Origin of the sequence: Pseudaminobacter soli (ex Li et al. 2025) (assembly GCF_029892515.1) — a bacterium.
Classification (GTDB): Bacteria; Pseudomonadota; Alphaproteobacteria; order Rhizobiales; family Rhizobiaceae; genus Pseudaminobacter; species Pseudaminobacter soli_A.
In genome coordinates this window covers 55,584-110,296 of sequence record NZ_JARXVF010000008.1, presented here as the reverse complement: position 1 = coordinate 110,296, position 54,713 = coordinate 55,584, and the positions used below count along the sequence as shown (strand labels likewise).

Annotated in this window: 59 protein-coding genes; 18 read left to right on the top strand and 41 right to left on the bottom strand. The window is 63.1% G+C overall.

Annotation, left to right across the window (positions count from 1 at the left end; genetic code table 11):
* Window positions 1-86 precede the first annotated feature (86 nt).
* Window positions 87-1,982: a methanol/ethanol family PQQ-dependent dehydrogenase gene (locus M2281_RS24985; protein WP_280823913.1), complete on the bottom strand. Its 1,896-nt coding sequence runs from the start codon at window positions 1,980-1,982 to the stop codon at window positions 87-89.
* 725 nt (window positions 1,983-2,707) lie between these two features.
* Between M2281_RS24985 and M2281_RS24980 the strand changes: the two genes are divergently transcribed.
* Complete coding sequence (locus M2281_RS24980) at window positions 2,708-3,052, top strand: hypothetical protein (protein WP_280823912.1); 345 nt, start codon at window positions 2,708-2,710, stop codon at window positions 3,050-3,052.
* Between the two features lie 19 nt (window positions 3,053-3,071).
* Here M2281_RS24980 and M2281_RS24975 read toward each other — a convergent pair whose 3' ends face one another.
* The 6 genes from M2281_RS24975 to M2281_RS24950 all read right to left on the bottom strand — a co-directional run bounded on the left by M2281_RS24975 (window position 3,072) and on the right by M2281_RS24950 (window position 7,795).
* Complete coding sequence (locus M2281_RS24975; protein WP_280823911.1) at window positions 3,072-3,932, bottom strand: quinoprotein dehydrogenase-associated SoxYZ-like carrier; 861 nt, start codon at window positions 3,930-3,932, stop codon at window positions 3,072-3,074.
* A 98-nt stretch (window positions 3,933-4,030) separates the two neighbouring features.
* A complete protein-coding gene (locus M2281_RS24970; RefSeq protein WP_280823910.1) occupies window positions 4,031-5,002 on the bottom strand; it encodes a quinoprotein relay system zinc metallohydrolase 2 in 972 nt (323 codons plus the stop codon).
* Window positions 4,999-5,760 (bottom strand): ABC transporter ATP-binding protein, encoded by a 762-nt coding sequence (locus tag M2281_RS24965; protein WP_425537802.1) that lies wholly within the window; start codon window positions 5,758-5,760, stop codon window positions 4,999-5,001. The genes M2281_RS24970 and M2281_RS24965 overlap by 4 nt, the downstream gene beginning before the upstream one ends.
* On the bottom strand, window positions 5,729-6,478 hold the full coding sequence (locus M2281_RS24960) for an ABC transporter permease (protein ID WP_280823976.1): 750 nt from the start codon (window positions 6,476-6,478) through the stop codon (window positions 5,729-5,731). The genes M2281_RS24965 and M2281_RS24960 overlap by 32 nt, the downstream gene beginning before the upstream one ends.
* 77 nt (window positions 6,479-6,555) lie before the next feature.
* Complete coding sequence (locus tag M2281_RS24955) at window positions 6,556-7,545, bottom strand: ABC transporter substrate-binding protein (RefSeq protein ID WP_280823908.1); 990 nt, start codon at window positions 7,543-7,545, stop codon at window positions 6,556-6,558.
* Window positions 7,546-7,585: 40 nt separating this feature from the next.
* Entirely contained in the window at window positions 7,586-7,795 is a 210-nt protein-coding gene (locus tag M2281_RS24950) for a hypothetical protein (RefSeq protein ID WP_280823907.1), read from the bottom strand.
* 356 nt (window positions 7,796-8,151) lie between these two features.
* On the opposite strand from M2281_RS24950, the gene M2281_RS24945 reads away from it, so the two are divergent.
* The gene (locus tag M2281_RS24945; protein ID WP_280823906.1) at window positions 8,152-8,535 is read left to right on the top strand and encodes a c-type cytochrome; all 384 of its coding nucleotides are present in this window, start codon (window positions 8,152-8,154) and stop codon (window positions 8,533-8,535) included.
* A 61-nt stretch (window positions 8,536-8,596) separates the two neighbouring features.
* Here M2281_RS24945 and gph read toward each other — a convergent pair whose 3' ends face one another.
* The 10 genes from gph to M2281_RS24895 form a co-directional block, all read right to left on the bottom strand.
* A complete protein-coding gene (gene gph / locus M2281_RS24940) occupies window positions 8,597-9,301 on the bottom strand; it encodes a phosphoglycolate phosphatase (RefSeq protein WP_280823905.1) in 705 nt (234 codons plus the stop codon).
* Window positions 9,298-9,855 carry a thioredoxin family protein gene (locus M2281_RS24935; protein WP_280823904.1) on the bottom strand — a complete coding sequence of 186 codons (558 nt, stop codon included), beginning with the start codon at window positions 9,853-9,855 and terminating at the stop codon, window positions 9,298-9,300. The genes gph and M2281_RS24935 overlap by 4 nt, the downstream gene beginning before the upstream one ends.
* Window positions 9,856-9,878: 23 nt before the next feature.
* Window positions 9,879-10,565, bottom strand: coding sequence for a ribulose-phosphate 3-epimerase (gene rpe, locus M2281_RS24930; protein WP_280823903.1), 687 nt, complete (start codon window positions 10,563-10,565; stop codon window positions 9,879-9,881).
* Complete coding sequence (cbbX, locus tag M2281_RS24925) at window positions 10,562-11,497, bottom strand: CbbX protein (RefSeq protein WP_280823902.1); 936 nt, start codon at window positions 11,495-11,497, stop codon at window positions 10,562-10,564. The genes rpe and cbbX overlap by 4 nt, the downstream gene beginning before the upstream one ends.
* A 105-nt stretch (window positions 11,498-11,602) precedes the next feature.
* Window positions 11,603-12,022, bottom strand: coding sequence for a ribulose bisphosphate carboxylase small subunit (locus M2281_RS24920; RefSeq protein WP_280823901.1), 420 nt, complete (start codon window positions 12,020-12,022; stop codon window positions 11,603-11,605).
* A 12-nt stretch (window positions 12,023-12,034) separates the two neighbouring features.
* Window positions 12,035-13,495, bottom strand: a complete 1,461-nt coding sequence (locus M2281_RS24915; RefSeq protein WP_280823900.1) for a form I ribulose bisphosphate carboxylase large subunit — start codon at window positions 13,493-13,495, stop codon at window positions 12,035-12,037.
* A gap of 39 nt (window positions 13,496-13,534) precedes the next feature.
* A complete protein-coding gene (gene fba, locus M2281_RS24910) occupies window positions 13,535-14,614 on the bottom strand; it encodes a class II fructose-bisphosphate aldolase (RefSeq protein ID WP_280823899.1) in 1,080 nt (359 codons plus the stop codon).
* An 11-nt stretch (window positions 14,615-14,625) separates the two neighbouring features.
* Window positions 14,626-16,638: a transketolase gene (gene tkt, locus M2281_RS24905; RefSeq protein WP_280823898.1), complete on the bottom strand. Its 2,013-nt coding sequence runs from the start codon at window positions 16,636-16,638 to the stop codon at window positions 14,626-14,628.
* Between the two features lie 10 nt (window positions 16,639-16,648).
* Window positions 16,649-17,521, bottom strand: coding sequence for a phosphoribulokinase (locus M2281_RS24900; RefSeq protein ID WP_280823897.1), 873 nt, complete (start codon window positions 17,519-17,521; stop codon window positions 16,649-16,651).
* A 17-nt stretch (window positions 17,522-17,538) separates the two neighbouring features.
* Window positions 17,539-18,585, bottom strand: a complete 1,047-nt coding sequence (locus M2281_RS24895; protein ID WP_280823896.1) for a class 1 fructose-bisphosphatase — start codon at window positions 18,583-18,585, stop codon at window positions 17,539-17,541.
* Between the two features lie 119 nt (window positions 18,586-18,704).
* Between M2281_RS24895 and M2281_RS24890 the strand changes: the two genes are divergently transcribed.
* Window positions 18,705-19,655 (top strand): LysR family transcriptional regulator, encoded by a 951-nt coding sequence (locus M2281_RS24890; RefSeq protein ID WP_280823895.1) that lies wholly within the window; start codon window positions 18,705-18,707, stop codon window positions 19,653-19,655.
* A 3-nt stretch (window positions 19,656-19,658) separates the two neighbouring features.
* Here M2281_RS24890 and M2281_RS24885 read toward each other — a convergent pair whose 3' ends face one another.
* From M2281_RS24885 to M2281_RS24860, 6 genes are read right to left on the bottom strand one after another with little or no spacing between them, the layout of a single operon-like run.
* Window positions 19,659-20,294 carry a hypothetical protein gene (locus M2281_RS24885; protein ID WP_280823894.1) on the bottom strand — a complete coding sequence of 212 codons (636 nt, stop codon included), beginning with the start codon at window positions 20,292-20,294 and terminating at the stop codon, window positions 19,659-19,661.
* Entirely contained in the window at window positions 20,294-21,124 is an 831-nt protein-coding gene (locus M2281_RS24880; RefSeq protein WP_280823975.1) for an ABC transporter permease, read from the bottom strand. The genes M2281_RS24885 and M2281_RS24880 overlap by 1 nt, the downstream gene beginning before the upstream one ends.
* A 41-nt stretch (window positions 21,125-21,165) precedes the next feature.
* On the bottom strand, window positions 21,166-21,951 hold the full coding sequence (locus M2281_RS24875; RefSeq protein WP_280823893.1) for an ABC transporter ATP-binding protein: 786 nt from the start codon (window positions 21,949-21,951) through the stop codon (window positions 21,166-21,168).
* Window positions 21,952-22,008: 57 nt separating this feature from the next.
* Complete coding sequence (locus M2281_RS24870; RefSeq protein WP_280823892.1) at window positions 22,009-22,467, bottom strand: hypothetical protein; 459 nt, start codon at window positions 22,465-22,467, stop codon at window positions 22,009-22,011.
* A gap of 27 nt (window positions 22,468-22,494) precedes the next feature.
* Window positions 22,495-23,469 (bottom strand): YVTN family beta-propeller repeat protein, encoded by a 975-nt coding sequence (locus tag M2281_RS24865; protein WP_280823891.1) that lies wholly within the window; start codon window positions 23,467-23,469, stop codon window positions 22,495-22,497.
* 34 nt (window positions 23,470-23,503) lie between these two features.
* On the bottom strand, window positions 23,504-24,751 hold the full coding sequence (locus M2281_RS24860; protein ID WP_425537801.1) for an ABC transporter substrate-binding protein: 1,248 nt from the start codon (window positions 24,749-24,751) through the stop codon (window positions 23,504-23,506).
* 399 nt (window positions 24,752-25,150) lie between these two features.
* On the opposite strand from M2281_RS24860, the gene M2281_RS24855 reads away from it, so the two are divergent.
* The 5 genes from M2281_RS24855 to M2281_RS24835 are packed head-to-tail and all read left to right on the top strand — an operon-like array spanning window position 25,151 to window position 29,544.
* A complete protein-coding gene (locus M2281_RS24855; RefSeq protein ID WP_280823889.1) occupies window positions 25,151-26,344 on the top strand; it encodes a (5-formylfuran-3-yl)methyl phosphate synthase in 1,194 nt (397 codons plus the stop codon).
* Window positions 26,341-26,976, top strand: a complete 636-nt coding sequence (locus M2281_RS24850; RefSeq protein ID WP_280823888.1) for a dihydroneopterin aldolase — start codon at window positions 26,341-26,343, stop codon at window positions 26,974-26,976. Before M2281_RS24855 ends, M2281_RS24850 begins: the two co-directional genes overlap by 4 nt.
* A complete protein-coding gene (locus M2281_RS24845; RefSeq protein WP_280823887.1) occupies window positions 26,977-27,528 on the top strand; it encodes a flavoprotein in 552 nt (183 codons plus the stop codon).
* The gene (locus M2281_RS24840) at window positions 27,521-28,924 is read left to right on the top strand and encodes a DUF6513 domain-containing protein (RefSeq protein ID WP_280823886.1); all 1,404 of its coding nucleotides are present in this window, start codon (window positions 27,521-27,523) and stop codon (window positions 28,922-28,924) included. The genes M2281_RS24845 and M2281_RS24840 overlap by 8 nt, the downstream gene beginning before the upstream one ends.
* Window positions 28,924-29,544 (top strand): DUF447 domain-containing protein, encoded by a 621-nt coding sequence (locus tag M2281_RS24835; protein ID WP_280823885.1) that lies wholly within the window; start codon window positions 28,924-28,926, stop codon window positions 29,542-29,544. The genes M2281_RS24840 and M2281_RS24835 overlap by 1 nt, the downstream gene beginning before the upstream one ends.
* 73 nt (window positions 29,545-29,617) lie before the next feature.
* Here the strand turns inward: M2281_RS24835 and M2281_RS24830 are convergent, their stop codons facing one another.
* The gene (locus tag M2281_RS24830; RefSeq protein WP_280823884.1) at window positions 29,618-30,658 is read right to left on the bottom strand and encodes a hydantoinase/oxoprolinase family protein; all 1,041 of its coding nucleotides are present in this window, start codon (window positions 30,656-30,658) and stop codon (window positions 29,618-29,620) included.
* Window positions 30,659-30,697: 39 nt separating this feature from the next.
* On the opposite strand from M2281_RS24830, the gene M2281_RS24825 reads away from it, so the two are divergent.
* The gene (locus tag M2281_RS24825) at window positions 30,698-31,402 is read left to right on the top strand and encodes a HisA/HisF-related TIM barrel protein (protein WP_280823883.1); all 705 of its coding nucleotides are present in this window, start codon (window positions 30,698-30,700) and stop codon (window positions 31,400-31,402) included.
* Window positions 31,403-31,622: 220 nt separating this feature from the next.
* Here M2281_RS24825 and fae read toward each other — a convergent pair whose 3' ends face one another.
* The 7 genes from fae to M2281_RS24790 all read right to left on the bottom strand — a co-directional run bounded on the left by fae (window position 31,623) and on the right by M2281_RS24790 (window position 38,042).
* Window positions 31,623-32,132, bottom strand: coding sequence for a formaldehyde-activating enzyme (gene fae / locus M2281_RS24820; protein WP_280823882.1), 510 nt, complete (start codon window positions 32,130-32,132; stop codon window positions 31,623-31,625).
* Between the two features lie 168 nt (window positions 32,133-32,300).
* A complete protein-coding gene (locus M2281_RS24815; RefSeq protein WP_280823881.1) occupies window positions 32,301-33,140 on the bottom strand; it encodes a triphosphoribosyl-dephospho-CoA synthase in 840 nt (279 codons plus the stop codon).
* A gap of 2 nt (window positions 33,141-33,142) precedes the next feature.
* Window positions 33,143-34,060, bottom strand: a complete 918-nt coding sequence (locus tag M2281_RS24810; RefSeq protein WP_280823880.1) for an ATP-grasp domain-containing protein — start codon at window positions 34,058-34,060, stop codon at window positions 33,143-33,145.
* Window positions 34,061-34,072: 12 nt separating this feature from the next.
* On the bottom strand, window positions 34,073-35,029 hold the full coding sequence (gene mch, locus M2281_RS24805) for a methenyltetrahydromethanopterin cyclohydrolase (RefSeq protein WP_280823879.1): 957 nt from the start codon (window positions 35,027-35,029) through the stop codon (window positions 34,073-34,075).
* The gene (locus M2281_RS24800; RefSeq protein ID WP_280823878.1) at window positions 35,026-36,159 is read right to left on the bottom strand and encodes an ATP-grasp domain-containing protein; all 1,134 of its coding nucleotides are present in this window, start codon (window positions 36,157-36,159) and stop codon (window positions 35,026-35,028) included. The genes mch and M2281_RS24800 overlap by 4 nt, the downstream gene beginning before the upstream one ends.
* The gene (locus tag M2281_RS24795) at window positions 36,137-37,033 is read right to left on the bottom strand and encodes an NAD(P)-dependent methylenetetrahydromethanopterin dehydrogenase (protein ID WP_280823877.1); all 897 of its coding nucleotides are present in this window, start codon (window positions 37,031-37,033) and stop codon (window positions 36,137-36,139) included. Before M2281_RS24795 ends, M2281_RS24800 begins: the two co-directional genes overlap by 23 nt.
* 46 nt (window positions 37,034-37,079) lie before the next feature.
* Complete coding sequence (locus tag M2281_RS24790; protein ID WP_280823876.1) at window positions 37,080-38,042, bottom strand: beta-ribofuranosylaminobenzene 5'-phosphate synthase family protein; 963 nt, start codon at window positions 38,040-38,042, stop codon at window positions 37,080-37,082.
* 157 nt (window positions 38,043-38,199) lie between these two features.
* Between M2281_RS24790 and M2281_RS24785 the strand changes: the two genes are divergently transcribed.
* The 5 genes from M2281_RS24785 (at window position 38,200) to M2281_RS24765 (ending at window position 43,100) form a co-directional block, all read left to right on the top strand.
* Entirely contained in the window at window positions 38,200-38,592 is a 393-nt protein-coding gene (locus M2281_RS24785; RefSeq protein ID WP_280823875.1) for a 4a-hydroxytetrahydrobiopterin dehydratase, read from the top strand.
* Between the two features lie 101 nt (window positions 38,593-38,693).
* Window positions 38,694-39,773, top strand: coding sequence for a tungsten formylmethanofuran dehydrogenase (locus M2281_RS24780; protein WP_280823874.1), 1,080 nt, complete (start codon window positions 38,694-38,696; stop codon window positions 39,771-39,773).
* Complete coding sequence (locus M2281_RS24775) at window positions 39,767-41,398, top strand: formylmethanofuran dehydrogenase subunit A (protein WP_280823873.1); 1,632 nt, start codon at window positions 39,767-39,769, stop codon at window positions 41,396-41,398. Before M2281_RS24780 ends, M2281_RS24775 begins: the two co-directional genes overlap by 7 nt.
* Window positions 41,386-42,294 (top strand): formylmethanofuran--tetrahydromethanopterin N-formyltransferase, encoded by a 909-nt coding sequence (gene fhcD, locus M2281_RS24770; RefSeq protein ID WP_280823872.1) that lies wholly within the window; start codon window positions 41,386-41,388, stop codon window positions 42,292-42,294. Before M2281_RS24775 ends, fhcD begins: the two co-directional genes overlap by 13 nt.
* Window positions 42,291-43,100, top strand: a complete 810-nt coding sequence (locus M2281_RS24765; protein WP_280823871.1) for a formylmethanofuran dehydrogenase subunit C — start codon at window positions 42,291-42,293, stop codon at window positions 43,098-43,100. The genes fhcD and M2281_RS24765 overlap by 4 nt, the downstream gene beginning before the upstream one ends.
* Window positions 43,101-43,115: 15 nt before the next feature.
* Here the strand turns inward: M2281_RS24765 and M2281_RS24760 are convergent, their stop codons facing one another.
* Window positions 43,116-43,529, bottom strand: a complete 414-nt coding sequence (locus tag M2281_RS24760; protein ID WP_280823870.1) for a MerR family transcriptional regulator — start codon at window positions 43,527-43,529, stop codon at window positions 43,116-43,118.
* A gap of 130 nt (window positions 43,530-43,659) precedes the next feature.
* On the bottom strand, window positions 43,660-44,004 hold the full coding sequence (locus M2281_RS24755; protein ID WP_280823869.1) for a hypothetical protein: 345 nt from the start codon (window positions 44,002-44,004) through the stop codon (window positions 43,660-43,662).
* A 96-nt stretch (window positions 44,005-44,100) separates the two neighbouring features.
* On the opposite strand from M2281_RS24755, the gene M2281_RS24750 reads away from it, so the two are divergent.
* From M2281_RS24750 to M2281_RS24740, 3 genes are all read left to right on the top strand, one after another.
* Window positions 44,101-46,218 carry a heavy metal translocating P-type ATPase gene (locus M2281_RS24750; RefSeq protein ID WP_280823868.1) on the top strand — a complete coding sequence of 706 codons (2,118 nt, stop codon included), beginning with the start codon at window positions 44,101-44,103 and terminating at the stop codon, window positions 46,216-46,218.
* A 124-nt stretch (window positions 46,219-46,342) separates the two neighbouring features.
* Window positions 46,343-47,359, top strand: a complete 1,017-nt coding sequence (locus M2281_RS24745) for a L,D-transpeptidase family protein (protein WP_425537800.1) — start codon at window positions 46,343-46,345, stop codon at window positions 47,357-47,359.
* A 146-nt stretch (window positions 47,360-47,505) separates the two neighbouring features.
* Window positions 47,506-48,075: a L,D-transpeptidase gene (locus M2281_RS24740; RefSeq protein WP_280823867.1), complete on the top strand. Its 570-nt coding sequence runs from the start codon at window positions 47,506-47,508 to the stop codon at window positions 48,073-48,075.
* A gap of 145 nt (window positions 48,076-48,220) precedes the next feature.
* Here M2281_RS24740 and M2281_RS24735 read toward each other — a convergent pair whose 3' ends face one another.
* The 7 genes from M2281_RS24735 to M2281_RS24705 all read right to left on the bottom strand — a co-directional run bounded on the left by M2281_RS24735 (window position 48,221) and on the right by M2281_RS24705 (window position 52,202).
* Entirely contained in the window at window positions 48,221-48,559 is a 339-nt protein-coding gene (locus tag M2281_RS24735) for a BA14K family protein (protein WP_280823866.1), read from the bottom strand.
* 194 nt (window positions 48,560-48,753) lie between these two features.
* Window positions 48,754-49,140, bottom strand: coding sequence for a BA14K family protein (locus M2281_RS24730; protein ID WP_280823865.1), 387 nt, complete (start codon window positions 49,138-49,140; stop codon window positions 48,754-48,756).
* 182 nt (window positions 49,141-49,322) lie between these two features.
* Complete coding sequence (locus M2281_RS24725) at window positions 49,323-49,742, bottom strand: BA14K family protein (protein WP_280823864.1); 420 nt, start codon at window positions 49,740-49,742, stop codon at window positions 49,323-49,325.
* Between the two features lie 199 nt (window positions 49,743-49,941).
* Window positions 49,942-50,379, bottom strand: coding sequence for a BA14K family protein (locus tag M2281_RS24720; protein WP_280823863.1), 438 nt, complete (start codon window positions 50,377-50,379; stop codon window positions 49,942-49,944).
* Between the two features lie 202 nt (window positions 50,380-50,581).
* Window positions 50,582-51,013, bottom strand: coding sequence for a BA14K family protein (locus M2281_RS24715; protein ID WP_280823862.1), 432 nt, complete (start codon window positions 51,011-51,013; stop codon window positions 50,582-50,584).
* A 310-nt stretch (window positions 51,014-51,323) separates the two neighbouring features.
* Window positions 51,324-51,536 (bottom strand): cold-shock protein, encoded by a 213-nt coding sequence (locus tag M2281_RS24710; protein WP_056105658.1) that lies wholly within the window; start codon window positions 51,534-51,536, stop codon window positions 51,324-51,326.
* Between the two features lie 453 nt (window positions 51,537-51,989).
* Window positions 51,990-52,202 (bottom strand): cold-shock protein, encoded by a 213-nt coding sequence (locus M2281_RS24705; RefSeq protein ID WP_280823861.1) that lies wholly within the window; start codon window positions 52,200-52,202, stop codon window positions 51,990-51,992.
* 688 nt (window positions 52,203-52,890) lie between these two features.
* Here M2281_RS24705 and M2281_RS24700 point away from each other — a divergent pair.
* Window positions 52,891-54,432: a sulfatase-like hydrolase/transferase gene (locus tag M2281_RS24700; protein ID WP_280823860.1), complete on the top strand. Its 1,542-nt coding sequence runs from the start codon at window positions 52,891-52,893 to the stop codon at window positions 54,430-54,432.
* 76 nt (window positions 54,433-54,508) lie between these two features.
* Here the strand turns inward: M2281_RS24700 and M2281_RS24695 are convergent, their stop codons facing one another.
* Complete coding sequence (locus M2281_RS24695; protein WP_280823859.1) at window positions 54,509-54,712, bottom strand: dodecin family protein; 204 nt, start codon at window positions 54,710-54,712, stop codon at window positions 54,509-54,511.
* Window position 54,713 lies beyond the last annotated feature (1 nt).

Sequence of the window (54,713 nt, the reverse complement as noted above, 5' to 3'; positions counted from 1 at the left end):
CCGGAGCGGATCGACGATGCGTTCCGGGCCCCCGCTCTTTCATCTGGCGTCCCGTAGGACGGCATTGACTGCGTTTTCCAAGCCGATCATTCCGGCAGGCCGAACACGGTCAGCTGACCGCCGAGCGTCGTGTAGTCTGCAAGCCCGGCATAGCCGCCAACCGCGCCGAGGCCGGCTGTGCCGACGCTCTCGGATTCGGTCCCTTGCTTGCGACCCTGATCGACGGCGCCATGCCACGCGGCGGCGTTCTTCGGCTGCAGCAGGCCGCCGGCCAGGCCGATGCCGGCCCAACCGCCGACGCCGGAGTAAACGGCGATGTACTGCTTGCCCTTGTGCTCGAAGGTGGTGATGTTGCCGATGATGCCGGACGGCGTCTTGAACTTGTAGAGTTCCTTGCCGTTCTTATCGACAGCCTTCAGGTAGCCTTCCAGCGTGCCGTAGAAGACGACGTCACCGGCAGTTGCCAGCGCACCCGACCACACCGAGAACAGCTCGGGCTTCGACCAGACGATCTTGCCCTTGGCTGCATCCCAGGCGATGAAGGCACCCATGTCGTTGCCACCCGGCGCGGGATACATCGATACGGTGGCGCCCACGAAGGGTTGGCCGGCGGTGTAGCTCACGCGATAGGGCTCATAGTCCATGCAGACATGGTTGGTTGGCACGAAGAACAGGCCATCCTTCGGCGAATAGGCTGCCGGCTGCTGGTCCTTGGTACCGAGGGCCGCCGGGCAGACGCCGGTCGTGTTGGTGTCTTCGCCATTCTGCTGGGTCGAGTACTTGGCCACGACCTGCGGGCGTCCATACTGGTCGCTCTTGGGGTCCATATTGACTTCGGTCGCCCAATTCACGGCCGGGTCGTACTTCTTGGCAACCAGAAGCGAGCCGTCCTTGCGGTCGAGCGTGTAGGCGAAGCCGTTACGGTCGAAGTGCACCAGAACGTCGTGCTTCTTGCCGTTGACCTCCATGTTGTCGACGAGGATCATCTCGTTGACGCCGTCATAGTCCCACTCGTCGTGCGGGGTCATCTGGTAGACCCACTTGGCCACGCCGGTGTCGGCATCGCGGGCGAAGATGGTCATCGACCAGCGATTGTCGCCGGGCCGTTGCACGGGGTTCCAGGTCGAGGGGTTGCCGCTGCCGTAGTAGATCAGGTTCAGCTTCGGATCATAGGAGTACCATCCCCAGGTTCCGCCGCCGCCGGTCTTCCACTGCTCGCCTTCCCAGGTCTTGAGGCTGGAGTCCGGTCCTACCGGCTTGCCAAGCTGGGTGGTCTTTTCGTCGACAAGCGTGTCGGAATCCGGCCCCATCGAATAGGCACGCCAAGCTACCGAGCCGTCCTTCAGATTGTAGGCGGTCACGTGGCTGCGGACGCCGAATTCGCCGCCGGATATGCCGACGATCACCTTGTCTTTCACGACCATAGGCGCGTTGGTTCCGGATTCGCCCTTGGAGCCGGTGGTCGATTCACCGTTCTTGGCTTGCCAGAGCATCTGGCCGGTCTTGGCATCGAGCGCGGTAATGGTGGTGTCGGCCTGGTTCAGGATGATCTTGCCATCGCCATAGGCCACGCCGCGGTTGACCGTGTCGCAGCACATGATCGGGATGACGTTCGGATCCTGCTTGGGCTCGTACTTCCACAGTATCTTGCCGTCATGGTTGAGATCGAGCGCGTAGACGATGTTCGGGAATGGGGTCGTCACATACATCACGTCGCCGATGATCAACGGTCCGCCTTCATGACCGCGCAGCACGCCGGTGGAGAACATCCACTTGACCTGGAGGTTCTTCACATTTTCGGCGGTGATCTGTTTCAGCTTCGAATATCGGGTATTGGCATAGTCGCCCGTGGGCATTGCCCAGTTGGACGGGTTAGCAGCAAGCTTTTCCAAGTCATCATTCGCCCACGCTCCGTAAACCGATGCGCCGGTGAGCAGCGCTACGGCCAGTGGAAGGCAGGCGGCTTTCTTGAGTACACGCATTGCAATCCTCCCGGGGTTCACATCAGGATTGAGCCGTTTCGCCCACGCGGGCATCGAGCTATCCATTAGCGGGGAAGTATTTCCGGCAGCGTGTCACGACCTAAGCCAGGTGAGCAGAGGGCACCTATACCGCCCACCTCACTCGGCCTACGAAAGACAGTCGCCGCTCCCTAATGACGGTGACGTCCTTGAAGCCGGAAACATCAAAAGGCTATGTCATTACCCTAGGCAAGGCAAGCATAAAGCCCCCTCAAAATGTTGCGTTGCAGTATAATTTATGCTGCAATGCAGTATATCATGGATGCGTGAAGAAGTTGGACGAAATTGAAGGTTTTTTGAACTTTCTCGCCATGGGAAAAGTGATTTTTGCTACATCGTGTATTGCCTGAGATGAAATATGGAAATGTTTTCGACGGCATATTAAGATAGTTAAGTTTAAGCTATGACTCCGCAGGGCATATTTGCGGAATATTTTCAAAATCTGAAGAAGACGATTGCTTCATGATTTTTGTCATGGCGCGAATTGTAGCGAGGACAAGCGCGAGCCGGGGCTGAAACGCGCCCCTGAAGTGCCTTTGCGACTGTCAGGGTGCATCCTCCTTTGGTCCTATATGCCAGGTTGAAATGGCCGGCAGCGAACGGCCAACTGGACAATCTCGGCTTGCAGCGCCACGCTTGTCGAAGTGGCTGACTTTTGCCCAGAAGTGCCATCGGAGGAGCTGAAGATGTTTTCGAGACTGCCGATTGTCCTGGCCGCCGGCTTGCTCGTCGCAAGCGCCTGTCCATCACGCGCCGCGAACGACTATCCGACCTCAGTTCGGGCCGATTACGTGCTCGGCTGCATGGGTTCCAATGGCCAAACGCATGACATGCTGGAGCGCTGCTCCTGCTCCATCGACGTCATCGCCTCGATCGTTCCCTATGATGACTATGTAGCGGCCGAAACCTTCAGGCGCATGGCCCAGACAACGGGCCCGTACAGCAGCCTGTTCAAGGAGAGCGCGCCGGCCAAGACAGCGGCCGCGGAACTCCGCCGCGCCCAGGCCGAGGCGGATGTCCGCTGCTTCTGAAACCTCTAGCTTGTGAAACCTACAGCTTGGCGGTTTCGAGCGGCCACTGATCCTGGAACTTGTTGCCGTCAGTATCTGTGGCTTCGACCCGAATCGGGTTCTTGCCATCAGGATGGTAGTCGAAGCGGAAATTCGGGTCCTCGGAGATCGAGATACCGCCTTCCATGCTGAAGATCTTCCGGTCGCCCTGCATCACCGATATTTCGTGGATGAAGTGCGGCGGGATGAAAAGCTGGGTCTGCGGATCGCGCTGCAGGCCGGAATTGTTCGGGTGCCGGATCATCAGCTGCAACTCCGGCGACCGGCCATCGGTCGAGTCCTTCGCCGCAAACTGGCGCAGCTTCATCTGGCCCATCGTGGCCTTGGCTTCGTCCTGGTTCTTCACCGCCGGCGCAGAGCATCCGCCCGAAGCCTTGACGAAGGTTTCGGTCATGTAGAGCTCGCCGCCTTGCGTTTCGGCGATCGCCCGCACGAAGGAGTAGTCGTTGACGCGAACGCGGGTCGATAGATGCGTGACGCCCGAATTGTCGCCGAACTTGAAGGTCGCCGCCACGGGCGAGGGGTTCACGTCGATGATGAGCGTGATCGCCTTGACCCCATCGGGAGCTTTGGCCGGATCGATGCGGATGTCGACGGGCACGAGCGCGGCATCCTGCGCCCGCTTGGGCGCCTCGATGCTGATGAGGCCTTCATTGTCCTTGATCGGCCGGTTGGCGAAGACATCGGTCTTGAGACCGTTCCAGGTCTCGTTGGAAGGTGCGTCGGCGGTTTCGGCGCGCGTGAGAGTGGCGGACCCGCTTATTGCGGCAGCCGCAAGCAGCAGCGCCGCCGCCGTGTTGCGAAGCTTGGTACGCCGAACAATGTGGGATGAATCTGACATATGTGCCTCCTCCACCGAAACGTTACAGGTGGTGCCCAGGCTGCTTTGGATGATAGTCCCGCGGCGTTGCCATGGCAAACTTCCCGTTGCTTCGAGCCTCATTCCCATTCGAGTTCCGCATAGGCCGCCGTGGCGTTTCGCCCGTTGAAATCGTCGAACAGCGACCAGCCGTCGTGCGCACTTTGCCCGGCCGTTTTCACCGCCTCGCTGAGCGGTACGCCCGCGGCGATCGACTTCCTCAGATCGGCGGCCAGCGCCTCGAAATAGTGCTGTTCCGTTTGCAGCGCGTCGGGCCAGCCGGCGGAGGCTGGGCCGTGGCCCGGCACCACGCGCGCGGCGTCGACTGCCGCAAGCTCGCTCATCTGCCGCATCCAGCCCAGGAACGAGCCGTCGAGCGTCGGCAGGTGCCCCATGAACACGAGGTCGCCGGCAAACAGCGTTCGCGTGGCCTTGTCGAAGACGGTCACGTCGTTGTCGGTATGGGCTGGTTTCCAGGCGCGCAGCTCGATGCTGCGGCCGCCGAGATCGAGCTCCAGCCGGTCGTCCACCAGCACTGTCGGCGATATGATCTCGATGCCCTTCATCAGCTCGTCGCCGAGCTGCTCGCGATAGCTTTGCAGGTAGTAGCTGCCGCGAGCCTCCAGCGCGCGTGGCAGATTGTGGTGGCCGACGATGGTCGCGCCTGCCTCCCGGAACACCGCGTTGCCGAAGATGTGGTCCGGGTGCATGTGGGTGTTGATCAGGTAGCGGATCGGCTTGTCGGTGATCCTGCGCACGGCGGCCAGGAACTCCTGCGCTTCCGCAATGCTGCCGCCGCTGTCGATGAGGGCAACAGCATCGTTGCCGACGATTAGGCCGAGATTGCAGATGGCGCCCTGGTTGGTAGGCGTCATCAGCTCATAGGCGCCGGAGAAGGCGTATATGCCATCGGCGATCTCGCCCAGCGAGAAATCGCGCGCCGCAGCCGACGCCCGCATCCAGTATCCGCCGCAGCAGGGCAGCATCGCGGTCGTCACGCCCATGCAGGCGAAGCCCTGGATGACATGCCGTCTGCCGAGCAGGATGGTCATGGGTAGCCCATCTCTGCGCGCATGACGCCCGGGAATTTCTGGCGGAAGGAACGCGCCAGATCGCTCATCACCTGCGGGTTGCGCCTCTCGCGCGGAATGCGGATGTCGAAATAGCCCAGCGCATGCGCCGGGCGTGCCGAAAGCAGGATGATGCGGTCGGACAGCATCAGCGCCTCGCGAATGTTGTGCGTGACCATCAGCGCGGTGGTTGGCCGCGCCGACCAGACCGAAAGCACGAGGTAGCGCAGCCGCTCGGCCGTCTGATCGTCGATCGAGACGAAGGGCTCGTCCAGGAACAGAACGCTAGGCCCGATGGCAAAGGCGCGGGCCAGCGCCACGCGGCGGGCAAGGCCGAGCGACAGTTCGGATGGGTAGAGCTCGCGCATCTGCGACAGGCCAAGGCTGTCGAACAGCCGGGTGAGATCGGTGTGGCGCATGGTTTTCGGCAGCGCCAGCCGCACATTCTCCTCGACGGTGCGCCAGGGCAGCAGCGTCGGCTCCTGGAACACGGCGGCGATGCGGCTGTGGTCGCTTCCCGGCAGCTGGAACGAGCCCGAAAAATCGGTATCGAGCCCCAAAAGGATGCGCAGCGTCGTCGTCTTGCCGCAGCCGGAGGGCCCGATCAGGCAGGCGAATTCGCCCTGCCGCACCTCAAAGGCCAGGTTCTTCAACGCCGTCACCGACACGCCCTCCGACGAGCGGAAGGTCTTATCGGCGATGTCCACTCTAAGCGGCGCGGCGGCGCCAACGGGTTGCATATCGTTCAAAGGGCTGCACCATAAGAAGTTCGATGAAAAGCATCACCGCCACGAAGGCCAGCGTGTAGGCGAGGATCGCAGCGACGTCGAAGAGCTGGAAATAGAGATGGATCTGGAAGCCGACGCCATTGGAGCGGCCGAGCAACTCCACCACCAGAACGATCTTCCAGATCAGCGCTATGCCGGTGCGGGCCGACGCGGCGAAATAAGGCTGCAGCTGCGGCAGCAGGATATGCCGCAGGCGGTCGTAGGCGCTGAAGCGGTAGACCTTGGCCATTTCGGCATAGCGCGGATCGAGCGCCCGCGCGCCCTCGCGCATCGTCACCACGACATTGGGGATCTTGTTGACTGCGACCGCGCCGATGGCCGCCACCTCGTTGAGCCCGAACCAGATATAGGCGAGCACGATGATGACCAGCGCCGGGATGTTGAGGAACAGCACGACCCAGGGATTGAAGAACTGGTCGGCGCGCCTGTGGGTGCCAAGCAGGATGCCGATGACCGAACCGATCACCATCGCCACCACGAAGGCCGCAATGACGCGGGCAAGCGTGATGGCTAGGTTGTAGGGCAGCTCCCCGTTGAGCGTGTCCTGCACCAGCACCGCCCACACCTGGTTTGGGTGCGGGAAAGCACGGCTCGGCCAGAGCGAGGCGGCAATGCTCCACAGCAGATAGAGCCCAGCGAGCGAGACGATGACGGTAAGTGCCGGTGCCATCGCGGAAAACGCGCGCCGACGCGGCGGCGCCTCGGTCAGCGGCTCGATGTCGCGGGCCCGGTCTTGGTGCTCGAGGTTCATGTCGCCGGCCCCGGCCAGAAGGTGCCTGGCGCCATTTCCCTGGCCTGGCCGACCAGCTTTGCGCCGCCGATTTCGGCCAGCACGCGGTAGAGCGTTGCTGCGTCCGTCTGCTCCTCGACGATCGGCCGGTTCGGAATGCCCTCGCGGTAGCGGTCGCGGAGTATTTCCAGTTCCTTGCCCTCGGCCCTGATCAGTGGCGCAAGTCGCAGCCATTCCTCGTCGGAGGTCGCGAGCAGCTTCTTGGCGGCGGCCGATGCTTTTGTGAAGCCGGCGACGGCCTGCGGATTTTCGCGCGCCCATTTGTCGTGGAAGACGTAGCCGATCGCGGCGACCGGACCTTTCGCGCCGAGCGCCTTGGCCGCGTCGCTTGCGCCGACGAGGCGGCGGAATCCGTTGGCCTCGAGGCGGGCGCAGAAATGCCAATAGTTCAGAACGGCATCGAGCTCGCCCTGCACGGCCTTTTCGGACATCAGCGGGGGCGCGCCGAAGACGATTTCGTTGCGGGCGGGAAGATCGATGTCGTAATCGCGGCGGAACATGGCCTGCAAGAGCAGCCAGCTCTTGTCGAGCGGGCCGCCGGCGACGCCGATCTTGCGGTCGACCAGATCGATGGGGGCGCGAATGGGCGAAGCATCCTTGACCATGATCGCGCCGAGCGCCGTCGAATAGGGCACCAGCGTCACGTCGTCGCCCGAAGAGCGCTGACGCGAAACCCAGAGCCAGTCGGCCACGATGAGATCGATGTCTCCGGCCAGCATCGCGACATTGGTGGCGTCCTCGCCGGCGAAGTTGACGACTTCCAGGTCGATGCCGTTCTGGGCGTCGAGGCCATGGTGCTTGATCGTATCCAGCTCCCAGCTGACCGTGCCGAATTTGAGGACGCCGATACGAACCTTGCCGGACGCGGCCGCGAGGGTGCCTGCGACTGGCATCGTCGCCAGCGTCAGGCCCATCAGGCGGATCACATTGCGTCGCGAAATCACCATGACGTTTCCTCTCCGGGATAGGTGGCCGCAACGGCGGCGATCAGATCGACTTCTCCTTTTTCGGGAATGCACATGTCCAACGCACCACCGTAAAAGTGGGGTGCTCTCCCACCCATTTGGCGATCTGGGGCTGGGCGAGCACGATGCACTGGTTCAGCGAGCCGAGGCTCTCGAAATAGAGATGCTCGTCCTGACAATGGGTGGGATTGGCGGTCAGACAGACCGTCAGGATGAGATCAACCAAATTCATATCAGCACCATTTGCCGCTCTTCGGCGCCAGCGAAATCGAACCCGGTTCGGCTGTCCCGTGCCGGCGGCCGATCAAGCGATTGATATGTTTCCCCAAGGTGCCGTTGGGGAAATGCTGAGGGAAGGCTACGCGCTCGCTCAAATCGCGTCAACAAGGGCGCCCGCCGGCCTTGCTCGGCTACTTTGGCCGCACCTTCGTATGATTGACTTCCGCTGCGCCGGGTCTAGCTTTCGCAGCGCGGGGCGGACCCGAAAATAGAGTCGTCGGTCGTCCGTTCCACCCGCTAAATTTTACGTGCCGGCGGGGAAAGAAACGGCACGGTCCAGGGCACCCCGACGCTCAAAGAGGAAACGCCATGCGCTCTATCGCTTTTCTGCTAGCCATTTCCGCCACCAGTTTGCTGGTCTCCCATGCTCAAGCCCAGGACGCCACCGCTGGCGAGAAGGTCTTCACCAAGTGCAAGGCCTGCCATGTCGCCGATCAGGACCAGAACCGGGTCGGCCCGTCGCTCATGAACGTCATCGGCCGCACGGCGGGAACCCATCCGAACTTTCAGTATTCGTCGGCCATGAAAGAGGCGGGACAGAAAGGGCTTGTTTGGAGCAACGAGACCCTGACGACGTATCTGAAAGATCCCAAGGGGATGGTGAAGGGCACCAAGATGGCCTTTGCTGGCCTGAAGGATGACAAGGACATCGCCGACGTCATTGCCTATCTGGATCAGTTCTCCAAAAAGTAAGCAGGAACAATATTTTGCGATGACGGGCTCCCGGATCGATTCCGGGAGTTCGAGCTTTGCGTCACGCGGCCCGGCGCAATGCCTGAAGGGCGGCCGGCAGATCGAACAGGCTGTTGCAGACGAGGTCTGCACCCAACTCCTCCACCGGCACCTGCGTGTAGCCGCCGCGTATCAGCACGGCGGGAACGCCGGCGGCGTGCGCCGAGCCGACATCGGCCTTGCTGTCGCCCACCATGATGGCATCGGCGGGGTCGACTCTCAGCCGTTCGAGAGCCAGAAGCAGCAAATCCGGGGCCGGCTTCTTGTGGCTCACCGCATCGCCGCCGACGATTGCGCCGAGCATGTCGACAAGGCCGAAATGCAACAGCACCTCTCGTGCGGCCCGCTGCGGCTTGTTGGTCGCGACCGCCATGGCAATGCCCATCAGATGGAATTGCGCCAGCGCCTCGCGGGCGCCGGGCATCAACCGGCTGCGGGCGGTGAGATGGCGCAGATAGATCGGCGTCATCTCCTGAACGACGTCCTCTAGCGCCTTGCCCAGCATCGGTGCGCCGGATGCGGCGAAGGCGCGCTCGACCAGCTTCGGCATGCCGTCGCCGACCATGGCGGTAACTTTCTCGACGCTGAAGGGCTGCAAGTGATGCGCAGCCAGAAGTTCGTTCACCGCCGCCGTGATGTCGGGCGCTGAATCGATCAGGGTGCCGTCGAGGTCGAACAGGATCGCCTTGGGCATGGAGACGAGGGGCGTAGCACTGCTGGCGGTCATGCAGCATCCTTCCATTTGATCGAGCAGCCGATTGACGCGATCTGGTCGCGAGGGCCTTCGCCAGTGCGGGCCACCTGCTTCATCCCTTCGAAGAGGTCGCGGCGCAGATCCGGCGTGCCCGTCTCCTTGCGCGAGGCATCGATGCGTCCGCGGTATTGCAGCTTCATGTCCTTGTTGAGACCGAAGAAATCGGGTGTGCAGGCGGCGCCGTAGGCGCGCGCGACCGACTGGTCCTCGTCGTAGAGATAGGGAAATGCGAAATGGTGGTCAGCGGCGAACAGCTTCATGTTCTCGAAGGAATCTTCCGGATAGGCCGCGGCGTCGTTGCAACTGATGGCCACGAAGCCGATGCCTTCAGCCTTCAGATCCTCCGCGTCACGCACGATGCGCGAGATGACCGCTCTGACATAGGGGCAATGGTTGCAGATGAAGGCGACGACCAGGCCATTGGGACCGGCCTGGCCGAAGATGGAATGCTGCTTGCCGTCCACGCCCGGAAGGGTGGCGTCGACGGCCGGCCAGCCGAAATCGCAAACGGGCGGAATGGCTGCCATCGCATCTCCCCTTTTTCGGCCGGTCAGGCCGCCTTGCGCTGCGCGCCGTCGCCGGCGGCCCGTATCGCGGCGATGTTCCTGGCATAGGCCTCCGGCGTGCCGCCCTTGAACACTGCCGAACCCGCCACCAGCACATTGGCGCCGGCGGCCGTGACCAGCGGCGCGGTTTCGGGCGTCACACCACCGTCGATCTCGATGTCGATCGGCCGGTTGCCGATCAACGCCTTGACGCGCTTCACCTTCTCCACCACGGCCGGAATGAAGGCCTGGCCGCCGAAGCCGGGGTTGACCGTCATCAACAGCACGAGGTCCAGCCGGTCGAGCACATATTCGATGGCGCTTTCGGGCGTCGACGGGTTGAGCGAGACGCCGGCCTTCTTGCCGAGGTTCTTGATCGCCTGCAGCGAGCGGTCGAGATGCGGGCCGGCCTCGGCATGCACCGTGATGATGTCGCAACCGGCATCGGCGAAGGCCGCCAGATAGGCATCGGCGGGCGCGATCATCAGGTGGCAGTCGAACACCTTGTCGGTACGATTGCGGATCGCCTTGATGACCTGCGGGCCAAAGGTGATGTTGGGCACGAAATGGCCGTCCATGACGTCGAGATGGATCCAGTCGGCGCCGGCGGCTGCCACGGCCTCGACTTCCTCGCCAAGGCGGGAGAAATCGGCCGACAGGACCGAAGGGGCGATCAGGGTTTTTGCGCTCATGGGTGGGCAGCCTCGCTCCTGGGCTTGATGCCGAACACCCGGCTTGCCGTGATGTCCTCAGCCGAGATAGTCGACAGGGCGTTTGCGTCAAGCGGCCCTTTCGAGGTTTCGAACAGGCGATTGGCCTGCCTCAGCCTAGCCCGGTCGAGTGCGTTGCGGATCGAGCGCGCATTGGCAAAATGCGGCTGCTCGCGCCGCCGCGCAATGTACTGCGTCAGCGCTCCCGTGGCGGGCTGGTCGAGATGATAGTTCTGTTTTTCGAGCATCTTCCTTGCGATCTCGAGAAGCTCCCCGTCCGTATAGTCGGGGAAATCGATGTGGTGCGCAATGCGTGAGCGGAAGCCGGGGTTACTTTCGAAGAAGCGATCCATGCGCTGGGCGTAGCCGGCGAGGATCACGACAAGGTCGTCGCGCTGGTTTTCCATGACCTGGAGCAGGATCTCGATCGCCTCCTGTCCGTAGTCGCGCTCGTTCTCCGGGCGATAGAGGTAGTAGGCCTCGTCGATGAACAGCACCCCGCCCATCGCCTTTTTCAGGATCTCCTTGGTCTTGGGAGCGGTGTGGCCGATGTATTGGCCGACGAGATCGTCGCGGGTGACCGAGACGAGGTGGCCCTTGCGGATATAGCCGAGGCGGTGCAGCAGGTCGGCCATGCGCAGCGCCACCGTGGTCTTGCCGGTACCGGGATTGCCGGTGAAGCTCATATGCAGCGTCGGCGTCTCATGGGCGAGGCCCATGCGCTTGCGCGCGCGCTCCACCAGAAGCAGGGCGGCAGTCTCGCGGATGCGCTTCTTGACTGGGGCAAGACCGATCAGGTCGCGGTCTAGTTCGGCCAGCACGTCCTTGACGCCCGAGCTTTCGAACTCCTCGCGCAGGTCGATCGCCGAGGGGATTTCCGAGGCAGGGGTTTCGGGTTCGGCTGTTGCGGACATGGGAGCTCTCGATCTGCTGGTGCATTTCTATGCGGCAATGGCGACGCTTCATCTCCTCTCCCCAGCGGGGAGAGGGTGGCTTGCGAAGCAACCGGGTGAGGGGGATCACCCGTATCTGCTGCCCGCGGGCTTGTCCGCCGCGTAGGGCTTGGTCGTGTAGCGGATCCTGCGGCCGTCCGTTTCCTGCCGCTCGAGACGGAAGCCGGGCTCGTCGGTTGGGCGGTTGACGATGAAGGACAGTTTCACCGACTCCCAGCCATGGCTGGCGTCGAAGGCGACGACGCGGATGTAGCGGTCGCCATAGACCTTGCGGCAGTCCTTCAGCTCCATGATCAGAGCCGCCGCATCGGGATTGTCGAACATCGGGTGGCCCCACATGTCCCAATAGGTGTTGCGGGGGTGCGGGTCGTCGGTGAATTCGAGGCTGACGGCCCAGCCATTGTCGATGCAGTACTGCACCTGCGCGTGGATCTGGTCGTCGGTGAGGTCGGGCAGGAAGGAGAAGGCTCCCTGTGTGATGCGCATGGTCTGATCTCCTTATTCGGCTGCCGTCGCCACCGGCACGAAGTCCGGCGTATCGGTCGAGGCGTAGTTGAAGGTCACGTCCTTCCAGGTTTCGAGCGCCTGCTTGAGCGGCAGGCAGGTCTTGGCGGCGTCCTGCAAGATCTGCGGGCCCTCGCGCATGATGTCGCGACCCTCATTGCGGGCGAGGATCATGCATTCGAGCGCGACGCGGTTGGCGGTGGCGCCGGCCGCAATGCCCATCGGATGGCCGATCGTGCCGCCGCCGAACTGCAGCACCACGTCCTCGCCCAGTAGAGTGAGAAGCTGGTGCATCTGGCCGGCATGAATGCCGCCCGAGGCCACCGGCATCAGCTTGTTGAGCGAGGCCCAATCCTGGTCGAAGAAGATGCCGTTCTCCAGCCGCATGGGAACAAACTCCTCGCGGCAGATGTCGTAGTAGCCATGGGTGGTCGCCGGATCGCCTTCCAGCTTGCCCACCACCGTGCCGGCGTGGATGTGGTCGACGCCCGCGAGCCGCATCCACTTGGCGATGACGCGGAAGGAAACGCCGTGGTTCTTCTGGCGCGTATAGGTCGAGTGGCCTGCGCGGTGCAGGTGCAGGATCATGTCGTTGCGGCGCGCCCACTTGGCCATGGACTGGATGGCCGTGTAGCCGATGACCAGGTCGATCATGACGATGTTGGAGCCGAGTTCCTTGGCGAAGTCGGCGCGCTCGTACATGTCCTCCATGGTGGCGGCGGTGACGTTGAGATAGGTGCCCTTGATCTCGCCGGTTTCGGACTGCGCCTTGTTGACGGCCTCCATGCACCACAGGAAGCGGTCGCGCCAATGCATGAAGGGCTGCGAGTTGATGTTCTCGTCGTCCTTGGTGAAGTCGAGCCCACCCTTCAGCGCCTCATAGACCACGCGGCCATAGTTGCGGCCCGACAGGCCGAGCTTGGGCTTGACGGTGGCGCCGAGCAGAGGGCGGCCGAACTTGTCTAGGCGCTCGCGCTCGACGACAATGCCGGTGGCCGGACCCTGAAAAGTCTTCACATAGGCGACGGGCAGGCGCATGTCTTCGAGCCGCAGTGCCTTGAGCGGCTTGAAGCCGAAGACATTGCCGATGATCGAGGCAGTGAGATTGGCGATCGAGCCGGGCTCGAACAGGTCGAGATCGTAGGCGATGTAGGCGAAATACTGGCCCGGCGTGTTGGGCACAGGGTCGACCCGATAGGCCTTGGCGCGATACTTTTCCGAAGCCGTCAGCCGGTCGGTCCAGACCACGGTCCAGGTCGCCGTCGAGCTTTCGCCCGCCACTGCCGCTGCCGCCTCGATCGGATCGACACCGTCCTGCGGCGTGATGCGGAAGAGGGCGATGACGTCGGTGTCCTTCGGCTCGTAGTCGGGCTCCCAATAGCCCATCTTCTTGTATTGCATGACACCGGATCTGTAGCGTTCCGCTCCAGTTACGGTTTCGGACTTGTCGGCCATGGCTGGTGGTCCTTTCTTGATTTCGGTTCGGGCGGCCGATCAGGCGGCCTTGGAGGGAGCAATGTGCGGGTCTAGCTTGCCGGAGACGTAGCGCTTGGCCATCTCGTCCATGGAGACGACCCTGATCTTCGCAGCATTGCCGGCGGTGCCGAAGCGCTCGAAACGATCGCGGCAGAGGTCGCGCATGGCGTCCATCGCCGGTTTCAGAAACTTACGCGGGTCGAACTCGCTCGGGTTCTCCATGGCGATGCGGCGGAACTGGCCCGTCATGGCCATGCGGCAGTCGGTGTCGATGTTGACCTTGCGCACGCCATGGCGGATGCCGCGCACGATCTCTTCCACCGGCACGCCGTAGGTCTGGGGCATCTCGCCGCCATATTTGTTGATGACGTCCTGCAGTTCCTGCGGCACGGAGGACGAACCGTGCATCACCAGATGCGTGTTGGGCAGCTTGCGGTGGATCTCCTCGATCACCCGCATGGCGAGGATTTCGCCGTCGGGCTTGCGGGTGAACTTGTAGGCGCCGTGTGAGGTGCCGCAGGCGATGGCCAGGGCGTCGACCTTGGTGCGGGCGACGAAATCCACCGCCTGGTCGGGGTCGGTCAGCAACTGGTCGTGCGACAGGGTGCCTTCCGCGCCGTGGCCGTCTTCGGCCTCTCCGTGGCCGGTCTCCAGCGAGCCGAGCACGCCGAGCTCGCCCTCGACGGAGGCGCCGACCCAATGGGCCACACGGGCGACGCGCTCTGTGATTGCGACATTGTAATCGTAGCTCGCGGGCGTCTTGGCGTCCGCCTCCAGCGAGCCGTCCATCATCACCGAAGTGAAGCCGTGGCGGATGGCGGTGAGGCAGGTCGCTTCGCTATTGCCGTGGTCCTGGTGCATGCAGACCGGGATTTCGGGATAGATCTCGGCCAGCGCGTCGATCATCTTGGCCAGCATGATGTCGTTGGCGTAGGAGCGGGCGCCGCGCGAGGCCTGGATGATGACCGGCGCGTCACATGCCTTGGCCGCCTCCATGATGGCGAGGCCCTGTTCCATGTTGTTGATGTTGAATGCCGGCACGCCGTAACCATGTTCGGCGGCGTGATCGAGCAATTGCCTCAGCGTGATGCGCGCCATCTCTGCTCCTTTCAGTCGATGAGTTCGAGGGCCGCGCCTGCGACCGCTTCGGGCGTAATGTTGAAGTGGCGGTAGAGATCGGGGGCCGGGGCACTTGCGCCAAAGCCGGTCATGCCCACGAAGGCGCCGTTCTCGCCGATCCAGTGGTCCCAGCCGTGGCGCGCGGCGGCCTCGACGGCCACGCGCGGGACGTTGCCCAGCACGGATTTGCGGTAGGTCGCGTCCTGCGCCTCGAACAGCTCCCAGCAGGGCATGGAAACCACGGCCGCCTCTACGCCATGATCGGTCCTCAGCTTCTCGGCGGCGGCTACCGCTATCTCGACCTCCGAACCGGTGGCGATCAGCGTCACCGCGCGCGGGCCTTGGGTGTCGCGCAGGATGTAGGCGCCGCGTGCGGAGAGGTTTTCGGGCGTGTATGCCTCGCGCAGCATCGGCAGGTTCTGGCGAGACAGCACGAGCACGCTTGGCCGGTCCGTCGTCTTCAGTGCCAGTTCCCAGCACTCGGCCGTTTCGATGATGTCGGCCGGGCGCAGGACGTTCAGATGCGGCGTGGCGCGCAGCATCGACAGGTGCTCGATCGGCTGGTGCGTCGGGCCATCCTCGCCGAGGCCGATGGAGTCGTGCGTCATGACATAGATGACGCGCTTGCCCATCAGTGCAGACAGCCGCATGGCGCCGCGCGCATAGTCGGTGAAGCACAGGAAGGTGCCGCCATAGGGCACGAAGCCGCCATGCAGGGCGATGCCGTTCATGGCCGCGGCCATGCCGTGCTCGCGGATGCCGTAGTGCACATAATCGCCGGAATAGTCGCCGGCGACGACGTTGGTCATGCCCTTGGTCAGCGTCAGGTTGGAGCCGGTGAGGTCGGCCGAGCCGCCGACCATGAGGTCGGTTGCGCCGTTGATGGCCCCAAGTGCCATCTCGGAGGCCTTGCGGGTGGCGACCTTGGTGGCCTTCTCGATATGCTCTTTGCGCAGAGCGTCCAGCGCCTCGAAGACCGAAGCGGGAAGGTTACCGGCAATAGCCGTCTCGAAGGCTTCGCGCCGCGGAGACGCTGCAAGCCTTGCCTCCCACTCCCGGCGCGCGTCTGCGCCACGCTTGGCCGTCGCACGCCATGCGGCCAGAATCTCGTCGGGCACGACGAAGGGTGGCCAGGGCCAGCCGATGTTCTCGCGCGTGGCGGCGACTTCGGCTTCGCCGAGCGCCGCGCCATGGGTTTTTTCGGAGCCCTGCAGGTTGGGCGCGCCCTTGCCGATTATTGTGCGGCAGGCGATCAGCGAGGGCCGGTCGGAGCCGCGCGCATGCTCGATTGCCGCGGCAACGGCCTCCATGTCATGGCCGTCGACCTCCTGCACGTCCCAGCCTGCCGCCCCGAAGCGCGCGGGCTGGTCCACCGATGTCGCCAGCGAAGTCGGGCCGTCGATGGAAATCGAGTTGTTGTCCCAGAAGACGATCAGGCGGTCGAGCTTCAGATGGCCGGCAAGATCGATGGCCTCGTGGCTGATGCCCTCCATCAGGCAGCCGTCGCCAGCAATCACATAGGTATAGTGGTCGACAAGCTCCCTGCCGAAGCGGGCGGCCAGCATGTGTTCGGCCAACGCCATGCCGACGGAGTTCGCGAGGCCCTGGCCGAGCGGGCCGGTGGTGGTCTCGATGCCTGGGGCATGGCTGTATTCGGGGTGGCCTGCGGTACGGCTGCCGAGCTGGCGGAAGTTCTGCAACTGCTCGATCGTCATGTCGGGATAGCCGGTCAGATAGAGCAGCGAATAGAGCAGCATCGAACCGTGGCCGGCCGAGAGTACGAAGCGGTCGCGGTCCGGCCAGTGGGGGGCCGATGGATCGAACTTGATGAAGCGGCCGAACAGAACGGTAGCCACGTCGGCCATGCCCATCGGCATGCCGGGGTGGCCGGAATTGGCCTTCTGCACGGCGTCCATGGCAAGCGCCCGGATGGCGTTGGCCATTTCCTGTTCGGAAACCGTGGCGGCTGTGGCGCCGGACTTCAAAGCGGTCTGGCTATTCATGGCATTCTCCTCACGACACGCGCTTCTTGCGCTCTATGAGTTGCAGAATGAGCGGGGTCAGGATGAGTTGCATGGCGAGGTCGAGCTTGTTGCCCGGAACCACGATGGAGTTCGCCCGCGACATGAAACTGTCGTGGATCATCGACAGCAGGTAGGGAAAATCGATGCCGCGCGGCCGGGCAAAGCGGATGACCAGCATCGACTCGTCCGGCGTCGGTATCCAGCGGGCGATGAAGGGGTTCGACGTGTCGACGATCGGCACGCGCTGGAAGTTGATGTCGGTCTGCGTGAACTGCGGGGTGATGTAGCGCACATAGTCCGGCATGCGCCGCAGGATCACGTCCATGACCGCTTCGGTGGAGTAGCCGCGCGTTGACCTGTCGCGATGGATCTTCTGGATCCATTCGAGGTTGATGACCGGAACGACGCCGATCTTGAGGTCGGCGTGGCGGGCAACATTCACCTGCTCCGTTGCCACGCAGCCATGCAGGCCTTCGTAGAACAGAAGGTCGCTTGGCGGAAACTCGCGCCAGTCGGTGAAAGTGCCCGGCTCCTGGCCATAGAGCTTGGCTTCCTCGTCGTCGTGGATGTAGGTGCGGGTGCGCCCCATACCGCGGCGGCCATATTCCTCGAAGACGGATTCCAGGATTTCGAGCTCGTTGGCCGCGATGTTGAAGTGGGTGAAGTTGGGGTTACCCTGCTTCTCCTCCTCGGCGACCTTCAGCTTCATTGCGGCGCGGTCGTAGCGGTGGAAGGCATCTCCCTCGATGAAGGCCGCTTCAATTTTCTCGCGCCGAAAAATCAGCTCGAAGATCCGCTTCACGGAGGTGGTTCCTGCGCCTGACGAACCGGTGATCGAGATGATCGGGTGCTTTGCCGACATGATTTGCTATCTCCCGATCACGCGCGGAACAGGCCGCGATTGCCGAACAGCGGCGATCTTTCGCCGATGCTGCTGGGATCGGTGTGATAGCGGGCGATCCGCGCCACCTCTCGGGAGGAGCCGAACACCAGCGGAACGCGCTGGTGGAGGCTTTGTGGCGGGATCTCAAGAATGCGGTCAACGGTGTCGGTTGCGGCGCCGCCGGCCTGTTCGATGAGGTAAGCGATCGGGTTGGCTTCATAGACGAGGCGCAGCCGCCCGTTTCCATAGCCGCGGCGCTGGTCGCCGGGATAGAGGAACACGCCGCCGCGCATCAGGATGCGGTAGCAGTCCGCCACCAACGACGCGATCCAGCGCATGTTGAAGTCGCGTTCGCGCGGGCCTTCGCTGCCCTTCATGCAGTCGTCGACATAGAGCCGCACGGCTTCGTCCCAATGGCGATAGTTGGCGGCGTTGATCGCGAATTCATGCGCGCGGGCCGGCACGATGCGGCTTTCATAGGCCTGCACGAAGGTGCCGAGCCTGGTCGACTGCACGAAGACATGGGTGCCGCTGCCCAGCGTCAGCACCAGGGCCAGTTGCGGCCCGTAGATGAAGAAGCCGGCGGCGAGCTGGTTCGTTCCTGCCTGCAAAAAAGGGGCGGCCGGATTTTGGTCCGGCGCGCCAGTTGCCGGGAGGAGCGAGAAAATCGTTCCGATCGACACGTTGGTGTCGATGTTGGAGGAGCCGTCGAGCGGGTCGACGGCGATGGCGAGCTCGGCGTCCTTGTCGAGCAAAACGGGCTGGTCCAGCTCTTCGGAGGCGTAGAGCCCGATGGGCGCGTGCCGCATGGCGTCGAGCAGGATGTCGTCGGCGAAGATGTCGAGATCCCTCTGCACGTCGCCATCGGTGTTGGCGCCGCGCGGGGCCGCGAAGGCCTTGCCGAGCGCGCCCTGGTTGATGGTGCTGCGGATCTTGGTCGCGGCCTGCGCGAGCTCATGGACCGTGGCGGCGATTGCGGCGCGGCGCGCATGGCCGCTGCCCACATATGAGTTCAAAACCGCATCGAGTGTCGCCGCCGTCATCTTTGTCCTCCTCGACCCGATCCTGCGACGACCGGGCTACCCAGCGATGAGAACAAAGCGGCTTGGGTAAGTAAATTTTAATAACTTTACTTTCTCGGTAAAAATCTTTTAGCTATGCCATGCGCAACCTGACCCTCAGACAATTCCGCGCCGTCCAGGCCATCATCGCCCATGGCAAAATCGTCAATGCCGCCAAGGTGTTGGGCCTGTCGGCTCCAGCGGTGACGATCCAGCTCAGGCAGGTGGAGGAAGAGCTCGGCATTGAGCTGTTCGACCGCACGGTCGACGGCATGCGTCCGACTGCCGCAGGCTTGGCTTTCGTAGACACCGCTCAGGCGATCGAGGAGCGGCTCAGGCTGCTGGAAGACCAGATCGACGCCATCAAGGGCGTACGCGCCGGCAGCCTGACGCTAGGGGTGGTTTCGACCGCGAAATATTTCGCGCCGCAGCTGATGGCCGCCTTCATGAAGGAGCATCCCGACATCGAGATGCGGCTGAAGATCGGCAACCGCGCCGAGACCATCGCCAATCTCAAGAACCACGATGTCGACATTGCCGTGATGGGACGGCCGGCGCGCGACGTGCCGGTCCGGGCCTCGGCCTTCGGCGACCATCCGCTGGTGATTATCGCCGCACCGGACCATCCGCTCGCCAAAGCGCGCGACATCTCCAAGGAGCGCATTGCGCGCGAGAATTTTTTGATCCGCGAGCCGGGGTCAGGGACCCGTATCTCGCTGGAGATATTCTTGAGCGAAATTCCGGGCCGGCTGGACGATCTGGGCCTGGAGATGGATTCCAACGAGACGATCAAGCAGGCGGTGATGGCGGGGCTGGGCATTGCCTTCATCTCTGCCCACACCATCGCCTTCGAGGTCGAGGCGCGCCGGCTGGTGATCCTCGACGTTGCTGGCATGCCGATCCGCCGGCAGTGGTTCGCGGTGATGCGCGCCGACCGGGCGATCTCGCCGGCCATGGCGACGTTCCACGATTTCCTGATGCGCAAGGGCGCGATGTATCTGCCCATGTTCGGCAGGCTCTATCCGGCGGCGCCGGAGCCGCTGGCTGACTGAGGACTATTTCTTCGCCGCGAGCGTGTCCGCTATCGTCTTGGAAAGCTGGTAGAGGCGCTGTTCGATCAGCGTCGGTACTTCGCACACATAGGTGAGGGATTTTACGCGTTCCTCGAAGATGCGCGTGCCCATCGCCAAGTGGTCGGTGCGCTCGGTCACCAGCTTCGGATCGGCATTCTTGTCGTCTTCCAGCGCGTCGAGTTCCGATGCTTCCTTGCGCAGATCCCCGGCCATTTCGATCTGCCTGTGGGCGTAGCGGGCGATGCCCGACATCACATGCGTGCGCTCGGCATCCATGTGCTCGAACAGGCCCTGTTCCAGCATGGTCATCTTCGACAGCAGCTGGTCCGGCGGCAGCGCGGCGGCGAAATCCTTGATCTGCGCCTGCGCATCCGCCAGCGGCAGGCGGCGTGCGGCAAGGTCGTCGACGCGCCGGGCAATGTCGGGGTCGTCCGCCCAGTTCTTCGCGGCCTCGGGCAGCTCCGGTCCGTTCCAGACCTGGGCGAGCGAGAGTTCGGGCACCTTGCGCTGCATGCAGGGCCAATCCGGATCGACATTGCCGGCGGCGAAGGACGGCCCCGCCGTCGCGAGCGCCAGAAGGACACCGGCAAGATGACAGATCGGCCGCGTTGGTTTCATCAGGCGTTTCCTCCCGTATCCTGTTTGCGGTTCATCAGGCCGCGCGAAGGGTCGTAGGCGACGATGGCGCCCGCAAGGAACAGCAGCGTGCAGCCGACAACGACGGCAAGCGAGAACCAGTCGATCTGTACGTAGAGCGCGAAGCGGATCAGCTCGACCGCGTAGGTGAAGGGGTTGAACTGGCAGATCTTGTAGAGGATCGGGCTCGATTGCTGCACGCGCCACAGCGGGTAGAGCGCCGGCGAGGCGAAATACATCGGGAAGATCACGAAGTTCATCACGCCCGAGAAATTTTCGAGCTGCTTTATCATCGACGACAGGAACATGCCGAGCGCGCAGAGCATCAGGCCCGCGAGGAACAGTGCCGGCAGTACGAACAGGTAGCCGAGCGGCGGCATCTTGATGCTGAAGAAATAGGCTACGAGCAGGAACACATAGACCTGCGCGATTGACACCGTGACGCCGGCGATCAGCTTCGAGACGAGCAGGTACCAGCGCGGGAACGGGCTGACGAGCAGCGTGCGCATGTTGCCCATCTCGCGGTCATAGACCATCGACAGCGAGGACTGCATCCCGGAGAAAAGCAGGATCATGCCGCACAGGCCTGGGGTGATGTAGACCTCGTAGAGCACATAGGTCTTGTAGGGCGGGATGATCGACACGCCGAGCACCTGGCGGAAGCCGGCGGCGAAGATCAGCAGCCACACCAGCGGCCGAACCAGCGAGGAGATAAAACGCTCGCGCTGGTTCACGAAACGCAGACCCTCGCGAACCATGATGCCCTTGAGGCAGATCAGATATTGGCGCAGGCCGAATGCCTGTGCGCTCATTGCTACGACATCGCCTTGGGCCTTTTGCGAGGGCAGGGTGCTCATGGCTCGATGTCCGTGATCTGCCGGCTGTCGATGCCGCTTAGGCGCGAGAAGGCGTCGCGAAGCGACTTTTTTCCGGTGGCTTGCACGACATCCGCGACCTTGCCTGAAGCAACGAGGCGGCCCTCGTGCAGCACCACGACCTGGTCGCCGTCCTCCACCTCGTCAATGAGGTGGGTGGCCCACAACACGCCGATGCCTTCGGTCGCCACCAGTTTGCGGATCGTGGCAAGGATGCCGGCGCGCGACTGGATGTCGAGGCCTACCGTCGCTTCGTCAAGGAGCAGCAGTGGCGGCTCATGCAGAAGCGCGCGGGCGATCTCGATGCGCCGCATCTGGCCGCCGGAGAGGCTGCGCGCCTTGTCGTGCAGGCGGTCGCTCATGCCCATCTGCTGAAGCAGTGAGTCGATGCGCTGGCGGGCCTGCCGGGCGCCGATGCCATGCAGCGAGGCGTGGTAGGAGAGGTTCTGGTAGACGCTGAGGTCGAGGTCGAGCGTGCGCGCCTGGAAGACGATGCCAAGGCGCCTCAGAGCTTCGCCGGAAGCATGCGCCACGTCGTTGCCGAAGATACGGATCGTTCCATTGCGGGCGCTGTACAGACGGCTGATCAGCGAAAAGAGGGTGGTCTTGCCGGCCCCATTCAGGCCGAGAAGCACGGTGAAGCTGGCCGGCGCGATGGTGAAGGTAACATCCGAAAGCGCGCGCTTGGAGCCGTAGGAATAGCTGACCGCGGCGACCTCGAGGGCCGCCACGCCGCCATTGCCGTCGGTCTTCACATGCTGCAAGTCGGATCGCTCCTTCCAAGTCGAGCTTAGTGCCTGCGCTGGCCGGCCTCCATTGGCCTATTTGACGGTAATGGTACCCTGCATTCCCTTGTCGACAAGGTCCGGCACGGACCAGGTGTATTTGCCCGGCCGTATCGTGTTGAACTGCACCATGATGGTGCCGGGCCTGTCGAATTCCAGCCAGGCCGGCGCGCCGTTCATGTGCACCTCGAGATCGTCGATGACGATCTGGTTGACCCAGGTGTCGCGGAATAGGTCGGTGTGGAACTTGTATTCGAAAGCCGCGCCGGACGTGATCTTCCAACGGTAGCCCTGTCCCGCGAGCAGCGTGAAGTCCTTCTGGTTCACGTCGTAGGTACCGTCCTTGGTTCCCAGGATCAGTTCCGGCAGGTTCTGGCTTGAGCGTGTCAGCTTGGGCTGATCGTCATCGTCATCCGCTTCCTGGGCCAGACCGTGCGTGGGCGGCAATGCGGCGCCCATCAGGACTGCGAAAGCGATGGCCCGATATTTCCTCATTATCCTCTCCTCCTTGCTGCGAACTGATTATTTCGGCGACACCACCACGCCCCATGGCAGGGCGCCGACGGTGACTGACTCGATCGGCTCGTCAGTGGCGACGTCGATGAAGGTGATGTCGTTGGAAATGCCGTTGGTGCTGATGATCATCTTCTGGTCGGGCGTGAAGGCGAGCTGCCACACGCGCTGGCCGACCAGCACATATTTCTCGACCTCATAGGTTTGGGCGTTCACCACCGCGACGCGATTGGCCGGGCCGAGCGCCACATAGGCCTTCTTGCCGTCGGCGGTGATGCGAATGCCGACGGGCTGAATGGCTTCGGCGCGCAGGCCCGGAATGTCGAAGGTGATCTTGTGCGTCACCTGCCGGGTGGCGTTGTCGATGATGGAGACCGTGCCGCCGACCTCTGCACTGACCCAGACCTCCGAGCCGTCCGGCTTGAACTGGGCGAAGCGCGGCCGCGAATCCACCAGCACGTTGTCGGTGATCTCATGCGTCTGGGTGTCGATGAAATGGGCCATGCTCGTCGTTTCCGACGTGTTTACCAGCGTCTTGCCATCGGGGCTGACGCCCATGCCTTCCGGCTCGACGCCGACGGGAATCTCGGCCACTACCTTCTTGGTATCGAGGTCGATGACGGTGACGAGATTGTCGTTCTCGTTGGCGACGTAGAGAACCTTGCCGTCCGGCGACAGGGTGAACAGTTCGGGGTCGGGACCTGAGGGCAGAGTGCCGACCACCTGTAGGGTGGCGGTGTCGATCACCTGTATGGTGTCGTCGTCGCTGGCGCAGAGATAGATGAACTTGCCATCGGGCGAGATGGTGATGCCGCGCGGGCGTTGCCCGACGTCCACCGTCTTGACCACTTTCATCGTCGTCGAATCGACGACGGTCATGGTGTTTTCCTTCTCGTTGGACACATAGACCATGTAGGCCGATGCCGGCGTGGCCATGAACCCGACAGCGAGGCTCGCGACCAAAAGTGCCAGTTGTCTGCGCATCCGGTACTCCTCCCGATTGGTGTTCGTTCCGTTGCTATTTCTTGAAGACGCACTTGGTCTCGGGCTGGTCGACGCCGAGCGTGTCGAGCTCGGAAACTTGGTGCAGGAAGCCCTCTTGCGGCGAAGTGGAGACGACGGCTTTCGCGTCGCCAAGGAAGATCGGCTGGCGCAATTGCAGGTTCCATGGACGGAAGGTGAGCTTCTGCCCCTTGAAGGCGGCGATCGAGAACTTGTCGCTGTGGAGATAGTCGCCGATCTTGGCCGGATCGCCGCTATTGGCACGAGTAGCGGCTTCGCCAATCGAGCGCACCGCGGTCCAGGCATCCATGTCCTTGGAAAGCATGCGTCGGCCGGCGCCCTTGTCGAAGCGGCTTTGCAGCTGCGCACCGCCCCATTGCTCGCTGGCGGGATGCCAGGAGGAAGCCATTAGGCCGGCGCTGCCCGCCACCACACGCGGCAGCCAGGTGCGGTAGGGCACATAGGTGCCGAAGACATCGCTCTCGTCGGCGACCAGAAGCACGTCGTGGTCGGGCAGGTCTTGCGTGAAGACCGGCATCTGCTGCTGGATCTGGATGACGCCGGTGTCCGTCCGGCGGGCGGTGCCGGTGTCCTTGAATTCCTTCTCGGCCAGGATTTGGCCGCCGAAGCGGGTAGCCGCGCGCCGAAGCGCATCGGCAAACAAATGGTCGTTGTCATGCGATCCGTAGATCAGCACCCAGCGCGGCCATTGCTTCCAGATCAGGTACTGCGCCAGCGCGTCGGCCAGCATGCTGCGTGTCGGGGCGATGTGGAAGACGTTCGGCCGGCATTCCTCCTCGCGCAAAATGTCGTCGGGGGCGCCGATATTGAAGATCACCATACCCTTGTCGCGGGCGAGGTCAGCAATCGACAACAACTGCTTGGCCGAAATGTCGGCGACTATGTACTGGTCGTCCTTGGCAACCAGATCGTTGAAGGCTGCGACGGCATCGGCATCAGGCTTGATGTCGACGGTGTCCAGGGTGAACTTCTGCTTGAGGAAGGCACCGGTGGTGCTGTTGTCGGCGATGCCGAGCCTGGCGCCGGCAATGCCTATGTCAGGCGGCGGAATGTCGAGGACCGAAAGGGCCAGTTGCGGCTCATAAGCCCGCAGATAGCCGATCCTGATATCCGTGATCTGCTGCTGAGGTTTTGCGGGCTGCGCCTGTGGCGCCGCCTCTTGAGCAAAGGCCGGCAAGACATTGACGGCCGTCAAAAAAAGAACGATGAGAATCCACGGAGAGTTAGGCACCACACTCTTCATAATGACTCATCCATCATCTCCCGACCAAGGGTCGAGGGGAAGTATCGCCAGAATTCGGTGCCGCGATGAACTTAACCCAGACCTCCGTGTTGTCAAAGGCTTCCGGCCGGAATCTTATCCGCCCGGATGATTTTCATGTCGCTTTTCCTCATGTTTGGGGACGGATCGAGAGGACCGTTCAAAGGCGAGTCCCGGTAAATCGCGGCGGTGGCTTTGCCCGGCTCGCGACCTCTACCTGTGCTGGCGCAGGAAATGTGGACAAGAGCAGGTTGCCGCCTGCGAACGCGAATGATTGCATCCGCGGAAAGCGCTATATCAAAGGCGGCGACGGCGCTGGAATGAGATGACTTCTTCGGCCTCGCCGAAACATACTGGCCTCGTGCCTGAAGGAATGACGAAATGACGAAAATGCTGGCGAGCGTGAACGGTGGCGAGGAGGCGGAGATCGCGCTTTCCGGCGGCGCCGATATCATCGACCTCAAGGACCCGACTGCCGGCGCGCTGGGCGCCGTGGCCACCGATGTCATCCGCCAGACGGTCAAGGTTGTGGCCGGGCGTCAGCCGGTCAGCGCCGTTGCCGGCGACCTGCCGATGCAGCCCGACGTCATTGTGGCCAAGGCAGAAGAAATCGCCGCCACCGGTGTCGACTATGTCAAGGTCGGCTTCTTCCCCTCGGACGATGCGGCCGCCTGCGCCGATGCCCTCGCACCGCTCGCGGGGCGGACAAAGCTGATCGGCGTTCTGTTCGCGGATCTCGAGCCTGATCTCGGCCTGCTGCCGGTGCTGGCGCGTCGCGGCTTCCATGGCGCCATGCTCGACACGGCCAAGAAGGATGGCCGCCGCCTGCTCAACCACATCCCGCCCGAGCATCTGCCGTCCTTCGTCGAGCGCTGCCGCTCGCATGGGCTGGCCGTGGGACTGGCGGGCTCGCTGGAAGCGCCGGACATTCCGCGCCTCTTGCCGCTTGCACCAGACTTTCTCGGTTTCCGCGGCGCGCTGTGCGATCAGTCGCGGCGCACGAACCGGATCGAACTGGAGGCGGTGCGGCAGATACGCGAGCTGATCCCCGACACCCGGCCGACGGGCCTCGCCTCCAGCGTCGACTACCGGCTGTTGGCGGCGCGCGGCTACTCGCCGGGAGCGGCCGACCCCGCACTCGGCACCGACAAGATCTTCGTGCGCGATTTCGTGGTGCCGGTGCAGATCGGCGCCTACAGCTTCGAGCATGGGCACACGCAGAAGGTGCGCTTCGACGTGGTCGCCGACGTGCTGCGCGTGACGCATGCACCGGAAGACATGCGCCATGTCTTCTCCTACGACATCATTATGGACGGCATCCGCACAATCGTGGCGCGCGGCCATGTGCAGCTCAGCGAAGCCCTGGCCGAGCAGGTGGCCGCACTGGTGCTGGAAGACCCGCGGGTGATGCAGGTGAAGGTGCGCGTGGAAAAGCTCGAACTGGGACCCGGAGGCGTCGGCGTCGAGATCGAGCGCAAGCGCGCGAGCGAGCACGCTCATGCCCTTCGCCCACATGGCATGGCGCCGGCCGAAAGCCTCTTTTCCGGACGCGGCCAGAAAGGCTCGTCTTCATGACGCCCATTGTCGTCAAGCTTGGCGGCAGCACGGCCTACCATGCCGAAATGCGCAAATGGGTTTCCGTTCTGGCGGCGTCAGGCCGGCCTCTGGTCATCGTGCCGGGCGGTGGCCCCTTTGCCAACCGGGTGCGCGAGGCGCAGCCCGAAATAGGTTTTTCCAACCAGGCGGCCCATTTCATGGCGATCCTGGCCATGGACCAGATGGGGCTGGCGCTCGTCGAGATGGATGAGCGCCTGACGCCGGCCTGCACGTTCGATGAAATCGAAGGCGCCTTGGGAGAGGGGAAGCTGCCCGTGTGGCTGCCATATCAGCTCTGCAGCACGGCACCCGATATTCCGCAGTCCTGGGACATGACGTCGGATTCGCTGGCCGCCTGGCTCGCCGGGAGGCTCGACGCCAAAGCATTGCTGCTTATCAAGCAGACGGAAACCTTCGAAAACGTCGAAGACATTGACGCGCTGGTTGCCACCGAAATCGTCGATCCCCTGTTGCCGGTCGTGATGGTGGAAACCGCCCTCTATCTCGCCGGTCCGGGATCGCTGGCAACGGCCGGCGAACGCCTTGCCGCGGGCAATCTGCCGGGCAAGAGATTTTTTGCGCACGCGACTACGCAGAGGGGAGCGGCATAGATGGCGAAGCTGCATACGCCGCGCTGGGCCTGGGTTCTCACCGGCTCCGGCCACTTCTTCACGGAAAGCTTTGCCCTCATCCATCAGCTCGAACATTGCGATATCTTCGTTACGAAGGCGGCCGAGGAAGTGCTGGCGATGTACAAGCTGAAGCTCGACTTTCCCAAGACGATGCGGGTGATTCACGACAAGACGGCGAGCTCCATCCCCGTCGGCGGTTTTTATCACGGCGTCTACCACACGGTGGTGATCGCGCCTGCTACCTCGAATACGGTGGCCAAATGCGTGCTCGGCATTTCGGACACCATCGCAACCAATGTCTACGCGCAGGCGGGAAAATGCCGCGTGCCGTCGATCGTCTTTGCCTGCGACACCGCGCCGGAACTGGAAACCATGGCGCCGCACGGCATGGTCAAGGTTTATCCGCGCCCGGTCGACCTCGAACACACCGAGCGGCTGAAGAACTTCCACTACACCAAGGTGGTGGAATCGCTGGCCGATCTGGAGGCAGCGGTGGCCGCGCGCCGGGCCGAACTGGAATGCCATGGCTGAGCGGCTTGTCTTCCTCACCGGTCACCTTGCCCGGGCGCGCCTGGATAAGGTCTTGTCCGGCCTGGGCGAGACGGAATTTTCCTGGGAGATCATCGATATCGGTGTGAAGGTCGCAGCACTGATGACCGAAGAGATCATCAAGCGCCGCCTGAAACTGCCGGCAGCATCTGACCGCGTGATCCTGCCCGGTCGCTATCGTGGCGATCTCGACCGCCTGACGCGGCATTTCAACGTGCCCTTCGTGCGCGGCCCCGACGAGGTGGCTGACCTGCCGGGCTTTCTCGGCCGTGCCGGCCAGCCACCGGACCTTTCGCGCCACGACATGCGCATCTTCGCCGAAATCGTTGATGCGCCGATGCTTTCGATTGCCGGGCTGCTCGCCCGCGCGCAAGCACTGGCCGATGCCGGCGCCGACGTCATCGACCTCGGTTGCCTACCGGAAACAGCGTTTCCCTTGTTGAGCGAGGCGGTGCGAGCGCTGAAGGCGGAAGGTCTTGCCGTCAGCGTCGACTCCGCCAGCGTCGAGGAACTGCGGATCGGTGCTGAGGCGGGCGCTGACTATCTGCTCAGCCTCACCGAGGAGACGCTGCCGCTCGCCTTCGATCATCCGGCCGTGCCCGTGCTGATCCCGTCCATTCCGGGCGATCTCGAGTCGCTCGGGCGGGCCATCGAGATGGCCCAGAAGAGGGGCATTGCCTTCATCGCCGACCCGGTGCTCGACCCGATCCATTTCGGCTTTGCCGCATCGCTTGGGCGTTTCATCGAGGCACGCCGGCGCTGGCCTGACATCGAGCTTCTGATGGGCACCGGCAATCTCACAGAACTCACCGACGCCGACAGCTCGGGCGTCACCGCCATGCTTGCCGGGCTGTGTTCGGAGCTTGGCATCGGCAATGTGCTGACGGTGCATGTAAGCCCGCACACGGTGCGGACGATCGAGGAGCACGACGTCGCCCGGCGCGTGATGTTTGCCGCCCGCGCGGACGGAGCGCTGCCGCGCGACTACCACCCCGGGCTGCTGCAGGTGCACGACCGCAAGCCCTATGCGGCGAGCCTCGACGACATCGCGGCCCTTGCCGCCGATGTGCGCGACGCCAATTTCCGCATCATGACCGCCGAGGACGGCATCCACATCTTCAACAGCAAGGGCCACGCGGTGGCGCGTGACGCCTTCGAACTCTTTCCGGGCCTTGGCGTTGAGAACGATGGCGCACATGCCTTCTATCTCGGCGCCGAGCTGATGAAGGCCGAGATCGCCTGGCGTCTCGGCAAGCGCTACGCGCAGGACGAACCGCTGGCATGGGGCGTTGCAGCGCCCGAACCCGAAGCCGACCGCACCCGGCTGGCCGAAGCCGGCCACACGCTGAAGGCGAAGGGCAAGAAGGAGGGGGAGTGATGCCCTATATCCGCGAAACGATCATCACCACAGTGGATAAGCGTGGCAACGTGCATATCGCCCCGCTCGGCATCATCGCTGAGCAGGACGGCTGGATCATCGCGCCGTTCCGCCCTTCCGCGACGCTCGACAATCTGGCGGAGGTGCCCTTTGCCATTGCCAATTATACAGACGACGTCCGCGTCTTCGCTGGCTGCCTGACCGGCCGGAAGGACTGGCCGACAACGCAGGTGGCAAATTGCCCGGTGCCGCGCCTGCAGGCGGCGCTGGCGCATTCGGTGCTGGAGGTAGTGCGTGTCGATGACGACGGCGTGCGCCCGCGCCATTTCTGCCGCGTGGTGGCCGAGGAAACGCATGCGCCCTTCACCGGCTTCAACCGCGCCAAGGCGGCGGTGCTGGAACTGGCCATTCTCGTCAGCCGGCTCGGCATGCTGCCGCGCGAGAAGATCGAGGCCGAAATCACCTATCTCGCCATCGCCATCGAAAAGACTGCCGGCCCGGACGAAAAGGAAGCCTGGGGCTGGCTGATGGAGAAGGTGATCGATCACTTCGCCGCGCTCGACACCAAGGGCCGTGATGTGCATGCCCGGCCGGAGGGGCCTCTTCCTCCCGAAGGTTGATAGTTTGAATCCGAAGACAGCTCCAACCTTCTGTCCGAACTGATTTTTCTCAATTCGCGAGATGCGACCGGCGTCAGGCCAAATCCTGCGCCAGCAGCGCCAATGCGGCGGCCGGTGCTGCGCTGCTGGCTTCGCAGCGAGCCTCGTCGCTGGCTGAGATGAGGTCGGCGAAATCGACGAAACGGCGCTCCATGCGTTCCGCCAACCGCCTGATCTGCCAGCGGCCGATACCTGCGCCGACGATTGGGGCATCAGGATCACTCGCCAATTTTGCCCCAACGCGGAAGGCTGCGTCGTGCACGGTGCGAAGCTGCCGCTCGGCGAACCAGCGCGCGATGTCGCGCCATTCCGGTAAGGTGAGGTCAGAGGCATCGCGGCCCACCATGCGCGCCATGCGCAGGATGGAAGCCTCGACCGTCTTGGCCTGACCGTCGGCTGAGGGCTGCTTGTCGTCGTTCTCGTCGAGCACGCCGAGGATACGGTGCACATCGGCCATCGAGGCAAAGTATTCATTCATCAGCGGGGACATGGCTCCCCGCACCGGCGCGACGCCTGCAATCCCGATCAGCGCGCTGCGGGTGAAGCCGGTGTAGACGAGCTCGCCGGTGGCAAGGCGCTCGGCATCGTTGTAGCCGTCGTTTTCGATCGCGCCGCTGCGCGCGACAATAATGTCGGTCGTGGTCGAGCCCATGTCGACGAATAGGGCAGTGCCGAGTTGCTTTGCCACGAGTGCTGCGCTCGCATGCCAGTTGGCCGAGGCGATGTCGGCAGCGAGACCAATGGCACTGTCGGGAGTGACAAAGCCTGAGCGGCCGGCATAGATCAGCGCCTTGCCCGGAAAGTGCTCGGCGATGATGCCGAGCAGCGAGGCGATGCCCGCTTCGCGCGAGGGGAAGATGTCGGATAGTTCGCCGGTCATGGTGAAGACGTTGAGGCGGCTGCCGGCAAACAGCGGTGCGGCTTGTCGCGCGGCGTCGGTCAGCCGGTCGAGGCCGAGCCAGATGGGGGTCGCTAGCGTCAGCGCTTCGACGATGCGGCCGTCCTCGGCGCGGGCGATCTTCAGATGCGCGCCGCCGATGTCGCAGCCGACGACGATGTTCTTTTCTTTGCTCACGCTTCACGCTTTCATGGGGTGGCGAACCGAGGGTTGCGAATGCGTATCATCCCTGTACTCGATCTGAAAGGCGGCCAGGTGGTGCGGGCCGAACAGGGGCGGCGCGACCGCTACCGGCCGATCGTCACGCCGCTCAGCGGAAGTGCCGACATCGTGGCAGTGGCCGAAGGCCTGCGAAGTGTGCACCCGTTCTCGACCTTCTACATCGCGGATCTAGATGCAATCGAAGGCGGGATTCCGAACGGCGAAGCGCTGGCGCGCCTGACGGCGGCAACCCCCGGCGCGCCGGAGCTTTGGGTCGATGCCGGCCTCGCCGATATGGCCGGTTTTGCCGCAGCGCTAGCCACGCCTTCTCTGTGTCCGGTGCTGGGCTCGGAATCGCAGAAGGATGCGGGCGCGCTGCGCCGTTTCCGCGACCGCCACGATCTCATCCTGTCGCTCGATTTCTTTGCCGAAGGTTTTCGCGGTCCAGCCGAACTGCTCGACAATGCCGAACTCTGGCCGAACCGCGTGATCGTGATGACGCTGGCCAAGGTCGGCTCCGCAGCCGGTCCCGATTTCGCCCGGCTGCGCGAGATCAAGGCCAGGGCCGGGGAGCGCGAGGTGATCGCTGCGGGCGGGGTGCGCCACGAAACGGATCTGCGCGAGCTTGCCGGACTGGGCATTTCGGCTGCGCTGGTGGCGACATCGCTCCATGATGGAACATTGACCGGAGCGCAGATCGCGAAGCTGGCCATGGCCTGAGTACACGCCCCTCTGGCTGCGTGTAAACGCTAGGGTAAGCACCGGCTCAACCCCTCTCGGCCCGCCCGCGGCCTTGCGGGCAAGCAAAAATGGCCGACTTCCGAAGAGTTCTACAGGAACTCCCCGGATATCGGCGTCAGAACCCCAGCATCTTCATCCACCGGCGCCACAGACCATCCGGCTCTGCAGAGGGTTTTGCCTGGGCGGGGCTGTCTCTTGTCTATGAGGCTCCGAAGGGATGCTTGACCGAATCGCGCTTGGCGGTGGCCTCGGCGGCCGTCGGCGTGCCTGCGATGGCGCGCTGGATGGCCTCCTTCACAGCCTGGTAGTTGAACTGCTGGATCTTGGCGTCGTCGCTGGCTTCCCAGTGAATGAACACGCCCACGCAGATGAAGACGTCATCGGCTTCCTCGGCCGGGATGATGCCCTCGGCGACGCTGTCCTGGACCGCCTTGGCCACGGCGAACTGGGCGGGGCCGAACATCTGCAGCGCCTGCTTGGCGCCCTTGATCGTGACCTTGTTGAAGAGGACGGTATTGGGTTTGCAGGGAAGGTTGGGCGTAAGCACTGCCAGCAGCGTGGTGAAGCCGTCCTTGTTGTTGGTCAGCGCGTTGCAAAACGCGGCTTCGACCGGGCTGCCTCTCGGGCCGATAAGCAAATCGACGTGGGCCACCTCGTTGCCGTCGCCGACAAGCGATTCGCCGACCATCACTTTATTGATCTTTGCCATGCCAATTCTCCTCCAAGACACAATTGTGGTGCCCATAGATGCCGCTATCGAGCGGGCGTCCAATGGACAGCTATCCTTGTTGGCAGCGTCCGGAAACCCCGGACCGGTTGGCTAGATAGCCGCGAAAGCACTGCCTCCGCTGCGGAAATTCAAGCATCAACCCAGCGCCTACGCAAGGCGCACTCCCAGATTGTGGACTAAAAGACAAGCCACCGTTAAGTCGGCCGAGGTACCCGGGTTTATGCCGCGTACCTTCAACCGCGCATCGAAGTCCATGAGCAGCGCCACGCGTCGCTCTTCGCCTTGCGCAAGGGCGAATTCGGCGCGGACGGAGCGCGCCTCGTCGCGCACTTCCTCCGCCACTTCGAGGCCGAATTTGCGCTGGACGTGACTGTCGGGAAAGGCCGTCAAAAACTCCAGATAGGCATGAACGGCAGGCCACATGCCGGTTTCGCCGCGGTCCATCGCGGCTTTCAGTGCAGGAAGGCCGAGGTCGAAAATGTCGGCAAAGCCGGTGACATATTGCCGGGCGATGCGGTCGCGGTCAGCGGCTTCCCCCATCGCTTTCAGCAGGCCGACGGTCGGTGCGTCGTTGACGTCATGTTCGGATGCCGAGCCAAGGCCACCGGGCGAGGCAAGTACGATGGCTTCGAACACTGCGGACGTGTCATCAAGATCGATCGACCGAAGCACCGCGCCAAGATTTTCGCGCAGGCTTCCGCCATCCACGGCCGCCGCCGCAAGCGGCGCGCAAAGCAGGATGATGCCGAGATTGGTGTTGGTGTCGACGGCCGCGCGCGTGGCGCGTACGGCTTCGAGAATACGCCGTCCGAGCGGCAGTGACGGGTCCGTCAGCGGCGCTGAGGACACCTTTGCGCTGGTCAAAAACTCCTGCACCGTCATGCGGTGGCCATCGGCAAACACGTGAACGTTGCCGGGCTTCAGCGCCTCGACCTCCTGCCGGCAGGCGTCCTCATAGGCTGCCCGAATGGTTTGCCTGCTCGCCATGCTCAGTACGCCGCACTTACGGGGAGGGGCATTGCCGGCTTCTCGGCGCGCGCACCGAGGAAGGTCAGCAGGGCCTCGGCAATGGCATCGGCGATGTCGATTTCCACCACAGACTGGAGGCCCGACCAGGCCGGCATGCTGTTGACCTCAAGGACAAAGGGCCGGCCATCCGCGTCGTGCAGTATGTCCACGCCGGCAAAGTCGGCGCCGACTGCCCTTGCGGCCGCAAGCGCCAACCTTTCCAAGTCGCTGTCATGCGAGACGAGGCCCTCAGGCGTGGCGCCGCGGTTGATGTTGGTGATCCAGTCATCGCCGCGCCGCGCCATCATCGCCAGCGCCTTGCCGGCGCAGACGAAGACGCGGTAGTCGCGGAAGGGTGGGCCGGCGCGCTGGATGTAGCGCTGGAGATAATAGACGCCGTTGATCTCTTCCTCTGGTGGCAAATCCTCGACGCCGTTGATCAGCCTGATGCCTCGCCCCTGCGCGCCGAAGAGCGGCTTCAGCACCAACGGGCCAGCTTCGCGAGCAACGACCGCTTCCGCCGCTTCTCGGCCTTCCACCGCGAAGGTCGCCGGGGTGGGGAGCCCCGCCTGCTGTAGGAGAAAGGTGGTCATCGACTTGTCGACGCAGCGCTCGATAGCCTGCGCCGAGTTCCACACCAGCACGCCGAGCGCCCGGAACGCATGCAGCACACCGAGCCGGCGGGTGATCGCCTCGAACGATCCGGCCGCCACGGAGCGCACCAACACCGCATCGGGCAGGTCGTCGAAGCCGGGAATGGCGAGGCCGCTCGGACTGCCGGTATCGAAAGCGATTTCAGACAGGGCGGCGGTGACGGTCTCGCAGCCGCGCCTTTGCAGCGCTGCCGCGAGCCCCCTCGAGCGGTTGCCGACGATGTCGTTGACGACCAGGACCCTCACGCGCAGCCCTTCTCAACCAAGGCATCTCTCCAGCATGACCAGGTCGCGCCGCCCGGCACGGAACGTGTCGCCGGTTTCGATTGCCGTAACGAGGATCTCGGCCGGGCTGAACAGCATCGGGTCGATGGCGTAGAAATCGCCCTTGAAGTGCTTGAAGATCTCGGCGAACGGGCGGCCGTGGTCGCGCGAGGTACTGCTGGGGATTTTTTCTGCCAGCTCGCGAGCATCCTCGGCCGAACCGCGAACGAAAAGCTGGGCCACGCCGCCATAGATGATGGCGTCATTGGTGCGGCCCATCGCGGTGAGGAAATCCGGATGCGGCGCGGGCACGGGCGCGGTTGCGGCCCCGTCCACGATATTGTCGAGCGGAAATTTCAGGTCGTTGGCCTTGTGCAGCACGACTTCAAGCACGCGGCTGACGATCTGCACCGCGCCGGCGAGGCTCTGCGTGGGCGCATAGATGAAGGTGAGGCTTTCCGGCGCGATGCCGGTGGCCTTCGATACTTTTTGCACCACGGCCTGCGGCGGCGGCTTGGGGGTCTCCAGAATGACGGCGGTCCGGTCTGCTTTCTCGCGATAGGCCAGCGTCTGAAACAGCGGCTCGACGCAGGCCAGCGCCCGCACCGGGCCCGAGCCCATGGCGAAATAGTCGCCGCTCGAAAGGTTCCAGCCGGCATATTGCGCGGCAAGGCAGGCGATCACCGGCTGCGACGAGCGCACCTCGACATTGAGCGGGTATCTTTCGGCCGTGGCACTCATGACGAGCGAAATGGTGCCAAGCCCGCCCATCGCGGCCTCGGCCATGCGCAGGCCGGCTTCGATGCTGCCGAGCGTCTTTGCGCCGGCATCTATCAATCGTTCGCCGAGCGGGCCTGTGGAAACGGCGACGCGCAGGCGTTCGGCATCGTCGACCATGCTTTGGGCGATGCGGGCGGCATTTTCGTTGAGAAAGGCGGAACCGTCTTTCATGGCTGGGCGCCTCCTGCCCATTGGCGTTGCAGTTCCCGCGCGCGGGCGTTGAGTGCCTGCCGCGTGGCGCGGATGTTGGCCCCGCGCGCGGATATAGTGCAGACCGGATCGCCGGCTCGAAGCGTCGTGCCGGCCGATTGACGGTCGGCGGCCCAATCGGGCCAGTCGATCTCCGGAAAGTTTTCTACCGGACGGTCGGTATAGGCGATCACCGAAGCCATGCAATCGGAAAAGGCCGGCAGCCGGATTGGATGCCCGCGCGAGGCGCCAAGATGCGCCTCGATCAACGGCGCTTCTTCGGTGTCGAAAATGTCGAGCGTCGCGCCGGGGCGCGGGTTGATTTCGAGTAGGTGAAAACCCTGCGCATTGCGGATCAGGTCTGCGCTGCACAGGCCGACCAGATTGCAGTGGCGGGTCAGCGCCGACAGCCAGCCGCCGATCATCTCGGCATCCTTGCGGTCGAAGCGGCTGAGCCGGATTGCGCCGCCATAGCGATATGGCGCGTTGGCTGCCGGCGAGGCGAACTGCCGGCTGAAGCCGACGATCCAAGCCTCCTTGCCATCGCCGATGAATAGCGCCGAAACACTTCTGCCTTCGACATAGCGCTGGAAGTAACGGCCAGGCGCGGCCGCATCGCCATTGGCGCGGCTGATATGTGTGCCGCCAGCGCCGCCGTCACGCTTCACCAGCCAGTTTTGGGGATCGCCCGGCCGTTCGCGGTGGATTTCCGGATGCGGGATGCCGAGCTCCGCGCAATCGGCGGCGAAGCGTTCGGGATCCTTTATGCGGCGGATGGCTTTGCCGCCACATCCGGCGAGCGAAAAATGTCGGGCGAGCGTGTCGATGAGTTCCGGCCGGCGCTCGAAACCAGAGCCGCAGACGAGCGCCAATGGTTCCTCGTCGGCGGAAAGCTCGGTCAGCGTGCCGACGATGCGATCCGGGTCGATTCCATTGTGCAGGTCGCCGGGAAGCATTGCCGAGCGTTCGGCCAAGGCGCGCGTGTCGTCGTCGCAAAAGAAGTCGGCCACCAAGGCTCGATAGCCGGCGCGGCGTGCGGCGGCTGCCAGCGCACGGCCGGAAATCGCCGCGATCAGAACGGCTTTCGAGTTACTTTGCGATCTCGCGCGCAAGGGCAAATGCGTCCTGGAAATCGAGTGCCACCGGCTTTTCGGCGCCGATCATCTTCTGGAACAGCCCGAATTCGGTCTTGTACTTCACATTGCCGATGGCAAGCGGACCGATACCGACAGCCCTTGTCGCTTCGATCGGGTCGCCATTGGCGTTGACTGCCAGCCCCTCGATGCCGGAAGGCGGCACGGCATTGACGTCGGCTGCGATCAGCAGATCCTGGGCCTGCGCAAGCTGGTCGCGCGACAGCACCTGGATCCCGGCCTTGGCGGCGGAGAGCACCACCTGGCTGGCATGCACGGCCGCCTTCTTCTTGTCGTCGGTCGAACCATCCACCGGCCATGCATCGACATCGAAGCGGCGCTTGATGTCGACGGCGATCTTCGTCACCCGCTCGACGCCGTCATAGCCGACAAGCGTCACCTCAGCACCTTCCTTGGCCGCGATGACGGCTGTGCAGTAGCCCACCACGCCGGTTGCGCCGAACACGGCAATGCGCGTGCCGTCGAGCGTGCGCTCGAACTTGCTGCGCAGAACCTTTTCCGTCTTGGCGACCATGGCGGCGGCGGTGGTGAAGGAGCCGGCGGGGTCGGCGAAGACCGAGACCTTGAAGGGCGGCAACATCGCCTTCTTGGCGGCGGCGAACATGTCGAGCGCAAGCGCCGCATCCTTGCCGGCGATGAAGATGCCGGTGTTGATGCCGGCGTCAGGCGGCCGCGAGAAGATCGCGTCCTGGACGAGGCCGGTGATCTCGGCAAGGCCGACCAGCTCATAGGGCACCACTACGTCATAACCGGCGTCGACCGCCATGTTGACGTCGAACGGGCTCATGTGCCGGAGCGGAGTGAGCATATGCAGGATGTGTTTGCGTGCCATGATCTTTTCTTCCTGGCTTTGACTGCGATGCCCTGCGAAGCGGATTTCAGGAGCCGACGAGATCCAGCGCCGTGGTGCTGATCTCGGCGCCCGAATTGCGGCCGCGAGCGATCCTGACCTCCACGCCTTGCGGCATGGCGCCGGCAGAACGCACGATCGTTTCGGCGTCCTTTGCCGGCACGAAGGCGAAGCCGGTCGGCCCCCATGAGCTTTGCCCGATGCCCACCGCGCCGGCAGCCGCAAGGCGATGTGCCACGGCTTCCACCCGCTTGCTGGTGAAGACGCCGCCCTGTGCCGGCGCGAAATAGGCGCCGATCGTTGCCTGAATGGAGGCGATGGCCGCGCCGAATGACGGCAGGTCACGCTCGACCAGCGCGGGCATGACGCCCATCAGCACATGGCGGCAGATTTCGCCGGCGCTCGTTGCGGGGAAGGGCGGCAGGTCGCGAAACGCCTCGATTTCCTCGGTCCCGTGAATGCCATTCTGGCCGTTGTCGAGGATCAGGATCACGCGCCAATCGTCGGGGAAGGGCAGGCGCGCGATGACCGGGGGCTGACGGCCGCTATCGTCCTTGCCGGCGTCGATGATGACGCCGCCGCTCTCGAAACTGGCAATGCCTATGCCCGAGCGCTCGCCCCGTCCGAGCAGGATGGCATCGGCGGCGGTGTCGAGCGGCAGGTTGTGCAGCGTGCGCAGCGCGGCGGCAACCGCGATGGCGATCTGCGTGCCGGAACCCAGGCCCGCATGCGGCGGGATTGCCTGCTCAACCACAAGGCGGTGCGCCGCGCGGATGCCGAGATGCCGGGACAGGCGTTGAAGATGGTCCTGAGCGCGGGCAGCGTCCGGGCCTTCGGCGCTGTCTTCATAAGCGCGCGACAGCGTGACCACCGTTTCCGGCTCGTTCAGCGGCAGGCCGATGCTGCCGAAACGGCGCGCAGAATCGCCGCTCAGGTCGAGAAACCCGAGATGCAGCCTTGCCGGCACTTTTATGGTCACGGAATTAGACATCTGCCCCCTTGTGGGTGCATCATACATGCATCACAGAAGTTTAGGTGCCCGCTGTCATGATAGCGGCTTTCGCCTTCGGGGCAAGCGGGACGAAAGGTTACACAGGCATTCCCGGACATGCCGGGCCTTTGGAACCTGGGGGGCGGTGGAGGCGACCATGAACGATGAAAAGCAGGCTGCTGCAAAGGAACGCGTCTATTCGGAAGCTGAGATCGTCGAGCGGCTCAAGAACGAGCTGCCGAAGTGGTACTACGAGAATGGGTGGATCAGGCGCAAATACAAGACCCACAGCTGGAAATCCACGCTGATGGTGATCAACACGGTCGGCCATCTGGCCGAAGCCGCCTGGCACCATCCCGACCTTGCGGCCTCCTATGCCTGGGTCGAGGTGAAGCTGATGAACCACGCGGCCAAGGGCGTGACCGACAAGGATTTCGAGTTGGCGAAAAAGATCGAGTCGGTGGTGCAATGGCAGCCGGCCACGGAAGGCGGCGCGCTCGAAGGCACCCCGCCCACCGACCAGCGCTTTGCCTACATCAAATACGATTGACGTTGCGGCGCATTGTCATTCAATAGTCCGAGTCGGGCGGGGTTTTCGCCCGAAGCAGTTTCGTCTACAGTCAAACCGGGCACCAGAAAGTTTGCGAGAGCATGACGGTTGCATGGATCGGCGACCGGGGCGTGCCTGTGGCTGATGCGGCAAAACACGCCGCCGAGCTTCTGGTCACCAGTCTCTGTCCCGTTTTCAGTCTCTATACGGATGTGCACGGTACCCGGGCCGCGATCGCGCTTGCGAGCCGCGTCGGCGCCGCCTATGACCAGCTCGACGGCGAGGCGGTGGCGCGAGAAACAGCGCAATACACCGACAAGGGCGGCATGTTCATCGCGCCGGGCGAAGTGCGGCGGCGCGCCGATGTCGTCATCATTGCGGGCGAATTGCCTGCGGCGCATTACGATCTGATCGCCGAACTGGCGAACACCGTGCCCGACCTCGACGGCGGAACGGGCAAGCGCCAGTTTTTCCTGATCGGAGCGGATACGCCCGCGCCCGGAAATGTGAAAGCCACGCGGCTTTCCTGCGATGGCGGGGTCGAGGCCACGCTTGCCGCGCTGCGCGCGCAATGCGCCGGGCGCCAGACCGCACGGGAAGTGGCCCATTTCGACCGCTTCGCCAAGGCGCTGGGCGAGGCGCAGTTCCCGGTCTTCACTTTCTGTGGCCAGTCCCTTGGGCTGCTCGGGCTCGAGATGGTGCAAGGGCTGATCGGTGACATCAACCGCAAGCAGCGCGCCTCGGCGCTGCATCTGCCGGCGAGCGAGAATGGCTGGGGCAGCACGCAGGCCTCGACCTGGACGACCGGCTTTGCCCTGCGCACCGGGCTTGCACGCGGTTTTGTTGAATTCGACCCATGGCGCTTCGACGTGGCGCGGATGATCGCTGACGGTGAGGCGGATTTGAATCTGGTCGTGGCGGGCGATGCCGGGAGCGTGCCGGCGGGCCGCACGGGGCTCGCCCTTATCGCCCTCGCTAAGACCGACAAGCCAGTCGCGGGAGCGGCCGTCACCATCGCCATCGGCCAACCAGGCATCGACCACGACGCCGTCGTCTATTCGAGCCGCATCGGCACGCTCGCGGCCATCGAGGCGAAGGCGCCAGTCGAACTACCGTCGGCGGCGGCCGTGCTGCGGCAGATCATTGAGCATTTGCCGCATGAAGAGGCCCAGCCATGCTGACCAGGATCGCCGGCGGCGAAATCGTCGATCCCGTCAATGGCCGCGTCGGCAAGGGCGATCTCTGGATCGAGGACGAGACGATCGTCGCGGCACTTGCCGGCCGGCAACCCGACGTGACGCTCGATGCCACGGGCTGCGTGGTGATGGCGGGCGCCATCGACATCCATTCCCACATCGGCGGCGGCAATGTGAACACGGCGCGGCTGCTCCTGCCCGAGCAGCACAAGGCGCATGCGCCGCACCCGGCTGCCACGCCGCTTTCAAAGGTCGGCTGGACGACGTTCGAGACCGGCCGCCTCTATGCGCAGATGGGTTTTACAACTGTGGTCGAGCCGGCGATGTCGCCCGCTGCGGCGCTGCACACCCATCTGGAACTCGCAGACATCCCGATCATAGACAAGGCGACGTTGGCGATCCTTGGCAACGACGACTTTTTGCTCTCGATGATCCGCGACAAGGCCTCGCCGGTCATGATCGAGGACTATGTCGCCTGGACCGTGGCGTCGAGCCGGGCGCTTGGCGTGAAGGTCATCAATGCGGGTGCGGCGGCGGCCTTTAAGGAGAATGTGCGCGCCTTCTCCTTCGATGATGTCGTGCCGTTCTATGGCACGAGCTCGCGCAGCATCGTCAAGACGCTGCAGGCGGCGGTCGGCGCACTCGGCATTCCGCATCCGCTGCATGTCCACTGCAACAATCTCGGCATTCCAGGCGCGCCGGACACGGTCGCCGAAACCATAGCAGCGGCCGAAGGCCTGCCGCTGCACCTGGCGCATCTGCAGTTCTACGGCTACGGCACGGAGGGCAAGCGCAAGTTCTCCTCCGGGGCGCTGCGGCTTGCCGAACTGGTCAATTCGACGCCGGAGATCACCATCGATGTCGGGCAGGTGATGTTCGGCCAGACGGTGACGATTTCGTCCGACGTGCTGCGGCAGTTTTCGGCGCGCGGCACCGCCAGCCCCAGAAAATCGGTGATCTACGACGGTGACGCCAATGGCGGCGGTGTCGTGCCGCACAATTATCGCGACGACTATTACGGCTCGCTGCAATGGGCGATCGGACTGGAGCTGTTCCTTTTGATCCAAGACCCGTGGCGGGTGTTCTTCACCACCGACCACCCCAACGGCGCGCCCTTCACCGCCTATCCGGAAATCTTCGAGCTGTTGATGAGCCGCGAGGCGCGCGAAAAGGCCATGGACGGGCTGTCGAAGCGGGCGTTGGCCCTGTCGACGCTGCCGGACCTGACGCGCGAATACACATTTGAGGAAATCGCGATCATGACGCGGGCCGCACCCGCAAAGCTGCTCGGCCTCAAGGATCGCGGCCATCTGGGGGCAGGGGCGCTGGCCGACATTGCCGTCTATCGCAAGGGCAACGACATCGCGCAGATGTTCCGCTCGGCCGCGCTCGTGCTGAAGAACGGCGAGTTGGTGGTCGAGGACGGCATCGTCAAAAACTATCGCTGGGGCAAGACGCTGCGGCTGAAGCCGACGCCCGACAAGGCGATGGTGAAGCGCCTGGAGGCCTACCACCAGGAGCGCCATGGCCTGTCTCTGAACTGGTTCGACTTCCCCGATTCCGCCATCCAGCGCGAGCAACCGTTCAGCGAGGTGTCATGCAACGCTTGACGGTCAACGGCGTCGCCATCGACGACACTTTTGCCGAGGCCTTCGGCATGCGCGCCACCGCCATCATCATCACTGCACCTAACCGCAAATGGGCGCGACAGGCGGCAATCACCATGACCGGCTTTGCCACCTCGGTGATTGGCTGCGGCGCCGAGGCAGCGATCGACGTGGAATTGCCGGCGTCGGAGACGCCGGATGGCCGGCCCGGCTGCCGAGTGATGATCTTCGCCGTCAGTACAGACGAATTGCAGAAGCAGTTGCAGAACCGGCTCGGCCAATGCGTGCTGACCTCGCCGGGCAGCGCCTGCTTTGCGGGGCTCAAGGGCACGGCCGATCTCAAGCTGGGCGCCGCACTTCGCTATTTCGGCGATGGCTGGCAGGTGTCCAAAAAGTTCGGCGGCAAGCATTTCTGGCGCGTGCCGGTGATGGACGGCGAGTTCCTCTGCGAAGCCACCACAGGCCTCACCAAGGAAGCCGTCGGCGGCGGCAATTTGCTGTTCATCGCCTCGTCCAGCGCCAAGGCCTTGGCGGCGGCGGAAGCGGCGGTGGAAGCGATCGAGAAGGTACCTGGGACGATCATGCCTTTTCCGGGCGGCGTCGTGCGCTCGGGTTCCAAGATCGGCGGCAAGTACAAGGGCATGATCGCCTCGACCAACGATGCCTTCGCGCCCACGCTACGCGGCGTGGTGAAGAGCGAGCTGGGACCCGACGACAATGCCGTGCTGGAAATCGTTATCGACGGCGAGACCAGCGACGCGGTGGCGGCGGCGATGAAGGCCGGCATCGGCGCGGTCACGGCGCTGGGGCCGGAGAAGGGCGCCTCGCGCATCAGCGCCGGCAACTATGGCGGCAAGCTCGGCAAGTTCCACTACCATCTGAAGGATTTGCTGCCGTGAAGCTGCTTACCTTCACCTTGCGCGAGACCCCGCCGGAACGGCTGGACTTATCGCCGCTGACGCCGCAGGGGCTGGCGGGCCTGTCGGTTAAGGAAATCGGCCACATACGGCTCGGCATGTCGAAGCGCGGGCTCTCGGTTGGCGATCTGTTCGGTGTGTCCGGCAGCGATGTGCAGAACATTGTTTTCGAGGGTGGCAGCTCCCGCTTCGATGGCGTCGGCACCGGGATGACCGAAGGCAGCATTCGCGTTGCCGGCGATGTCGGCGCGCAGGCGGGCCGAAAAATGCGTGGCGGGCAGCTTCTGGTCGAGGGAAGTGCGGGGCCGCATGCCGGCTCCTGCATGCGCGGCGGCCGGTTGGAGATCCTTGGCAATGCCGGGGACCACCTTGGCGGACCTCTGGCGGGCGAACTCGCCGGCATGAATGGCGGCGTGGTCGTCGTGCGCGGCCGCGCCGGCGCCTATGCTGGGGATCGTATGCGTCGCGGCGTGGCAGCTGTGCTTAAGGGCTGTGGCGACTATGCCGGCGCGCGCATGATCGCCGGCACGCTGGTCGTCGCCGGCGGGGTAGGGCGCCTGCCGGGTTATCTGATGCGGCGCGGCTCGATCCTGCTCGACCGGATGCCGGAAGAACTATCGCCCAGCTTCGTCGAATGCGGGGCGCCCGACAGCGTCTTTGCCGCCGTCTTCGATCGCTATCTGGTGGCGGAGGGGATTCTCAAGCGCCCGCTACTTGGCACTGCGCCGGGCAAGTTTGGCGGCGACAATGCAGTGGCCGGGACCGGGGAGATTTTGTTCCGGCGGTGAGCTGCGGCTTCGATCTCAGTGCTCGTGTTCGCAAAGCTCGTGATTGGCGAGCGCGCGGATGACGTAGCAATCCTTCACCTGGTCGCCATGGCAATGGGTCGCGATGCGCTCGAGCTCGCTTTCCAGCCGCTTCAGCTTTTCGATCTTGGCGCGCACCGCCTGCAACTGCTCGCTCGCGATGTGGTCGGCATCGGCGCAGGGGCGCTCGGGATGGGCGCTGAGGTCGATCAGCTTGCGGATGGCTTCAATGGTCAAGCCAAGATCGCGGGCATGGCGGATGAAGGACAGGCGGTCCTTTTCCTCGCGCGTGTAGCGGCGCTGGTTGCCTTCCGAACGCTCGGCGGCGTCCATCAGCCCCATCTGCTCGTAGTAGCGGATGGTCGGGATTTTCACGCCGGTCTGCCGTGACAGCTCGCCGATGGTCAGCATTCTTTTGACTCCCTGAAAAGCTCCAGTCACTGGAGATATGAGGTTGGAGCTCTTTGGCGTCAAGCGACACTGCGTTCGGACACCGCTCAAGCCGCTGCGGCAAAAGAGTCCGAAAAAACCTCTTGTAGCTCTAGTTGCTAGAGGTGTTACGCCGATCTGGTACGAACAGGAGCAAGCCATGTCCGTCCGGAAAGACGCCGAATTCATCAAGCTCGATGCCGCCTGCTGTGGCCACGACCATGCCGAAAAATCGGCATCGGCGCAGCACAGGCACGATCACGAGGCGCACGGCCACGATCATGCGCATAAGCATAGCCATGGCCATGCTTGCGGCCATGAGCATGAGCACGACCATGAAGGGCACGATCACGAAGGGCACGGCCACAAACATGACCATGCGCACGATCATGCTCATGGGCGCAGCCATGATCATCCGCACAAACATACCCACGGCCATGCTTGCTGCCACGGCCATGATCATAACCACGATGCGCTGAGTGCCGACATCACCGCTGCCCCGGTAGTTTCGGGCCGCAGCTTCCGGGTGTTCGGCCTCGACTGCGCGGAGGAAGTGGCAACGCTGAAGTCGGCCGTCGGGCCGGTGGTCGGCGGTGCTGCGCACCTGGCTTTCGACGTGTTGAACGGCCGCATGACTGTTCTGGCCAGCGCGGGATCGATCCAGAGCGCCACGATCATGTCGGCCATCGCCGCCACCGGAATGCGCGCCGAGCTCTGGCAAGAGGGCGCGCCACCCGCCAAGGATGCGCGACTGGCCGAGCAAAAGCTGTTCACCGCGCTGAGCGGCCTGTTCCTGCTTGCCGGTTTCATTGTTCATGTCATGACCTCGCCGGGACAATCCTTCCTCGAGATCATGGGTTTTCACCATCCGGAGGGCATGCCGCTCGCCGAGCAGGTGGCGCTTATCCTGTCGGTCATCACCGGCGCGCGATTCGTCGCGATCAAGGCCTGGTATTCGCTGAAGCGCATGTCGCCGGACATGAACCTTCTGATGATGGTGGCCGTGGCCGGCGCGCTGATCATCGGCGAATGGTTCGAGGCGGCCACCGTCGCCTTCCTGTTTGCCTTGTCGCTGATGCTCGAAAGCTGGAGCGTCGGCCGCGCGCGCAATGCGGTGTCGGCGCTGCTCGATCTGGCGCCGCCCCTGGTGCGCGTGAAGGACGCGATTGGCGAGCGCGAGATGAAGGCGGCCGATGTGCCCGTCGGCAGCCGCTTCATTGTGCGCGGCGGCGACCGCATCGCGCTTGATGGCCGCATCGTTTCGGGCGCCAGCGCCGTCAACCAGGCGCCGATCACGGGCGAGAGCATTCCGGTCGGCAAGGAGCCGGGCGACGAGGTGTTCGCCGGCACCATCAATGGTGAGGGCCTGCTGGAGGTCGAGTCGACAAAGCCCGCAACGGACACTGCACTTGCGCGCATCATCCGCATGGTGTCCGACGCACATAGCCGCCGCGCGGAGGTGGAGCAGTGGGTCGAGCGTTTTGCGCGTGTCTACACGCCTGCGGTGATGGTGCTGTCGCTGCTGGTGTTCGTGCTCCCGCCGCTGCTGTTCGGCGGCGAATGGCGGACATGGTTCTACAATGCGCTGGTGCTGCTGGTCATCGCCTGTCCCTGTGCGCTGGTCATATCCACGCCGGTGTCGATCGTCGCGGCACTCGCCTCGGCCGCCCGCAATGGCGTGCTCATCAAGGGCGGCACCTTCATCGAGTTGCCCTCGAAGCTGAAGGCGCTGGCCATGGACAAGACCGGCACGCTGACCAAGGGCGAGCCGCAGGTCACACACGTCATCCCGCTTTCGGGCCACGACGAGAAAGAACTGCTACAGCGCGCAGGCGGGCTTGAGGCACGCAGCTCGCATCCGCTGGCCGACGCCATCATGCGCTACATGAAGGACAAGGGCGTCGCGCCAATCGAGGCGGAAGAGGTGAAACTGCTGCCCGGCCAGGGTGTGCAGGGCGTCTTCAACGGCAAGACCTATTGGCTGGGCTCGTGGCGCTATGCCGTGGCGCGCGGGCAGGCGACCGACGCCGTCGCCGCCCGCATCGGCGAACTGGAGCAGGCCGGCGCAACCACCGTCGTCATCGGCAATGACGAGCATCTCTGCGGCATCGTCGCGCTGGCCGACACCATTCGGCCGGAGGCCAAGGCGATCCTGTCCGCTCTGCATGCCGAGGGCATCAAGGAAGTGGTGATGCTGACCGGCGACAATCGCACGGCCGCCGAGAGCATCGCGCGGCAGGTCGGCATCGACACGGTCAGGGCCGAGCTCCTGCCCGAGCAGAAGGTGGCGGCCATCGATGAGCTGACCAAGCGTCATCCGATGGTTGCGATGATCGGCGATGGCGTCAATGACGCGCCGGCCATGGCACGCGCCAATTTCGGCATCGCCATGGGCGCGATCGGCTCCGATGCGGCCATCGAGACGGCGGACATCGCGCTGATGACCGACGATCTTTCAAAGGTGCCGTGGCTGGTGCGCCATTCGCGCCGCGCCATGGGCATCATCCGGCAGAACATCGTCTTCGCGCTCGGCGTCAAGGCGCTGTTCGTGACGCTTACGGTCTTCGGCATTGCCACCATGTGGGGGGCGATTGCCGCGGATGTCGGGGCCTCGTTGCTGGTCGTCGGCAACGCCTTGCGCTTACTTAACGGCAAGACGCAAGGCGCCTGACGGCAAGGTTTCGTTAAGCATATACGTCAACAATTGTCGCAGAACATGATTTGACGCCCGCAGTTCTGCCACAGATGAGTGGCAGGTCAGGATCGGGTGACGGGCTTTCGGGGACGATCCGGATTTGAATCTGCTGCGTAGACTTGCTGTTCCTTTGGCTGCACTGGCGCTTTCGACGGCGCTGGCGGGCTGCGTGACGAGCGTGCTCGATCCCAATGTGAAGGCCAGCCAGCCTATTCCGGCCTCGCTGGTGAACCAGATGACGGCCCGGCAAATGAAGCCGTCCGATCCGATCCTGGTGCGCATCTTCAAGGAAGAGAGCGAGCTTGAGATCTGGAAGCGGACCGCCAGCGGCCGCTACGCTCTGCTGAAAACCTATCCGATGTGCCGCTGGTCGGGCCAGCTCGGGCCCAAGAAGCGCAATGGCGACCGCCAGGCGCCCGAGGGCTTCTACCAGGTTACGGCCAAGATGCTGAACCCGGCATCGCAATATTACCTGTCCTTCGACATCGGCTTCCCGAACAAGCTGGAAAACGCGCTGGGATACACCGGAGAGTCGCTCATGGTGCATGGGGCCTGCTCGTCCTCGGGCTGCTATGCCATGACCGACGACGGCGTTTCGGAAATCTATTCCGTGGTGCGCGAGGCGCTCCGGGGTGGGCAGACCTCGTTCCAGGTGCAGGCTCTCCCGTTCCGCATGACGCCGCAGAACATGGCGCGGCATCGCGGCGATCCGAACATGACGTTCTGGAAGAACCTCAAGGAAGGCTACGACATTCTCGAGGTCAAGCGCCGGCCTGCCGTCGTCTCGGCCTGCGGCGGGCATTATGTATTCGACGCGCAATTCGCCAATGGCGAGCCAGACAACCCGCTCGCTGCCTGCCCGCCGATGACGAACGCGCCCGACCCGGAACTGATCGCCAAGCGCGACGCCGATAGCCGCGCCATGGAAGCGATGGCCACCAACGGCACGCTCATTTCTGCGCATGCCTATTCGGACGGCGGCATGCATCCGAGCTTCCGCGCCATGCTTGAGAAGAATGGCGCCAAGGAACTGGCCAAGAAGACGTCGCGCACCCGCGTGCCGATCAGCCGGCCCGACGCGGTTCTGGTCACCGATCAGGCCAATCCCGAAAACTGACGTCTTCTTCAATCGGCCGGCTGCCCCACAGGGTCCGGCTCATAGAGCGCCTTTCGTCCTCTGGACGTGCTCGAAATGCGACCTAAACTTTTAGGGGCAATTGTCGGCATTTCAGGCATCTATTCCATGTGCGAAGAGGGCAGTTCATGTTCACTCGCCGTTCGTTCATGCTGGGGCTGGTGGCCGCTGTGGCGGCACCCCAAATCGCCTTGGCAGCCAAAACCCACCACAGGCATTTTGGCCTTAACCCGAAGTTCTCGCCGCAGGAGGTCGCCTTTTCGCGCGAATATGCGCCAGGCACCGTGGTCATCAATCCGCGGCAGAGGTTCCTCTTCCTGGTCATCCGTCCCGGAGTCGCGCGACGCTATGGGGTGGGTGTCGGCAAGGCTGGTCTCGAATGGTCCGGCCGTGCCGTGATCGGCCGCAAGGAGGAGTGGCCGCATTGGCGGCCGACCGACGACATGATCGAGCGCAATCCACGCAAATACGCAAGATATGCCGACGGCGTGGACGGCGGGCCGCACAACCCGCTCGGCGCTCGGGCGCTCTATCTTTACAGCGGCAGAGGCGAGGACACGATGTATCGCATCCATGGCACCAACGAGCCGTGGACGATAGGCCATGCAGTCTCAAACGGCTGCATTCGCATGCTCAACGAGCATGTCGTGGATCTCTATGGCCGCGTGAGGATCGGGACGCCGGTCGTCGTTCTTTAAGATTGGATTCGGAAGGCCCGTTTCTGTCGCCGGGGGGGGCGGCGATCTTCGGCGTTCGAATTGAGGGCTGGCTTCAGAAGAAGTGAGGCGGGAATACCTTTTCGAAAGGTCCCCCGATCATATGATCGAGGGACCTTTGCGTCAGTCAGCGACCGCAGAAATGCGGCTGGCCAGTTGAGTCAATGAAGTAACCGGTAGTGGCATTGAAAGTCATATAACGGTTCTCACAGTACCGGAACCATTCGGGCGACCAGGGTTGCAGGGCCGTCGTCACGAAGCCGGGGCCGTAGAGCGGCATGGCTGCTACTGCTCCCGGAGCAGCTAGCGGTGCAGTGCCGACATAGCCGGAGGGTGGGTATAGAGGCTGCACGCTGCCGGTGCCCCACCACCCAAACCAGTTGGCATATGCCGGTGGAGCGAATGCGGTCAGCGTGGTCGCAGCCAAAACTGCGGCGAGAGCGGTGGTCTTGAGAGGGCTAATCATCACAATCTCCTTCTCGCAAACCCGCATGGGACGGCGGGTAAAGCATTAATGCTATGGGGAAAGAGATAAGGAGGCAGTGTCGGTCGGCAAGGAATTCGACTAACTTTGAGCCCAATTGTGAACGAGCACGCAAACTTCTTGGTTACTGTGGTTCCCCGCGCCTTACGGGGAACCGTTGTTTGATTGTCCAGAGGTCAACGGCCGCAGAAGTGCGGCTGGCCGGTGGCGTCGATGAAGTAGCCGGTATTGGTATTGAACGTGCGATAACGGTTCTCACAATACTGGAACCATGCGGGTGACCAGGGCTGCAGGGCCGTCGTCACGAAGCCGGGGCCGTAGAGCGGTACCGCCGCTGCTACCGCTCCCGGAGCGTACAAGGGCTGCACGCCGGTGTAGGCGGGGGTCGCTCCCCACCAATTGTTCTTCCAGCCAGCCGCCCCTATCAGCAAGGCGCCTGCGGCGACGCCTCCTACGATCCACCATGCTGCTGCAGGATTTGCATATGCCGGTGGGGCGGATGTGGTCAGTGTGGTCGCAGCTAAAACTGCGGCGAGAGCGGTGGTCTTGAGAGGACTAATCATTACAATCTCCTTCTCGCAAACCCGCATTGGATGGCGGGTAAAGCATTAAAGGAGATAAGGGGGAAGTGTCGGTGGGCAAGGAATTAGACTGACTTTGAGCCCAATTGTGAACGAGAGCGCAAACTTCTTGTTTGTTGCGGTTCCCCGCGCCTTACGGGGAACCGTTGTTTGATTGTCCGGGGTCAGCCATTGCAGAAGTGCTGTCGGCCATCGGCGCCAATAAAAGTGCCGGTGCGCGGGTTGAATGTCCGGTAGCGGCTCTCGCAGTAGGAAAGCCACCCGGCCGACCCGGGCTGGCGCGACACGGTTACTGTGGTGGCAGGCGCGTATAGCGGCGCCGTACCGACATAGCTCGTGCCATATGTCGGCGGCGTCCCGGCGTAAGCGGGAGCATACAAGGGCTGGGTGCCGGTATAGCCCGGTCCCGCGTAAGCTCCATGCCATCTGGGATAGCTGAGCGCGCCGACTATCAATGCGCCTGCGGCGACGCCGCCTACGACGGCCCATGCCACGGCCGGGTTGGCATTCGCCGCCGGCGCGGTGGCCAACGTGGTCGCGGCCACGGCCGCGGCGAGAACAGTGGTCTTGAGAGGACTAATCATCGCAATCTCCTTCTCGCAAACCCGCTATATTAGCGAGTTAAGGTATAAGGAGACAGGTAAGAGAGCGGGACCAGAGTGCAAGGAATTCGACGCCTGCCGGAGGATTTGTGAATGGGCCCGAAAAAAGCTGGCTTCATGGCTCCCGGCGGTTTGCGGGAGCCATGACAGATCTTCGTGAAAGCCGCGTGCGCTCGCGAACTTACCTGCAGAAGTGCTGCAGGCCATCGTAGCCGGTAAAGGTGCCCGTATTGGCGTTGAACGTGCGATAGCGGCCACTGCAATAACGAAGCCAGTCCGCTGATCCCGGTTGCGGTCCCGCTGCTGCCGCGGGAGCAGTGATCCCATAGACATGGGACGGAGCGGCAGGGGCGACAGGAGCCGGAGCGACAGGGGCCGGAGCAGTCATCCCGTAGGCATAGGCCGGGGCGGTTATTCCGTAAGCATAGGCCGGTGCGGTGATGCCGTAGTTTCTCGCAACGTCGGCAGGGTTCACCGCCAGGCTGCCGTTCGGAAGCCTGTAGAGATCGTAGTCCGGGTAGATAGTGGTGAATTGATCGGCATTTGCCGACTGCACGCAGACCAGCGAAGTTGCGCAAATGGCTGCGGCAAGGGCGGCGGTCTTGAGAGGGCTAATCATGACAATCTCCTTCTCGCAAACCCGCTTCAGGAGTGGGGGTAAGCTGTAAGGAGAGAGATAAGAGGGGCGCTTTGGACTACAAGGAATGTGGAGCCCATGCGCCGGAAATGTGAACGGCGGTGTCGGGATTTTTCCCCATTCGGCCTACGGCAATTCCCCACGCGCTGTCGGGGAATTGCCGATGTTGATGCCTCAGGCCGGATCAGCTGGCCGTGCAGAAATGCTGCAGGCCGTCATTGCCGGTAAAGGTGCCCGAACGCGAGTTGAACGAGCGGTAGCGGTTTTCGCAGTAGCGGTACCAAGCGGGCGACCAGGGCTCGATGGTCCCGTAATTACGGGCGTAGACCGGGGCAGGGCGCCGAACGTAGCGATAGCTCGGCTCCTCATAGGCGTAGTCCGGTTCGTAATAGGGATCGACCGGCTCATAGTAGCGCGGCTCCGAGGCCGCATTTGCGGCACCTACGGCCAGGGCGCCAACCGCCAGTCCGAGAACGCCGGCCGCAACGATGTCGCCGGTGCGGTCGCGATGGCCGTAGTGACGCCAGCGCTCGCCGGCATTCGCGGCTGGCAGGGCTGCCAGCGTGGTCGCTGCCACGGCGATGCCGAGAACGGTGGTCTTGAGAAAGCGGTTCATGATGGTCTCCTTCGCGTACCCGCCACTTCGGTTTAGATGCGGCCCAAGCGTTCGTCGGAGACATAATGTGCTCAGCCTGAACGTAGGCTGAACGGCTTCTTGCGTCTCAAAATGAGGAAGAGAATGGCGGGAAGGAGGCGGAAAAAAGAATTCCCGCTGCGCCTTCGACCGTCAGGCCGGGCGGCCAAAAACGCCCCCAACTCTGCAACTGCCGGCGAGGCGTTGCGTCGGCGCTTACGCCCATGTCGGGCGAATGGAAAATTGCGACAGGCGGCCATTCGGCCGCCCATCGCAAAGGCTGTAAGTCAGCTTAGCCGACCGTCAGATTAACTGCCTTGGGTCCCTTACCGCGCTTATCCGGCTCGGTTTCGAAGGTCACTTTCTGCCCGTCCTCCAGTCCGGGAAGGCCAGAGGCCTGCACGGCTGAGATGTGAACGAAAACATCCTTGGCGCCATCATCCGGCGTAATAAAGCCGAAGCCTTTGGCATGGTTGAAGAATTTAACGGTGCCGGTCTGCGGCATGGGTAACTCCTTGTATTCCCCTCATAGTCCATCACGGGCGGGTTGCACCCGCTCCGGCTCGGTCGTTCACTTGGGGGGAGAAGAAACAGTTGTCGCGCCCGGGGCATTGCCCTCTTGTTGCGCGATGCTACCAGGATACCTCGTGGTTTCGTCCTGGGGCAGGCTATTCCATTCTCCGGGCCCGCAAAACCCGAAGACTAACTTTCTCCATATTTTGGCGGCAGGGGCAAGTAAAAGTTTTCGTCCAAGCCAAGCCGGCGAAGAAACCTTTTGGCGAAATTCTGCCGTGCGCAGCAGGAGGTCGACCGGTAGGACTGTGTTTCCCGCCTAACGATCCTGCGAAAGCAAAAGGCGCAGCAAACGAATGCTACGCCCTTTGCATGATGTCGGCTCAATCTCCCGGATCGTCACATAAGCTTTTGTATGACGGGCCGGGAGAAGGGTACGCCTTTGTTACGAGGCGCGCAGGTTCACCGCCTTGGGGCCCTTGCCCATGCGGTCAGGCTCAACGTCGAAGGTGACCTTCTGGCCGTCGACGAGGGTGCGCAGGCCCGAGGCCTCGACCGCCGAGATGTGGACAAACACATCCTTGGCGCCGCCATCGGGCGTGATGAAGCCGAAGCCCTTGGTTGCATTGAAAAACTTTACGGTTCCGCTCTGGGACACTTGGGAGAACTCCTTCACCCGTTTGTTGGTCGACCCTTGCCGTCCGTCTGGCGCCGGAGGAAAGGGGGTGTTGCTATTTGGCGGTCGTGCATTCGCGCACGGTCGAGCCCCCGCCAAAAAAAGGGCTTGTCAGAGATTCACGGTGTCGGGGAAAGGGTTCGCACAAGACGTCCAATCTCCGGGCCAGTAAATGCCCGAACAACAAATCTATCGCACGGAAATGTGAAGTTTGCAAGTCGAGGTTGAGTTCAATATCTGACATCATTTTACAAAGCGTAATGGAATCAGCCGCCTACGCCGCAACAGAGAAGTTGCATTCGATTACGAGATCGAGAGGATGATTTGTTGGCTTAAAATCATCTTTCGATGGGGTGGTGAGCAAGTCGATTCACTTGAGATCGGATGTGTTTCTCTCCATGCGACGCGCTGTACGCCCACGATTTCTGGCGCCAGCTTTTCCCATATGCGGATTTGACGCTCAGATCGTGAAAGTCCAAGCCCGAACATTCTTTGCTTCTTACTCGAGAGCGCGGCTCTTCTTGCAGAAGGGGCTGTGACTTCCCGGTTTTTCGGGCACACCCGTATTGTGACAATTTTATGAAGGGTTTATGTCGATCACCGGATTGGGTGTGGTCGGGAGATGCGGTCTGCGCGTTTCTCCGCCCGATCGTTCGGGGGGTGGGGCACCGTGATCAGAAATCAGCGCATCGTTCTATTTCTTTTTCTGATGTCGTTTTTCTACCCGCTAAGAATGATCTTCGATTTCCATGGGCGACAGAGAATTATCTACATTCTGTCGGCGCTTCTTGCTGCCTTTGTTTTCAAGTTTTATGGCAGACAAGGCTTCCAGAAGAAATCACTGTTTCTGTGGAGTTTGATTCCCGTAATATTCTTGTCCGTTTATGTTTTTGTCTTTGCTGTTTTCGGTGCTTTCGACTTCGGTGCGGTCGTCTACCACCTGCAGTCCGGTATGAACGGCGGACATCCCGATATTCGCGGCACAAAAGTATTCTACGTCGCGCTCTCTCTTGTCGGGTTCCTGCTGTCGTTGCTCTATCTCAGGAGCCATGACCGGCGTTTCCACTACGTGGATGTCAGCCTCGCCTTGGCCTTCATCGCGGCAAATCCCATAGTCTGGACCGCTGCTGATTTCTATTTGAGCCCGCCTGATCCGACTCTGACCAATTTCTATGCCGCTCCTCCAATGCAATTGCCCGAGGGTGCGAAGAAGAAAAACATCATCATCATCTATGCGGAAAGCGAGGAGCGGACATTTGCCGATATCAATCGGGGCGCTGAGACATTTGCGGAAATGTCCGAAGTCGCCGCATCCGGCATCGAAGTTCAGGGCATACGCCAGCTTGCGAACACTGGCTGGACAATGGCCGGCTTCGTGTCGTCGCAATGCGGCGTCCCGCTGCAGCCGCGCGGCTTGTTCAGCGAGAACAACTTTGCGCACCAGTCCAGCTTCTTCGGCCCCATTAATTGCCTGAGCGACGTGCTGAATGCGAACGGTTATCACACCGAATTTATGAACGGAGGCGATAGCCACTTCGCGGGGATTGCGACCTTCGTCGATGGCCACAAATTCGCGCACCGAAGCGGATTTGACGACTACCGCGGAATCGCCGGCGACTACCGCAATGTATGGGGGCTCTACGACGACACCTTGTTCGAGCAGGCGGAGAAGCGCATCGAGATCCTGCAAAAGCAGGACAAGCCTTTCGCCTTTTCCATGGCCACCATCGGTGGCCACGCACCTTCAGGCCACGTAACGCGTACTTGCCGGCAAAACCTTGCGCAAGGCGAGTTGAGCGAGATGCAATTCGCCATCAAATGCACGGGCTATCAAATCAAGACGTTCCTGGCTTTTCTGAAGCAGAAGGGGCTGCTGGAAAACACCATTGTCGCCATACAAAGCGACCATCTCATCATGGAGAATGAGCATTCCGGTGAGTTGAACTCGAAGCCGCGGATGAACTATTTCAGCATTTCTGGCGATGGCCTCGAACCAGCGGTCATCAAGCGCGAGGCGGCCATGTTCGACGTGTTCCCGACGCTGCTGCAAGCGCTGGGAATGGAGCTGCCAGGCGGACGCGCTGGCATTGGCGTTTCCCTGTTCGCCAAGGAGCCCAATCTTGTCGAGACTTACGGACAAGACAAGCTGGACGGAATGCTCCGCCGCGATTGGATGCTGAGCCGCAAATTGTGGGGCGACGCCAGCTCTTAAAAGGGAAGGGCAGCGCAGGCCCTGGCCGCGCCCGGCTCCGGCGGAAAAATTGGCAGCCGGCGCGGCGATCGCGACGTCAATCTTCGAGCACGAAAGTGATCTTCAGATGGACGCGGTAATGGGTGATCTTGCCGCCGGAGATCTTGATTTGCTGATCCTTCACCCAGGCGCTGGTAATGTTCTTCAATGTCTTGCTGGCGCGTTCCACGCCCATTTTGACGGCGTCGTCGAAGCTCTTGTCGGAGGTGGCGGTAATTTCCGTGACCTTGGCGACAGACATG

What these genes read in the sequence shown, in the direction of transcription:
- M2281_RS24985 (WP_280823913.1), bottom strand. Translation starts at nt 1,982, where the DNA reads ATGCGTGTACTCAAGAAAGCCGCCTGCCTTCCACTGGCCGTAGCGCTG.
- M2281_RS24980 (WP_280823912.1), top strand. Translation starts at nt 2,708, where the DNA reads ATGTTTTCGAGACTGCCGATTGTCCTGGCCGCCGGCTTGCTCGTCGCA.
- M2281_RS24975 (WP_280823911.1), bottom strand. Translation starts at nt 3,932, where the DNA reads ATGTCAGATTCATCCCACATTGTTCGGCGTACCAAGCTTCGCAACACG.
- M2281_RS24970 (WP_280823910.1), bottom strand. Translation starts at nt 5,002, where the DNA reads ATGACCATCCTGCTCGGCAGACGGCATGTCATCCAGGGCTTCGCCTGC.
- M2281_RS24965 (WP_425537802.1), bottom strand. Translation starts at nt 5,760, where the DNA reads ATGCAACCCGTTGGCGCCGCCGCGCCGCTTAGAGTGGACATCGCCGAT.
- M2281_RS24960 (WP_280823976.1), bottom strand. Translation starts at nt 6,478, where the DNA reads ATGGCACCGGCACTTACCGTCATCGTCTCGCTCGCTGGGCTCTATCTG.
- M2281_RS24955 (WP_280823908.1), bottom strand. Translation starts at nt 7,545, where the DNA reads ATGGTGATTTCGCGACGCAATGTGATCCGCCTGATGGGCCTGACGCTG.
- M2281_RS24950 (WP_280823907.1), bottom strand. Translation starts at nt 7,795, where the DNA reads ATGAATTTGGTTGATCTCATCCTGACGGTCTGTCTGACCGCCAATCCC.
- M2281_RS24945 (WP_280823906.1), top strand. Translation starts at nt 8,152, where the DNA reads ATGCGCTCTATCGCTTTTCTGCTAGCCATTTCCGCCACCAGTTTGCTG.
- gph (WP_280823905.1), bottom strand. Translation starts at nt 9,301, where the DNA reads ATGACCGCCAGCAGTGCTACGCCCCTCGTCTCCATGCCCAAGGCGATC.
- M2281_RS24935 (WP_280823904.1), bottom strand. Translation starts at nt 9,855, where the DNA reads ATGGCAGCCATTCCGCCCGTTTGCGATTTCGGCTGGCCGGCCGTCGAC.
- rpe (WP_280823903.1), bottom strand. Translation starts at nt 10,565, where the DNA reads ATGAGCGCAAAAACCCTGATCGCCCCTTCGGTCCTGTCGGCCGATTTC.
- cbbX (WP_280823902.1), bottom strand. Translation starts at nt 11,497, where the DNA reads ATGTCCGCAACAGCCGAACCCGAAACCCCTGCCTCGGAAATCCCCTCG.
- M2281_RS24920 (WP_280823901.1), bottom strand. Translation starts at nt 12,022, where the DNA reads ATGCGCATCACACAGGGAGCCTTCTCCTTCCTGCCCGACCTCACCGAC.
- M2281_RS24915 (WP_280823900.1), bottom strand. Translation starts at nt 13,495, where the DNA reads ATGGCCGACAAGTCCGAAACCGTAACTGGAGCGGAACGCTACAGATCC.
- fba (WP_280823899.1), bottom strand. Translation starts at nt 14,614, where the DNA reads ATGGCGCGCATCACGCTGAGGCAATTGCTCGATCACGCCGCCGAACAT.
- tkt (WP_280823898.1), bottom strand. Translation starts at nt 16,638, where the DNA reads ATGAATAGCCAGACCGCTTTGAAGTCCGGCGCCACAGCCGCCACGGTT.
- M2281_RS24900 (WP_280823897.1), bottom strand. Translation starts at nt 17,521, where the DNA reads ATGTCGGCAAAGCACCCGATCATCTCGATCACCGGTTCGTCAGGCGCA.
- M2281_RS24895 (WP_280823896.1), bottom strand. Translation starts at nt 18,585, where the DNA reads ATGACGGCGGCGACACTCGATGCGGTTTTGAACTCATATGTGGGCAGC.
- M2281_RS24890 (WP_280823895.1), top strand. Translation starts at nt 18,705, where the DNA reads ATGCGCAACCTGACCCTCAGACAATTCCGCGCCGTCCAGGCCATCATC.
- M2281_RS24885 (WP_280823894.1), bottom strand. Translation starts at nt 20,294, where the DNA reads ATGAAACCAACGCGGCCGATCTGTCATCTTGCCGGTGTCCTTCTGGCG.
- M2281_RS24880 (WP_280823975.1), bottom strand. Translation starts at nt 21,124, where the DNA reads ATGAGCGCACAGGCATTCGGCCTGCGCCAATATCTGATCTGCCTCAAG.
- M2281_RS24870 (WP_280823892.1), bottom strand. Translation starts at nt 22,467, where the DNA reads ATGAGGAAATATCGGGCCATCGCTTTCGCAGTCCTGATGGGCGCCGCA.
- M2281_RS24865 (WP_280823891.1), bottom strand. Translation starts at nt 23,469, where the DNA reads ATGCGCAGACAACTGGCACTTTTGGTCGCGAGCCTCGCTGTCGGGTTC.
- M2281_RS24860 (WP_425537801.1), bottom strand. Translation starts at nt 24,751, where the DNA reads ATGAAGAGTGTGGTGCCTAACTCTCCGTGGATTCTCATCGTTCTTTTT.
- M2281_RS24855 (WP_280823889.1), top strand. Translation starts at nt 25,151, where the DNA reads ATGACGAAAATGCTGGCGAGCGTGAACGGTGGCGAGGAGGCGGAGATC.
- M2281_RS24850 (WP_280823888.1), top strand. Translation starts at nt 26,341, where the DNA reads ATGACGCCCATTGTCGTCAAGCTTGGCGGCAGCACGGCCTACCATGCC.
- M2281_RS24845 (WP_280823887.1), top strand. Translation starts at nt 26,977, where the DNA reads ATGGCGAAGCTGCATACGCCGCGCTGGGCCTGGGTTCTCACCGGCTCC.
- M2281_RS24840 (WP_280823886.1), top strand. Translation starts at nt 27,521, where the DNA reads ATGGCTGAGCGGCTTGTCTTCCTCACCGGTCACCTTGCCCGGGCGCGC.
- M2281_RS24835 (WP_280823885.1), top strand. Translation starts at nt 28,924, where the DNA reads ATGCCCTATATCCGCGAAACGATCATCACCACAGTGGATAAGCGTGGC.
- M2281_RS24825 (WP_280823883.1), top strand. Translation starts at nt 30,698, where the DNA reads ATGCGTATCATCCCTGTACTCGATCTGAAAGGCGGCCAGGTGGTGCGG.
- fae (WP_280823882.1), bottom strand. Translation starts at nt 32,132, where the DNA reads ATGGCAAAGATCAATAAAGTGATGGTCGGCGAATCGCTTGTCGGCGAC.
- M2281_RS24815 (WP_280823881.1), bottom strand. Translation starts at nt 33,140, where the DNA reads ATGGCGAGCAGGCAAACCATTCGGGCAGCCTATGAGGACGCCTGCCGG.
- mch (WP_280823879.1), bottom strand. Translation starts at nt 35,029, where the DNA reads ATGAAAGACGGTTCCGCCTTTCTCAACGAAAATGCCGCCCGCATCGCC.
- M2281_RS24795 (WP_280823877.1), bottom strand. Translation starts at nt 37,033, where the DNA reads ATGGCACGCAAACACATCCTGCATATGCTCACTCCGCTCCGGCACATG.
- M2281_RS24790 (WP_280823876.1), bottom strand. Translation starts at nt 38,042, where the DNA reads ATGTCTAATTCCGTGACCATAAAAGTGCCGGCAAGGCTGCATCTCGGG.
- M2281_RS24785 (WP_280823875.1), top strand. Translation starts at nt 38,200, where the DNA reads ATGAACGATGAAAAGCAGGCTGCTGCAAAGGAACGCGTCTATTCGGAA.
- M2281_RS24780 (WP_280823874.1), top strand. Translation starts at nt 38,694, where the DNA reads ATGACGGTTGCATGGATCGGCGACCGGGGCGTGCCTGTGGCTGATGCG.
- M2281_RS24775 (WP_280823873.1), top strand. Translation starts at nt 39,767, where the DNA reads ATGCTGACCAGGATCGCCGGCGGCGAAATCGTCGATCCCGTCAATGGC.
- fhcD (WP_280823872.1), top strand. Translation starts at nt 41,386, where the DNA reads ATGCAACGCTTGACGGTCAACGGCGTCGCCATCGACGACACTTTTGCC.
- M2281_RS24760 (WP_280823870.1), bottom strand. Translation starts at nt 43,529, where the DNA reads ATGCTGACCATCGGCGAGCTGTCACGGCAGACCGGCGTGAAAATCCCG.
- M2281_RS24755 (WP_280823869.1), bottom strand. Translation starts at nt 44,004, where the DNA reads ATGGCCGTGGCAGCAAGCATGGCCGTGGGTATGTTTGTGCGGATGATC.
- M2281_RS24740 (WP_280823867.1), top strand. Translation starts at nt 47,506, where the DNA reads ATGTTCACTCGCCGTTCGTTCATGCTGGGGCTGGTGGCCGCTGTGGCG.
- M2281_RS24735 (WP_280823866.1), bottom strand. Translation starts at nt 48,559, where the DNA reads ATGATTAGCCCTCTCAAGACCACCGCTCTCGCCGCAGTTTTGGCTGCG.
- M2281_RS24730 (WP_280823865.1), bottom strand. Translation starts at nt 49,140, where the DNA reads ATGATTAGTCCTCTCAAGACCACCGCTCTCGCCGCAGTTTTAGCTGCG.
- M2281_RS24725 (WP_280823864.1), bottom strand. Translation starts at nt 49,742, where the DNA reads ATGATTAGTCCTCTCAAGACCACTGTTCTCGCCGCGGCCGTGGCCGCG.
- M2281_RS24720 (WP_280823863.1), bottom strand. Translation starts at nt 50,379, where the DNA reads ATGATTAGCCCTCTCAAGACCGCCGCCCTTGCCGCAGCCATTTGCGCA.
- M2281_RS24715 (WP_280823862.1), bottom strand. Translation starts at nt 51,013, where the DNA reads ATGAACCGCTTTCTCAAGACCACCGTTCTCGGCATCGCCGTGGCAGCG.
- M2281_RS24710 (WP_056105658.1), bottom strand. Translation starts at nt 51,536, where the DNA reads ATGCCGCAGACCGGCACCGTTAAATTCTTCAACCATGCCAAAGGCTTC.
- M2281_RS24695 (WP_280823859.1), bottom strand. Translation starts at nt 54,712, where the DNA reads ATGTCTGTCGCCAAGGTCACGGAAATTACCGCCACCTCCGACAAGAGC.